The organism is Kitasatospora sp. NPDC059646 (assembly GCF_042734615.1).
Classification (GTDB): domain Bacteria; phylum Actinomycetota; class Actinomycetes; order Streptomycetales; family Streptomycetaceae; genus Kitasatospora.
The window spans coordinates 57384-104417 of the sequence record NZ_JBHWDS010000017.1 but is presented as its reverse complement, the minus strand read 5'-3'; the positions used below and the strand labels follow the sequence as shown (position 1 = coordinate 104417).

The 47034-nt window shown below is 73.3% G+C and carries 38 protein-coding genes (1 of these 38 cut by a window edge); 23 read left to right on the top strand and 15 right to left on the bottom strand.

From position 1 onward, the window contains the following. Positions 1–625 precede the first annotated feature (625 nt). Positions 626–2155 carry an MFS transporter gene (locus tag ACFV1L_RS14965; protein ID WP_380365934.1) on the bottom strand — a complete coding sequence of 510 codons (1530 nt, stop codon included), beginning with the start codon at positions 2153–2155 and terminating at the stop codon, positions 626–628. A 185-nt stretch (positions 2156–2340) separates the two neighbouring features. On the opposite strand from ACFV1L_RS14965, the gene ACFV1L_RS14960 reads away from it, so the two are divergent. The 3 genes from ACFV1L_RS14960 (at position 2341) to ACFV1L_RS14950 (ending at position 5029) form a co-directional block, all read left to right on the top strand. After that, the gene (locus ACFV1L_RS14960) at positions 2341–2838 is read left to right on the top strand and encodes a MarR family winged helix-turn-helix transcriptional regulator (protein ID WP_380365933.1); all 498 of its coding nucleotides are present in this window, start codon (positions 2341–2343) and stop codon (positions 2836–2838) included. 95 nt (positions 2839–2933) lie between these two features. Further along, on the top strand, positions 2934–4517 hold the full coding sequence (locus tag ACFV1L_RS14955; protein ID WP_380365931.1) for an AlkA N-terminal domain-containing protein: 1584 nt from the start codon (positions 2934–2936) through the stop codon (positions 4515–4517). Further along, positions 4514–5029 (top strand): methylated-DNA--[protein]-cysteine S-methyltransferase, encoded by a 516-nt coding sequence (locus ACFV1L_RS14950; RefSeq protein WP_380365930.1) that lies wholly within the window; start codon positions 4514–4516, stop codon positions 5027–5029. Before ACFV1L_RS14955 ends, ACFV1L_RS14950 begins: the two co-directional genes overlap by 4 nt. A 7-nt stretch (positions 5030–5036) precedes the next feature. Here ACFV1L_RS14950 and ACFV1L_RS14945 read toward each other — a convergent pair whose 3' ends face one another. Then, positions 5037–6983 carry an ATP-binding protein gene (locus ACFV1L_RS14945; protein WP_380365929.1) on the bottom strand — a complete coding sequence of 649 codons (1947 nt, stop codon included), beginning with the start codon at positions 6981–6983 and terminating at the stop codon, positions 5037–5039. 541 nt (positions 6984–7524) lie between these two features. On the opposite strand from ACFV1L_RS14945, the gene ACFV1L_RS14940 reads away from it, so the two are divergent. Continuing rightward, positions 7525–10692: a BTAD domain-containing putative transcriptional regulator gene (locus ACFV1L_RS14940; RefSeq protein ID WP_380365927.1), complete on the top strand. Its 3168-nt coding sequence runs from the start codon at positions 7525–7527 to the stop codon at positions 10690–10692. 462 nt (positions 10693–11154) lie between these two features. Here the strand turns inward: ACFV1L_RS14940 and ACFV1L_RS14935 are convergent, their stop codons facing one another. Together ACFV1L_RS14935 and ACFV1L_RS14930 are read right to left on the bottom strand one after the other, a co-directional pair. Further along, the gene (locus ACFV1L_RS14935) at positions 11155–11499 is read right to left on the bottom strand and encodes a hypothetical protein (protein WP_380365926.1); all 345 of its coding nucleotides are present in this window, start codon (positions 11497–11499) and stop codon (positions 11155–11157) included. Continuing rightward, a complete protein-coding gene (locus ACFV1L_RS14930) occupies positions 11490–12716 on the bottom strand; it encodes a hypothetical protein (RefSeq protein WP_380365925.1) in 1227 nt (408 codons plus the stop codon). The genes ACFV1L_RS14935 and ACFV1L_RS14930 overlap by 10 nt, the downstream gene beginning before the upstream one ends. 442 nt (positions 12717–13158) lie before the next feature. Between ACFV1L_RS14930 and rsgA the strand changes: the two genes are divergently transcribed. Further along, positions 13159–14238, top strand: coding sequence for a ribosome small subunit-dependent GTPase A (gene rsgA, locus ACFV1L_RS14925; RefSeq protein WP_380365923.1), 1080 nt, complete (start codon positions 13159–13161; stop codon positions 14236–14238). Between the two features lie 54 nt (positions 14239–14292). Here rsgA and ACFV1L_RS14920 read toward each other — a convergent pair whose 3' ends face one another. Next, the gene (locus ACFV1L_RS14920) at positions 14293–15498 is read right to left on the bottom strand and encodes a YihY/virulence factor BrkB family protein (protein WP_380365921.1); all 1206 of its coding nucleotides are present in this window, start codon (positions 15496–15498) and stop codon (positions 14293–14295) included. 172 nt (positions 15499–15670) lie between these two features. Between ACFV1L_RS14920 and ACFV1L_RS14915 the strand changes: the two genes are divergently transcribed. The 12 genes from ACFV1L_RS14915 (at position 15671) to ACFV1L_RS14860 (ending at position 26001) form a co-directional block, all read left to right on the top strand. Then, positions 15671–15754 (top strand): putative leader peptide, encoded by an 84-nt coding sequence (locus ACFV1L_RS14915; RefSeq protein ID WP_318264789.1) that lies wholly within the window; start codon positions 15671–15673, stop codon positions 15752–15754. A 189-nt stretch (positions 15755–15943) separates the two neighbouring features. After that, positions 15944–17668 (top strand): nitrite/sulfite reductase, encoded by a 1725-nt coding sequence (locus ACFV1L_RS14910; protein ID WP_380365920.1) that lies wholly within the window; start codon positions 15944–15946, stop codon positions 17666–17668. Between the two features lie 64 nt (positions 17669–17732). Next, entirely contained in the window at positions 17733–17909 is a 177-nt protein-coding gene (locus ACFV1L_RS14905) for a hypothetical protein (protein WP_380365919.1), read from the top strand. Beyond that, entirely contained in the window at positions 17893–18591 is a 699-nt protein-coding gene (locus ACFV1L_RS14900) for a phosphoadenylyl-sulfate reductase (RefSeq protein ID WP_380365917.1), read from the top strand. Before ACFV1L_RS14905 ends, ACFV1L_RS14900 begins: the two co-directional genes overlap by 17 nt. A gap of 47 nt (positions 18592–18638) precedes the next feature. Continuing rightward, on the top strand, positions 18639–19205 hold the full coding sequence (cysC, locus tag ACFV1L_RS14895) for an adenylyl-sulfate kinase (protein ID WP_035861265.1): 567 nt from the start codon (positions 18639–18641) through the stop codon (positions 19203–19205). After that, the gene (gene cysD / locus ACFV1L_RS14890) at positions 19202–20140 is read left to right on the top strand and encodes a sulfate adenylyltransferase subunit CysD (RefSeq protein ID WP_380365915.1); all 939 of its coding nucleotides are present in this window, start codon (positions 19202–19204) and stop codon (positions 20138–20140) included. The genes cysC and cysD overlap by 4 nt, the downstream gene beginning before the upstream one ends. A gap of 2 nt (positions 20141–20142) precedes the next feature. Continuing rightward, a complete protein-coding gene (locus tag ACFV1L_RS14885; protein ID WP_380365913.1) occupies positions 20143–21462 on the top strand; it encodes a sulfate adenylyltransferase subunit 1 in 1320 nt (439 codons plus the stop codon). A gap of 225 nt (positions 21463–21687) precedes the next feature. Continuing rightward, entirely contained in the window at positions 21688–22830 is a 1143-nt protein-coding gene (locus ACFV1L_RS14880; protein ID WP_380365911.1) for an aliphatic sulfonate ABC transporter substrate-binding protein, read from the top strand. 136 nt (positions 22831–22966) lie between these two features. After that, on the top strand, positions 22967–23770 hold the full coding sequence (locus ACFV1L_RS14875) for an ABC transporter ATP-binding protein (protein ID WP_380365909.1): 804 nt from the start codon (positions 22967–22969) through the stop codon (positions 23768–23770). Beyond that, the gene (locus ACFV1L_RS14870) at positions 23757–24647 is read left to right on the top strand and encodes an ABC transporter permease (RefSeq protein WP_380365908.1); all 891 of its coding nucleotides are present in this window, start codon (positions 23757–23759) and stop codon (positions 24645–24647) included. The genes ACFV1L_RS14875 and ACFV1L_RS14870 overlap by 14 nt, the downstream gene beginning before the upstream one ends. Before the next feature lie 5 nt (positions 24648–24652). Continuing rightward, a complete protein-coding gene (locus ACFV1L_RS14865) occupies positions 24653–25564 on the top strand; it encodes a sirohydrochlorin chelatase (protein ID WP_380365906.1) in 912 nt (303 codons plus the stop codon). Between the two features lie 83 nt (positions 25565–25647). After that, positions 25648–26001, top strand: a complete 354-nt coding sequence (locus ACFV1L_RS14860; RefSeq protein WP_380365904.1) for a nuclear transport factor 2 family protein — start codon at positions 25648–25650, stop codon at positions 25999–26001. A gap of 27 nt (positions 26002–26028) precedes the next feature. Here ACFV1L_RS14860 and ACFV1L_RS14855 read toward each other — a convergent pair whose 3' ends face one another. From ACFV1L_RS14855 to ACFV1L_RS14825, 7 genes are all read right to left on the bottom strand, one after another. After that, entirely contained in the window at positions 26029–26628 is a 600-nt protein-coding gene (locus ACFV1L_RS14855; protein WP_380365903.1) for a hypothetical protein, read from the bottom strand. A gap of 45 nt (positions 26629–26673) precedes the next feature. Beyond that, on the bottom strand, positions 26674–27609 hold the full coding sequence (locus ACFV1L_RS14850; protein WP_380365901.1) for a WXG100 family type VII secretion target: 936 nt from the start codon (positions 27607–27609) through the stop codon (positions 26674–26676). Beyond that, positions 27606–27932, bottom strand: a complete 327-nt coding sequence (locus ACFV1L_RS14845) for a type VII secretion target (protein WP_380365899.1) — start codon at positions 27930–27932, stop codon at positions 27606–27608. Before ACFV1L_RS14845 ends, ACFV1L_RS14850 begins: the two co-directional genes overlap by 4 nt. Before the next feature lie 138 nt (positions 27933–28070). After that, positions 28071–28559 carry a hypothetical protein gene (locus tag ACFV1L_RS14840; RefSeq protein ID WP_380365897.1) on the bottom strand — a complete coding sequence of 163 codons (489 nt, stop codon included), beginning with the start codon at positions 28557–28559 and terminating at the stop codon, positions 28071–28073. Between the two features lie 155 nt (positions 28560–28714). Beyond that, positions 28715–30469 carry a DEAD/DEAH box helicase gene (locus ACFV1L_RS14835; RefSeq protein WP_380365895.1) on the bottom strand — a complete coding sequence of 585 codons (1755 nt, stop codon included), beginning with the start codon at positions 30467–30469 and terminating at the stop codon, positions 28715–28717. A 187-nt stretch (positions 30470–30656) separates the two neighbouring features. Further along, the gene (locus tag ACFV1L_RS14830; protein WP_380242719.1) at positions 30657–30860 is read right to left on the bottom strand and encodes a cold-shock protein; all 204 of its coding nucleotides are present in this window, start codon (positions 30858–30860) and stop codon (positions 30657–30659) included. A gap of 310 nt (positions 30861–31170) precedes the next feature. After that, on the bottom strand, positions 31171–33333 hold the full coding sequence (locus ACFV1L_RS14825) for an MMPL family transporter (protein WP_380365893.1): 2163 nt from the start codon (positions 33331–33333) through the stop codon (positions 31171–31173). A 506-nt stretch (positions 33334–33839) separates the two neighbouring features. Here ACFV1L_RS14825 and ACFV1L_RS14820 point away from each other — a divergent pair. From ACFV1L_RS14820 to ACFV1L_RS14810, 3 genes are all read left to right on the top strand, one after another. Continuing rightward, entirely contained in the window at positions 33840–36047 is a 2208-nt protein-coding gene (locus ACFV1L_RS14820) for an MMPL family transporter (protein WP_380366005.1), read from the top strand. 37 nt (positions 36048–36084) lie between these two features. Continuing rightward, the gene (locus tag ACFV1L_RS14815) at positions 36085–36972 is read left to right on the top strand and encodes a phosphotransferase enzyme family protein (protein ID WP_380365891.1); all 888 of its coding nucleotides are present in this window, start codon (positions 36085–36087) and stop codon (positions 36970–36972) included. 131 nt (positions 36973–37103) lie between these two features. Continuing rightward, positions 37104–38081, top strand: coding sequence for a polysaccharide deacetylase family protein (locus ACFV1L_RS14810; RefSeq protein WP_380365889.1), 978 nt, complete (start codon positions 37104–37106; stop codon positions 38079–38081). 77 nt (positions 38082–38158) lie between these two features. Here the strand turns inward: ACFV1L_RS14810 and ACFV1L_RS14805 are convergent, their stop codons facing one another. Then, positions 38159–38866 (bottom strand): exonuclease domain-containing protein, encoded by a 708-nt coding sequence (locus tag ACFV1L_RS14805; RefSeq protein WP_380365887.1) that lies wholly within the window; start codon positions 38864–38866, stop codon positions 38159–38161. 103 nt (positions 38867–38969) lie between these two features. Then, the gene (locus tag ACFV1L_RS14800; RefSeq protein ID WP_380365885.1) at positions 38970–40223 is read right to left on the bottom strand and encodes an SAV2148 family HEPN domain-containing protein; all 1254 of its coding nucleotides are present in this window, start codon (positions 40221–40223) and stop codon (positions 38970–38972) included. Positions 40224–40635: 412 nt separating this feature from the next. On the opposite strand from ACFV1L_RS14800, the gene glgX reads away from it, so the two are divergent. From glgX to treZ, 3 genes are read left to right on the top strand one after another with little or no spacing between them, the layout of a single operon-like run. Beyond that, on the top strand, positions 40636–42759 hold the full coding sequence (gene glgX, locus ACFV1L_RS14795; RefSeq protein ID WP_380365883.1) for a glycogen debranching protein GlgX: 2124 nt from the start codon (positions 40636–40638) through the stop codon (positions 42757–42759). A gap of 58 nt (positions 42760–42817) precedes the next feature. Then, on the top strand, positions 42818–45208 hold the full coding sequence (treY, locus tag ACFV1L_RS14790; protein WP_380365882.1) for a malto-oligosyltrehalose synthase: 2391 nt from the start codon (positions 42818–42820) through the stop codon (positions 45206–45208). Next, positions 45208–46941 (top strand): malto-oligosyltrehalose trehalohydrolase, encoded by a 1734-nt coding sequence (treZ, locus tag ACFV1L_RS14785; RefSeq protein ID WP_380366003.1) that lies wholly within the window; start codon positions 45208–45210, stop codon positions 46939–46941. Before treY ends, treZ begins: the two co-directional genes overlap by 1 nt. Position 46942: 1 nt before the next feature. Here the strand turns inward: treZ and ACFV1L_RS14780 are convergent, their stop codons facing one another. Beyond that, a protein-coding gene (locus ACFV1L_RS14780; RefSeq protein WP_380365880.1) for a transketolase family protein crosses the window boundary here: on the bottom strand, positions 46943–47034 show its end. The gene runs 814 nt beyond the window's last position; only the last 92 of its 906 coding nucleotides appear in the window; the start codon falls outside the window, past its right edge; its stop codon occupies positions 46943–46945.

Here is a 47034-nt window from a genome sequence, read left to right as displayed (position 1 = left end):
TGACCACGCACCGGCGAAGACGGCCGACCAACGCGCCAGCCACACAACAACGGACACCCGACACACGACCGCACACCCCGCCAGGCCGCGAGCAGCGCCCGCTCGGCGACGACACACCAACATCCCCCCCTGAGCCGACCACCGAGCGAACCACCGCACGAGATCCGGTCCTTGACGACGCACCGGTGAAGACCACCGGCAACCACCCGCCGACGAAGGCGACCGGCAGACGCCCCGCTCGCACCGAACGAACGGCACGCCGCCGCGCGGGCCGCCCGTCGGCAGCGCGGCATCGTGACAGCGAGCGAACACACCCACGGAATCCAGCCGTTGACCACGCACCGGCGAAGACGGCCGACCAACGCGCCAGCCACACAACAACGGACACCCGACACACGACCGCACACCCCGCCAGGCCGCGAGCAGCACCCGCTCGGCGACAACGCACCAACACCCCCGCGGACGACCACCGGACAGGGTCCGGTCATCGGCGGCACAGCGGCGAAACCACCTGGCCTCCGCCACTGCCGCGTCACCCCCGAACGTCCCGTCGCCTCTCGTCTCCCGGACGCCACGCCCGACGTCCGCCGACACCGCAGCAGCGCACGGCCTGCCGGGCGAACGGTCAGCGCGCGGAGAGGCAGGCTGCCAGCAGGGCGGTCGCGGTGAGGAGCAGCAGGACCACCCGGCCGCCGAGCGCCGCGCCGGCCAGGTGGACGGCCAGCACCGGGAGGGCGGTGCCGAGCGCGGTGCCGAGGCTGCGCACCATGTTGACCAGGCCGCCGCCGACGGCCGAGCTCCGGGCGGGTATCGCGCGCATCACCAGCGCGTTGTTGGCGGGCAGCAGCAGCCCGAGCCCGTAGCCGGCCACCAGGAGCGGTCCGGCCGCCGCGCCGGGGCCGGACGCGGGGAGCACGGCGAGCAGCAGCAGTCCGGCCGCGGCGGCCGTCGCGCCGACGCGGCACCGCACCGCGTCGCTCCAGCCGCGCGGCAGCAGCCCGCCGCCGACCGTGGCGGCCAGGGCGAAGGCCGCGGGCAGGGCGGTGATCGCCAGGCCGGCGGTCGCGGCGGGAACGCCGCGGTCGGCGAGGACCACCGGTTCCAGCACCAGCGGGCAGAACAGCAGGAGGTAGCCGATCAGCGCGACCACCAGTCCGGCCCGGATGCCGGGGGTGTTCACCAGGCCGGGCGGAACGATCGGCCGGTCGGCGCGCCGTTCCTGCCGGACCAGGGCGGCGGCCGTCACGGCAGCGAGCAGGGCCAGCGCGGCCACCGCCCAACCGGGCAGCGGCAGTCCGGACGCGGCGGACAGCGCCAGCAGCAGTGCCGTGGACGAGCCGGCCAGCAGCAGCAGTCCGGCCAGGTCGAACCGTCCAGCGTCGGACCGGCCCTGCATGCGGCAGCCGTCGCCGGCCAGGTCGAACCGTCCACCGTCGGACCCACCCGGCGCGTGCCGGCCGTCGCCGGCCAGGTCGGACCGGCCCGGCATGCGCCGGCCGTCGGGGAAGGTGCGCGGCAGCAGGAACCAGCCGGCCAGGATGCCGAGCACGCCGATCGGGACGTTGACCCAGAACGCCCAGCGCCAGGAGGCGTGGGCGACCAGCAGACCGCCGAGGGTGGGTCCGAGGGCCAGCCCGAGGGCCTGGGCGGCCGCCTGGATGCCGAGCGCGGTGCGCATCGCCCGTTCCGGCACGCCGCGGGCGACCAGGGCCACGCTGTTGGCCTGCATCATCGCGCCGCCGACCGCCTGCACGGCCCGGCAGGCCACCAGCACGGTCAGGCTGCCGGCGAGTCCGGCGCCCAGCGAGGCCGCGGCGAAGACCGCGAAACCGCCGAGGTACACGGTCTTGCGGCCGACCAGGTCGGAGAGCCGCCCGACCGGGGCGAGCAGCGCGACCAGTACCAGAAGGTAGGACAGCGACACCCACTCGACGGCGGCGAAGCCCGCGTCGAACCGTCGTTCCAGCGCGGGGAACACCAGCGAGGTGACGCTCGCCGTCAACTGGCCGAGGAACGCGCCCAGGCAGACGGTGCCGACGGCCAGCCAGTGCGCGTGCGGCCAGCGGGCGACGGCACGCGGACGCGGACGCTCGGCGCGCCGCAGGGCGTCCTGCACGGTGTCGGCCAGCCTGGTGGCGGCAACGGGTCGGGCCATGGAGCAAATATATCTGCCGCAGATATAATCGTACAAGGAGTGTCTCCGATGCCGAGACATCCGTTCGCCGCCGACCGCCGCCGACCGCCCTTCGGAGGGCCCGCAGGCCGTCCGCGCTGGTCAACGGGTGGACAACAGGCGGACAACAGGCGGCGTCGACAGTGGCTGGCGATACGCTGTCCGCCATGTCCTCGCAGCACCGGCCCGCGCCCGGCCCCGACGCACCGGACACCGACGCACTCGCCGGGGCCCAGCAGCTCACCGACGTGATCACCCGGCTGCGCCGCGCCCTGCGCAGCTCCATCCGCTCGGAGTTCCCCTGGGAGGCGCTGCCGATGGCCCAGGTCGAGCTGCTCCAGACCCTCGCCGTCGCCCCGATGCGGGTCGGCGAACTCGCGGCCCGGCAACGCCTCGCACCGAACACCGTCAGCGGCCTGATCTCCAAGCTGCTGGACGCCGGGCTGGTCGACCGCCAGCCCGACCCCGGCGACCGCCGCACCGCCCGGATCGCCCTCACCGAGGCCGGCCACCAGCAGCTCCGCGACTGGCAGAGCGCCCACGAACGCCGCCTGGCCGGCGCCCTGGAGAGCCTCACCCCCGCCGACCGCGCCGCCGTCATGCACGCCCTCCCCGGCCTCGACCGCCTCGCCCGCTCCCTCGCGGGCACCGACCCGGCACGCTGACGCCGCCTCGCCCGCCCCGCGCGGGCACCGACCCGGCACGCTGACGCCGCCCTTCCCGCAGGTCCTCCCGACGCGCCCCGGGGCCGCCCACGGCGATGTCCGATTCCCGCCAGTCGGGGGTCCGGCGATGGCGCAGACTGGAGGGCGTGATCGACGACGAGACCAGGTACCGAGCCGTGCACAGCCGGGACGCCCGCTTCGACGGGGTGTTCTTCACGGCCGTCCGCACCACCGGCATCTACTGCCGTCCGAGCTGCCCCGCCACCACCCCGAAGCGCACCAACTGCACCTTCTACCCGACCGCGGCCGCCGCCCAGGGCGCCGGCTACCGGGCCTGCCGCCGCTGCCGGCCCGACTCGGTGCCGGGCTCCCCCGAGTGGAACCACCGGGCCGACCTGGTCGGCCGGGCGGTCCGGCTGATCGGCGACGGCGTGGTCGACCGCGAAGGCGTCGCCGGCCTCGCCGACCGGCTCGGCTACAGCGCCCGCCAGCTCCAGCGCCAGCTGACCGCCGAACTCGGCGCCGGCCCGCTCGCGCTGGCCCGCGCGCAGCGCGCCCAGACCGCCCGGCTGCTCCTGCAGACCACCGAACTCCCGGTCACCGACGTGGCGTTCGCGGCGGGTTTCGCCTCGGTTCGGCAGTTCAACGACACCATCCGCGAGGTCTACGACCGCACCCCGAGCACGCTGCGCACCGAGCACGGCGGCCACCGCCGCACGCCCGCCGCGGCCGGCCGGCTCGGGCTGCGGCTCGCCTACCGGGGCGCCATCGACACCGAGCACCTGCTGGACTTCCTCGCGCTGCGGGCCGTCCCCGGCGTCGAGGAGGTCGTGCCCGGTCACCGGCCCGGCACCCGCACCTACCGGCGGACCCTGGCCCTGCCGTTCGGGCACGGCGTCGCCGAGGTCGACGGCCTCGCCCCGGGCGACCGTCCGACCCGCGGCTGGCTGGACTGCCGGCTGACCCTCACCGACCTGCGCGACCTCACCACGGCCGTGCACCGGCTGCGCGCCCTGTTCGACCTGGACGCGGACCCGGACGCCGTCGACGACCGGCTGGCCGCCGATCCGCTGCTCGCCCCGCGCGCCGCGGCCCGGCCCGGCCTGCGCTCCCCCGGGCACGTCGACCCGCACGAGCTCGCCGTCCGCGCCGTCCTCGGCCAGCAGGTGTCGGTGGCCGCCGCCCGGACCCTGGCCGGCCGGCTCGCCGAGCGGTACGGCACTCCGCTGCCCGCCGCCGACGGCGGCCTGCGGCTGCTGTTCCCGACCGCCGCCGCCCTCGCGGCCGCCGACCCCGAGCACCTGGCGATGCCGCAGTCCCGCCGCCGGGCGCTGCTCGGCCTGTGCGGCGCCCTCGCCGAGGGCGCGGTCCGCCTCGACCCGGGCGTGGACCGCGAGCAGGCCGCCGCCGCGCTGCTCGCCCTCCCGGGCATCGGCCCGTGGACGGTCGGCTACCTGCGGATGCGCGCCCTCGCCGACCCGGACGTCTTCCTCCCCACCGACATCGGCGTCCGCGACGGCCTGCGCGCCCTCGGTGAGAGCGGTGACCCGCGCTCCGCCGCCGACCGCTCCGCAGCGTGGGCGCCCTGGCGCTCCTACGCCCTGCACCACCTGTGGTCCGCCGCTGCGGACCACCACACCGCCCTCCGCACCCGCGACACCCGCAAGGAACCGGCATGACCACCGTCTTCACCACCATGGCCAGCCCGCTCGGCACCCTGCTGCTCAGCGGGACCGTCGACGACGAGCACGGCTTCGCGCTGACCGCCGTCACCGCGCCCCGTCAGAAGTACGCGCTCGCCGAGCCCGCCGCCGACTGGCAGCCCGACCCGGACGCGCTCGCGCCCGCCGTCGAACAGCTCGCCGAGTACTTCGCCGGCGAGCGCACCGCCTTCGAGCTGCCGCTCGCCCCGGTCGGCACCGAGTTCCGCCGCCGGATCTGGGAGAGCCTCGACGACATCCCGTACGGCACCACCCTGACCTACGGCCAACTCGCCGACGCCGCGGGCCAGTCCCCGCGCGCGGTCCGCGCCGTCGGCGGCGCCGTCGGGGCCAACCCCCTGCTGATCATCCGCCCCTGCCACCGCGTCATGGGCGCCAACGGCAGCCTCACCGGCTTCGCCGCCGGCATCGACGCCAAGCGCTGGCTCCTCGCCCACGAGAGCGGCAGCTCCGCTGGACTGCTGTTCTGACGGACCGTCACTCCGGGGGAAGCTCCTCCAGCCGCCGGGCCAGTCGGGCGGTGTCGGGGGCGGCGACGCTGCGGTACAGCTCGTACGAGGCGGTGAACCGCTCCCGGGCCAGCGCCAAGTCCTGCTGGGCCAGAGCCAGTTCGCCCAGCCACTCGACGCTGCGGGCCTGCCAGTGCGGCGCGCCCACCGCGACGAACCCGGCCCGGGCGGTCTCCAGGTCCGCCAGGGCCTGCCCGTACCGCCCGGCCATCAGGTACGCCCGGCCCCGGATCGCCTGCGCCCGGCACACCTCGTACTGGTCGCCGACGGCCCGGAAGTCCTCGATGGCCGTGGACAGTTGCCCCACCGCCTCGGCCTCGTCCGCCGCATCCGTCGCGACCTCGCCCAGGCCGACGCGGAGCAGGCCGACGCCCCGCCGGTAGTCGATCGCCTCCCACAGCAGCAGTGCCTGCTCGAACCGGGCGCGCGCGGCATCGAGCTCACCGAGGTCGCGGTGCGCGTGCCCGAGCCCGTTCAGGGCCTGCCCTTCGCCCCTTCGGTCGCCGAGTTCCTCGGCCACCACGAGCGCCTGTGCGAACCAGTCGGCGGACTCCTGGATCTTGCCGGCGTTGCGCCGCCCCTGCCCGAGGGCGGTCAGCATCCGCTGCTCGACGATCCGGTCCCCGACCTCGCGGGCGGCGGCCAGTCCGAGGGTGTTGGCCTCCAGTTGCATCGCATGCGGCCGCAGGCGGACGAACATCGGCTGCATCGCGTCCGCCAACTGCCAGGTCAGCGCGTACCGGCGGTTCCGGGCCGCGTCCCTGAGCACGGCGACGAGCTGGTCGCGTTCCCGGTCGAACCAGCCGAGCGCCTCCTTCTCCTCCACGAACTCCGGAACGTGCAGCGGGCGTTGAAGATAGTCCCGGGCCATCCGGCGATGGCTGGGCATGATCAGCGCCTCGGCTGCGGTGGTCGCGGCCAGGTAGTGCTCGCCGACCCGGCGCACGGCGGCCTCGCACCGCTCGGGCGGATCATCGGCCTGCCCGCGCTCCCTTGCGTGCAGCCGGACCAAGTCGTGGAACCGGTAGCGGCCGTCGCCCCGCTCCTCCAGCAGGTGCGTCCCGGCGAGCAGGTCGAGCACGGCATCGGCGTCGGCCAGGGAGAGCTCTGCGGCGGCACCGGCCGACTCCGGGGTGAACTCCGTCAGCGGGAGCTGTCCGAGCAGCCGGTACAGCGCGCCCGCCGCCGGGTCCAGCACCCGGTACGAGGCGTCCAGCGCGGCGCGCACCGCGGTCTCCCCGTTCAACCGCAACGCCGCCAACCGGTCGGCTTCCCGGTGCAGCGCCTCCGCGGTTGCCGCGAGCGGCTGGCGCGGGCGCGACGCCATCCGCGCGGCGGCCACGCAGATCGCCAGCGGCAGTCCCGCGCAGCGGCTCACCACCTGTTCCGCGGCGGGCAGTTCGGCGGCGACCCGGTCCGCTCCGATCCGCTGGATCAACAGCTCGACGGCCACCTCCCGGTCGATCAGGCCGACCGGGAAGACTCCGGCGCCGTCCATGGACAACCCGTCCAGCCGGGTGCGGCTGGTCACCACCGTGACGGAGCCCTCGGCCCCGGGCAGCAGCGCGCGGACCTGGGCGGCGGTGGCGGCACTGTCCAGCAGGATGCCGATCCGTCGGCTCGCCGTGGCGGAGCGCCAGAGCGCGGCCGCCTCGTGCAGTTCGGCCGGCACCTGGGCGAGGCCCAGGGCCCGCAGGAACGCGCCCAGCACATCGACCGGATCGGTCGGGCCACCGGGGGAATGACTGCGCAGATCGGCATAGAACAACCCGTCCGGGAACTCGTCCGCCCGGCGGCGCAGCCAGCTGCCTGCCAGCGCGCTCTTCCCGACCCCGGCCGGCCCGGTCAGCAGCAGGCAGCGTCCGCCCGGCGGCGGGGGCGCATTCAACTCCCGGTCGAGCGCGTCCAGTTCCACTGAGCGCCCGAGGAGTCGCACAGGGGCGGGCGGAAGCTGTTGCGGCACTGGAAGCAGCGCCGGGGCGTGCGAATGAATGTGCACGCCCCCATGGACATCGCCCGCCTGAAACGCGACGCCCTCGATCCGGGCCTGGCCGGCGACGGAATTGCGGTGGCCTTCCACGTGCTGGTTCCTCCACTGGGTCGATCGATACGGCCGCGCCCGGAGTGGTACGGCCACGCCTCGCGCCCCGCCTCGGGAGCCGGACGGCCACCGAACCGCCGAGGGACGCCCCCGCCGGGCACCACTTCCCCCGCTTCGCCGACTCGTCCGCCTTCTAGCTGTTCCGACGCAGGTAGCGGCGGTCGGGGCAGCCCGCCCCGCGGGCGGCACCGCCCTCCGGGCGGGGGCGGCGCTTATACCAGCCGAGTACAGCAACGGCCGAAGCAACCTGGAAATACTGGCGATGCGAAACTCGGAGGTGCTATAGCAGCATGCCCCCACCCGTGCCATGCTCACCTCCTGCGCGGCCGAGGAACCGGCGACAGGAGGCACCCGGGTGTATCTGCACTTGTTGGGAGCAATCGAACTCACGGCCAGCGGAAGGCCGCTGTCGATCAGTTCGTGGAAGGTCCGAATCCTGCTGGCCGCCTTGGCCGTGGATCTGGAACGTCCGATCTCCCCCACCGTCCTCGCCGAACGCCTCTGGGACGGAGAGCCCCCGCCAAGTGCTGCCGGCACTCTGCAGGTCTACGTCTCCCGACTTCGGACGGCACTCCGCGACGCCGCCGAACTCGACACCGAGTCCGGCGAACGCCCGGTCGAGATCATCTCCCGTCCCGGCACCTACGCCCTCCGTGCCGAACCCGACCAGATCGACTGGCACGCCTACCGCCGCCGGGCCCGCCAGGCCCGCCGCTTCGTCGAAGCGGGCGACGATCGGCAGGCCCTCGACGCCCTCGACGACGCCGACGACTTCTGGCAGGGCGACCCTCTCGCCGGTCTGCCCGGCGAGTGGGCGCAGCAGACCCGAAAGGTCATGCAGGACCAGTGGCTCGCCGCGCAGTTGACCCGCACCGAGATCGAGTTGCGCCTCGGCCGGTACGCCGACCTCGTCCCCACCCTGGCCGAACTCGCCGCCAAGAACCCGTGGAACGAGAAGGTCGCCGCCCACCTGATGACGTCCCTCTACGGCAGCGGCCGCATCGCCGAGGCCCTCGCCGTCTACCGGCACATCCGTCATCGACTCGACCACGACCTCGGCACCAGACCCGGCGAACGCCTCAAGGCCCTCAACGACCTGGTCATCAGCGGCGCCAACATCACCACCCTCGTCCCTCGCCGGGCCACTCCGCCTGTCGCTCTCACGGCACCGACCGTTCCTCCCGCCCAGCGCCAGAGGTCGCGGCAACGCCCCGCAGGCCTGCTGGCCGTCCCCGACCTGGTCGGTCGGGAGCGCGAGTTGGCGCTCATCGCCGCTGCCGCCCGGGGCGAGCGGGCGGGCCGGGCCGACGACCGGGGTGCCGTCGGGCGAGGCCGACCCGTGGTCTGCATCAGCGGCCTGCCCGGAAGCGGAAAGACCGCGTTGGCCACGTCCGCCGCGGATCGCCTGCAGAGCCATTTCCCGGACGGCGTTCATGTGCTGCGGCTGGGCACCTACTCGGGTGCTCAGCACGACCCCAGCGCCGAGGCCGCAGCCACCGCGCTGCTGCGGCAGTTCGGCGTTCCGGCCGCCCGCATCCCCGTGGAGCGGGAGGAGCTGCTGGGCCAGTGCCACGAGTTGCTCACCGAGCGGCAGGCCCTGGTCCTCCTCGACGACGCCGCAGGGCCCGGCCAGATCGGGCCGCTGCTTCCCTCCAGACCCGCCTCGTTCGTCCTGGTGACCAGCCGTCACCGGATGGCATCCCTCCCGTCCGTCGTCACCGTCCCCCTCGACGCCCTGGCCCCGGAGGCGTCCGCCGAGATGTTCGTCCGACTGGCCGGCTCGGACCGGACCGCCGACGCCGACCGGCTCGCCGAGATCACCCGCCTGTGCGCCCACCACCCGTTGGCCCTCCACCTCGCCGCCGGACGCTTCCGCTTCCGCTCCTCCTGGACCCTTGCCCACCTCGCGGACCGCCTTACCCGGAACGGCCTCCTGGACGAGCTCGGAGACGGCCCCGACAGCCTCTGCGGCGCGCTGGCCATGTCCTACCACGACTTGTCGGAACAGCATCAGATGGCCTTCCGCCGGCTCAGCCTGCACCCCGGCCCGGACTTCGGCCTGCACACGGCCGCGGCGCTGATCGGCTGCCCGATCGACCGCGCGGAACGGCTGATCGAGGACCTGCTGTCCGCGAGCCTGCTGGCGGAGCACTCGGCAGAGCGGTTCAGCTACCACTCGCTCGTTCGCGCCTACGCGAGCGCCCAGGTGCAGCAGGCGGAGTCCCTGGAGGACCGTCGAGCAGCGTTGCGACGGGCGGTCGGCGTCCTCTGCCGCACGGCGGACTGGGCCGACCGGGAGATCCATTCCGGCCGCTACCGCATGGACCTCGCCCTGTTCGGTGACGAGTTCGCGATGGACGACCCGCTGGCCGCCGTCGAGCCGGCGGGCGGAATGGGGGCGAAGCGCTGGGTGGCTGCTGAGATCGAGACGTTGATGGCCCTTCACAAAGACTTGTCCACCTCGGGAGACGGCGAGACCGCTGCCGTTCTCGCCCACGTCGTCAAAGAACACGTGGAGTCTCGGCAGTTGTGGCGAGAGGCGATCGACATGCATCGCTCGGCCGCCGACCACTGGCGGGAATCGGGCTGCGACCTCCCCGAGCTGCACGCACAACTCGCGCTTGCTACCGCCGAGTTACAGGTTTCCCGGTACCCCTCGGCCGAGCAGGCCGTGCAGCGCGCACTGGACCTCGCCCGCGCCGCCGGCGACCGTCGAGGCGTCGCCGCCGCGCTGGGTCGCCTGGGCGAGCTGCGCTGGCACCAGGACGACCTGCACGGTGCTCTGCGGCTGCTGGGCGAGGGGATCGACATCCTGCGCGAACTCGGAGACGCCTCGGCGCTGGCTCGCGCCGTCGGCAACCTCGGCATGGTGCAGAGCCAGCTGGGGGACCCCCGAAGCGCGATCGACAGCCTGCACGAGGCACTGTCGTTCTTCCGCGGCATCGAAGAGCACTCGACAGCATTGAGGATCACCAACAACATCGGCGGCCTGTACGTGGAGATCGGCGACAATTCCGCCGCCAGGCAGGCCTTCGAGGAGGTAATGAGCAAAGGGAGGGGATTGATCGGCGAAATGGATCTGGCGATTTCGCAGTCGAATCTCGCCAGCCTCATGGAAATCCCGGGGGAAAACGATCGAGCGGCCGCTCTGGCCTCCTCCGCCATCAGGATTTTCCGCCGGTCCGGCGCCCTGCGCCATCAGGCCGTCGCGATGAATGTCCTGGGCCGGATCGTGCTCGGCTCGGGAAATCCGCGATCGGCCTTCGAACTGCACTCGGAGGCATATCGGATAGCCCGCTCCGTCGGGGCCCCGCGCGAGGAGGCGGAGGCCCTCAGTGGTCTGGACCAGGCGCAACGGCTACTGCCGGACCACCCACGGGGCTGCGGCGCCGTCCAGTACCGCCCTCCCGCCCCCGACGGAATCGACGACCGGCCGCGCAGCGGACCGACGACCGACCAGACGCTGGATCGCTATCGCGAGCTGCTCCGACCCGAGAGCCGCGCAACGCCCGATGGATCTTGACGATAATCGTTTAAACGCCATTCGCAAGCCCCTGGTGCGGCTCCACTAACTTACTCGCCAGTCACTTGGTGAAGGGCACCCCAGCCTCCCGGTGTCCCAACCTCCCCGGTGCTAACGAAGCCAATTGGCGGGATTGGGTCTGACCTGTGTATGGTCGTCGCGCAAGTGATCGACTGACTTCAGGAAGAGCGGACCGTTAGTGCCAGAACCTCTTGTGCGCGACGACTTCAACGCCCGCCGTGCCGCGCCTGCCTCGTTCGTGAACCACCGCACCATCTCGCCCCGGGCCTCCACGCCGGGGGCGCCTGGCCGCAGCGAGCCGGGCACCTGCCGCTGGATCGGGATCTGGCTCTTCGGCTCCCCGTTCTAGCCGGGCGTCAGCCGCACGCCGTTGGTACCACCCGCGCCGCGTCCCGGGATCTTCCGGGACGCGGCGCGGGCGTTCCTCTCGTCCGCCCCGTGCTACCGGCGGATCGCACCGCCCGTAGTGAGGAGTGCGTGCACCAGCGATCCGGCCAGCACCGCCGCGTCCGGCGCTCCGTTCCGCGCGGCGTCCGGCAGGCGGATCGTCGATGCGCCGCCGCGGAAACGTACGTGCACCGTCCCGTCCGCACCCAGTACCGCGAGCACCGCGCAGCCGGGGTGGCACCGCCACACCTCCTCCGCCGTCTCCGGGGCTCCGCCGTACAGCACGTCCGCCAAGTGCCGCACCCGGGCCGGTTCGTCGACCCGGGCCGCCACGTGCCGGTGGTACCTGGGCCCGGTCCCGGGCGGACCGGGCAGGCGGACCGTCACGCTCACTGCCATCTGGCACCTCCCGCCAGCGGGGCGGGCAGCGGAAGCGGCGGCTCGGTGGGCGAGTAGGCCGGCTCGCTCAGGTTCAGCACCCGGTAGAGCAGGCGGCGGATCCGCGGCAGGAACTCTCCCGGCTCCGAGGAGATCCGGGCACCGATCTCCGCGTACGCCTCCGGCCGGTACCTCGCGTCGGCGTAGGCGAGCTGACAGGCCAGCGGCCGGCCCGGGTCCAACGCCGGGGCGGTCAGCGCGAGTTGCATGCCTGGCGAGCGCGGGTTGACGTCCCGGTGCGGGAACCGGGCGAGCAGGATGCGGGCCCGGGTGAGCGTCGCGTACAGCGTGACGGATCCGTGGTCGCCGATGACGTAGTCGGCCGCCACCAGCATCGGACGCCAGTCCACCTCCTGCGTCACCAGCGAGACCGATCCTCCGGACACCCCGTCCACCCACCGGCGCACCTGCCAACGGCCGTGCCCCGCCGACACGTTGGGGTGCAGGACCAGCGCGGAGCGGAACCGCCCGGCGGGCAGTTCGCGCACCAGCCTCGGCAGGAACGCGTCCAAGCGGCCGAACACCGAGTTCGGCCCCCAGGTCGAGCAGAGCAGAACCAACTGCTCCCCGTCCGCCAGTCCGAGCGCGGCCCGGTACTCCGCCCGCCGCGGCAGCGCCGCCGTGATCCGGTCGTGGTCGCCGTCGCCGACCACCTCCGCCGCCGGCAGCACCTCCGGGCAGCTCCGCTCCAACTCCGCCAGGTCGTCCCGGTGCGCCAGCGCGTACGCCGCCGCGTTCGGCCGGCCCTCCCACAGCAGGTACTCACGTCCCAGGCCGGCCACCTGCCGCTCGTGCTGCACCGGGCCGGCGCCGCCCTGGTCGCGGACACCGCTGACCGAGCCCACCGGCGGCAGTGCGCGGGTCAACTGCAGGTACCCGGCTCCGTGCGGCAGCCGCACCAGCGGGCCGCGCAACTGCTCGATGCCGCGCGAACCGGCCGCCAGGATCAGGTCGAACTCGGTCCGAACAGCCTCCTCCCACGGCACCACCGTGCCGCCGAGCCGCATCAGGAACGCGGCCACCCCGTCGTTGAACGCGTGCGGCGCGACGGTGAAGACCACCTGCACCCGCAGATCCGATCCCAGCAGCTCGCAGAGTTCGAGCAGCCGTCGACCGTACACCTCGGTCTGCACCACCGCCAGCACTCGCTTGCGGTCGGGCAGAGTCGCCCATGACACGAGGCATTCCCCCTTTGTCCTTCCCGGCCTCCCACCGGGCGGCGGTACCCCGTGCACCGCCGCACGGTGGGGATGTCCGCGCGCGGTGGCGGGACGGCTGGAGAACCCTTGCGCCTCCTTGCGGAACCCTTGCGTCCGGACGCACCGTCAGATCGTCTCTCCGGACCACCGCTTGAGGGCGGCGGAAATTCGGTGGCGCAGGGGGCGGGAGGGGGCTAGCGTGGCGTCCGCCGATCGAGGGCACCCCAGGGCGGGGTGCGCGAGGCGTGTCGCCGCAGAGGAGGTGAGGACCGTGAGGCCTGTCCTTGCAGGTGTTGTTCCCCGCGTTCAGAAGTCCACCGAGTCCTGTATCCCCTGGCTCGCGGCCGGCCTCGAACCGGTGTCGCCCGTGCGCTGACACCCGGCCGGCCGGGGCCACCCGTTCCCTCGAAGGGTCCACCCCGTGCTCTCCACCACCACTGCCCACCCGCTCTCCGGCCTCGGCTGGGACGAGGACCGGGCAGCCGCCTTCCACCCCCTCGCCGAGACCGGCCTGCTCCCCGGGCGGATCACCCGCATCGACCGGGGCCGGTGCGACGTGCTGTTCGTCGATCCCGAGACCGGCGAGCCCGCCACGCTGCGCGCCGACACCCGGGCCGTCACCGGCGCCGACACCGTCAACAACCCGTGCACCGGGGACTGGGTGGCCGTCGACCCGGCCGCCCGGCCGGTGCCCGTCGTCACCACCGTCCTGCCCCGCACCACCGCGATCATCCGCAAGGGCGCCCACAAGCGCTCCGAAGGTCAGGTGCTGGCCGCCAACATCGACACCGTCCTGATCGCTGTCTCGCTCGCCGCGGAACCCGACCTGGGCAGGGTCGAGCGCCTGCTCGCCCTCGCCTGGGAATCCGGGGCCGAACCGCTGATCGTCCTCACCAAGTCCGACCTGGTGCACGACGGCGAATTCGTCCGGGCGGACGTCGAAGCGGTCGCGCCCGGGGTCACCGTGCTGACGGTCAGCGCCGAGACCGGGGCCGGCATGGACGCCCTGCGCGCCCTCGCCACCGGCACCTGCGCGCTGATCGGCCAGTCCGGCGCGGGCAAGTCCACCCTCACCAACGCCCTCGCCGAGGCGGACGCCATGACGGTCCAGCAGGTCCGCACCGTCGACGAGAAGGGCCGGCACACCACGACCACCCGGGAACTCCTCCCGCTGCCCGCCGGCGGCGCCGTCATCGACACCCCCGGCCTGCGCGGCGTCGGCCTCTTCGGCGGCGAGGGCATCGACCTCGCCTTCGCCGACATCGACGCGATCGCCGCGGACTGCCGCTACGACGACTGCTCGCACCGCACCGAACCCGCCTGCGCCGTCCGCGCCGCCCTCGCCGACGGCACCCTGCCCGAGCGCCGCTGGGAGTCCTTCCTCAAGCTCCGGCGCGAGAACGACTGGATCGCCTCCCGCACCGACGCCCGCCTCCGCGCCGAGCGCGCCCGCCTCCACAAGTCCCGCACCAAGGCGGCCCGCAGGGCGTACCGGGTCTGACCCGTCGGCCCTGCCCCGGAACGACCCCGGGCAGGGCCCCGCCCGCCACCGGAGCTACTTGCGTCCGCGCCGCGTGCCGCCGAACCGCCGGCGCAGGTCGTCGTGCGGCAGGAAGCCGGCCCACCGCTCGGGGTACTCGCTGGGCGGGGCCTCGTCGTCGTCCTCGTCGAACAGTTCCTCGTCGTGGCCGTCGGCGAGGCCGAACTGCCGGGTGCGTTCGGCGCGTTCGGCGGCCCGCCGGGCGGCGGCCTCGCGGCCGCGCTGGACGGCGGCGTCCTCGCTGAGGCGCTCGACCTCGGCGCGGGCGTCGGCGGTCTCGACGGCGGGCCAGCGGCGGTCTATGGCGGCGTTCATCGCGGCGCCGATCAGGACGGCCAGCGCCACCACGAAGATCCACAGGAGGACGGCGACGGGGGCGGCGAGCTGCCCGTACACGGAGTGGCCCTCGACGGAGCTGATCAGGTAGAGCCGCAGCGCGACGCTGCACACCACCAGGACCAGCAGGGCGACCAGCGCGCCGGGGATGTCCTCGCGCCAGGGCGTGCTGACCGGGACGGCGACGTGGTAGAGGGTGGTGAGGAAGACGATGAGCAGCAGGATCGCGGCCGGCCAGTACAGCGAGCTGATCACGCCGGCCCAGCTCTGGAAGGTGTTGATCAGCAGTCCTGGCCCGGTGACCAGCAGCGGCAGCACCAGGGAGCCGATGACCAGCGCGCCGAGGTAGAGGCCGAGCGACATCAGCCGGGTCTTGACCAGGCCGCGTTTGCCGTCGAGGCCGTACATGACGGTGATGGTGTCGATGAAGATGTACAGCGCGCGGGAGCCGGACCAGAGCGAGAGCAGGAAGCCGATCGAGATCAGGTCCGGCCGGGCGCTGCCGAAGACGTCGTCGAGCAGCGGTTGGACGATCTGGTCGATGGAGCTCGGTGAGAGCACCGTCCCGGATGCCGAGACGATGTCCGCCTTGAGTCGCACGATGGTTCCGGCGCCGAGGATGTCGTCCAAGTAGCCGAGGGTGCCGGCCAGGCAGAGCAGCAGCGGCGGAATGGAGAGGAGCGTGAAGAATGCCGCCTCGGCCGCGAGGCCGGTGACGCGGTACTCGACGCAGGTGTTGGTGGTGTCCTTCACCAGCGCCCAGAGCGTCCGGTACCAGGTGGTTCGCTTCGCGGCGCGGCGGCGGCCGCCGCGACGGCGGGCGGGCCGCTCGACGGCCGACCCGGTCCCCCCGGGCGGATGCGGAGTACTGCCTGCTGCTTGCACGCCCCTACGGTATCGGCCCGCGCCGGTGGACCGACGCGCCGCCGCCGGGAACCGACGGCCCGCAGTGCGCGGAGCGGCCCGGCATCGCCGAGTGTCCCGGGATGCGGAACACCAACGTCCAGGATTCGGACGTTAGTGGACCGCGAGTCGCTCGCCGTGCGAATCTCTTGCCATGTCTAGCGCCGGAACCACCCTAGTTGGCCGACTCCACGTCGACCTCCTTCGCGTGTCCAGCGCCATCTGTCCGGTGACCTGAGCCCCACTCGCACGCCGCCACCGCACCGGCGCCCTGCCTGCCCATCCCCGCCGTCGCGGATGCGCGCACCACCGACCCGGCCCAGCGTCACCCTCCCTCCGCCTGCTGATCTCCGCAGGTGGGAGCGGGGGCGTGCCCGGGAACCGCCTGCACCCTTGCACCTGCCAAGCCGCTCAAAGGACTGACACCATGGCCCGCACTCCCGAAACGGTCGAGCCTCAGGCCGGCGCCGCCCCCGCGGCCCGCCCCGCCGCCCGCAAGGTGACCCGCCACCGCGGCGAGGGCCAGTGGGCGATGGGGCACTACACCCCGCTGAACGCCAACGAGCAGATGAAGAAGGACGACGACGGTCTCAATGTGCGGACACGTATTGAGACGATCTACTCCAAGGGCGGCTTCGCCTCGATCGACCCGGCGGACCTGCGCGGTCGGATGCGCTGGTGGGGCCTGTACACCCAGCGCCGCCAGGGCATCGACGGCGGCCGCACCGCGATCCTGGAGCCGCACGAGCTCGAGGACGAGTACTTCATGCTGCGGGTGCGCATCGACGGCGGGCAGCTGACGACCGCTCAGCTGCGCGCCATCGGCGAGGCGTCCGAGCAGTACGCCCGCGGCACCGCCGATGTGACGGACCGGCAGAACGTGCAGTTCCACTGGGTGCGGATCGAGGACGTCCCGGCGATCTGGGAGAAGCTGGAGTCGGTCGGCCTGTCCACCACCGAGGCCTGCGGCGACTGCCCGCGCGTGGTGATCGGCTCGCCGGTGGCGGGCATCGCCTCGGACGAGATCGTCGACGGCAGCTGGGCGATCGACGAGATCAACCGCCGGTACATCGGCAACCCGGAGTTCTCCAACCTGCCGCGCAAGTTCAAGACCGCGATCTCCGGCTCGCCGCTGCTGGACGTGGTCCACGAGATCAACGACATCGCGTTCGTCGGCGTGGTCCACCCCGAGCACGGCCCGGGCTTCGACGTGTGGGTCGGCGGCGGCCTGTCCACCAACCCGAAGCTCGGCGTCCGGCTCGGCGCCTGGGTGCCGCTGGCCGAGGTCCCCGACGTGTGGGCCGGCGTGGTCGGCATCTTCCGCGACTACGGCTACCGCCGCCTGCGCAACCGGGCCCGGTTGAAGTTCCTGGTCGCCGACTGGGGCGTGGCCAAGTTCCGGCAGGTCCTCCAGGACGAGTACCTGAAGCGGGAGCTGACGGACGGTCCGGGCCCGGAGCAGCCGGCCGGGCGGTGGCGCGACCACGTGGGCGTCCACCCGCAGAAGGACGGCCGGTTCTACGTCGGCTTCGCGCCGAAGGTCGGCCGCCTGAACGGCAAGCTGATCCAGCAGGTCGCCGACCTGGCCGCCGAGCACGGCTCGGACCGGCTGGCGACCACCGTCGAGCAGAAGCTGATCGTGCTGGACGTCGAGCAGGACCGGGTCGACTCGCTGGTGGCCGGCCTGGAGGCGCTCGACCTGCGGGTCACGCCGTCCACCTTCCGGCGCGGCACGCTGGCCTGCACCGGCATCGAGTACTGCAAGCTCGCAATCGTCGACACCAAGGACCGCGGACGCACCCTGATCGACGAACTGGAGCGCCGCCTGCCGGAGTTCGACGAGCCGCTGAGCATCAACATCAACGGCTGCCCGAACGCCTGCGCCCGGATCCAGACCGCCGACATCGGCCTGAAGGGCCAGCTGGTGACCGACGCGAAAGGGCAGCAGGTCGAGGGCTTCCAGGTCCACCTGGGCGGCTCGCTCGGCTTCGAGAACGCCGCGTTCGGCCGCAAGATCCGCGGCCTGAAGGTCACCAGCGCCGAACTGCCCGACTACGTCGAGCGCCTGCTGCTCCGCTACCAGGCGGACCGTCAGGACGGCGAGCGCTTCGCCCAGTGGGCGGTGCGGGCCACCGAGGAGCAGCTGTCGTGAGCGGGCGCACCACCGGGGCGGCGCGTTCCGCCGAAGCGGCCGCCGGGCGCGGCGAGGTGGCTGCATGAGCGAGCGCGCCGCACCGTTCTACTGCCCGTACTGCGGGGACGAGGACCTGCGCCCGTCCGAGGGCGGCCACGGCACCTGGGAGTGCCGGGCCTGCCGCCGGGGCTTCCAGCTGAAGTTCCTCGGCCTGTTGTCGACGACCGACGGGGGGACCGGACATGACGACCGCGACTGACTACGAGGCGGCCGCGCTCAAGGCCGGCCGGGAGCTGGAGGAGGCGTCCGCGCAGGAGATCCTGCGGTGGGCGGCCGACACCTTCGGCAAGCGGTTCTGCGTGACCTCCTCGATGGAGGACGCGGTGGTCGCCCACCTGGCGTCCACCGTGCTGCCCGGCGTGGACGTGGTGTTCCTGGACACCGGCTACCACTTCCCGGAGACCATCGGCACCCGGGACGCGGTCGCCGCGACCATGCCGGTCAACGTGATCACGCTGACCCCGAAGCTCAGCGTCGCCGAGCAGGACGCCGAGTACGGGCCGCGGCTGCACGACCGCGACCCGGACCTGTGCTGCTCGCTGCGCAAGGTCGAGCCGCTCAACCGCGGTCTGGGCGGCTACGACGCCTGGGCGACGGGGCTGCGCCGCGACGAGTCGCCGTCCCGGGCGAACACCCCGGTGGTGGCCTGGGACGCGAAGCGCCGCAAGGTGAAGCTCGCCCCGATCGCCCGCTGGACGCAGGACGAGGTGGACGCCTACGTGCAGGCCAACGGGGTGCTGCTGAACCCGCTGCTGTGGGAGGGCTACACCTCGATCGGCTGCTCGCCGCTGTCCTGCACCGCCAAGCCCGGCGAGGGCGAGGCGGGCCGGGCCGGCCGCTGGGCGGGCTCCGGCAAGACCGAGTGCGGCATCCACCTCTGAGCCGCCACCACCTGAACCACCGTCACCGAACGTCAGGAGTAACCACCGTGACCACCGCCGACACTCCGGCAGCGGCCCGCGAGCGGGGCGCCACCGTGTGGCTGACCGGGCTGCCCAGCGCCGGGAAGACCACGTTGGCGTTCGCGCTGGCCGAGCGGCTGCGCGCGGAGGGCCACCGGGTCGAGGTGCTGGACGGTGACGAGATCCGCGAGTTCCTCTCCAAGGGCCTCGGGTTCTCCCGCGAGGACCGGCACACCAACGTCACCCGGATCGGCTTCGTCGCCGAGAAGCTCGCCGCGAACGGCGTCAAGGTGCTCGCCCCGGTGATCGCCCCGTTCGCCGACTCCCGCGCCGCGGTGCGCGAGCGGCACGCCGCCAACGGCACCGAGTTCCTGGAGATCCACGTCGCGACCCCGGTCGAGCTCTGCTCGGAGCGGGACGTCAAGGGCCTGTACGCCAAGCAGGCGGCCGGCGAGATCTCCGGCCTGACCGGCGTCGACGACCCGTACGAGGCCCCGGAGAAGCCGGAGTTGCGGCTGCAGACGCAGGGCCGGTCGGTGGCCGAGTCGGCCGGCGAACTGCACGCCTTCCTGACCGAGAGGGGCTTGGCATGACCGTCACCACGCAGCGCCCGGACCGGGCCGCGGACAGCCCTTACGCGCTGTCGCACCTGGACGCCCTGGAGGCGGAGTCGGTGCACATCTTCCGCGAGGTGGCGGGCGAGTTCGAGCGGCCGGTGATCCTGTTCTCCGGCGGCAAGGACTCGATCGTGATGCTGCACCTGGCACTGAAGGCGTTCGCGCCCGCGCCGGTGCCGTTCGCCCTGCTGCACGTCGACACCGGGCACAACTTCCCCGAGGTCATCGAGTACCGCGACCGCACCGCGGCGCAGCACCGCCTGCGCCTGCACGTCGCCTCCGTCCAGGAGTTCATCGACCGCGGCGTGCTGCGCGAGCGCCCCGACGGCACCCGCAACCCGCTGCAGACCGTGCCGCTGCTGGACGCCATCGAGTCCAACAGGTTCGACGCGGTGTTCGGCGGCGGGCGCCGCGACGAGGAGAAGGCCCGCGCCAAGGAGCGGGTGTTCTCGCTGCGCGACGAGTTCGGCGCCTGGGACCCGCGCCGCCAGCGCCCCGAGCTGTGGTCGCTGTACAACGGCCGGCACGCGGTCGGCGAGCACGTCCGGGTGTTCCCGCTGTCCAACTGGACCGAGCTGGACGTGTGGCAGTACATCGAGCGGGAGAAGATCGAGCTCCCGGAGATCTACTACGCGCACCGCCGCGACGTGTTCAAGCGCGACGGCATGTGGCTGACCGCCGGCGAGTGGGGCGGCCCGAAGGAGTCCGAGCCGGTCGAGAACCGCCTGGTGCGCTACCGCACGGTCGGCGACATGTCCTGCACCGGCGCGGTCGACTCCGACGCCGACAGCATCGAGGCCGTGATCGCCGAGATCGCCGCCAGCCGCCTCACCGAGCGCGGCGCGACGCGGGCCGACGACAAGCTGTCCGAGGCCGCCATGGAAGACCGCAAGCGCGAGGGGTACTTCTAGAGATGAGCACCACCCAGGAAGCCACCGCCACCTCGCTGCTGCGCTTCGCCACCGCCGGCAGCGTCGACGACGGCAAGTCCACCCTGGTGGGCCGGCTGCTGCACGACTCCAAGTCGGTGCTGGCCGACCAGTTGGAGGCCGTCGAGCACGCCTCCCGCCGCCGCGGCCAGGACGCGCCCGACCTGGCGCTGCTCACCGACGGCCTGCGCGCCGAGCGCGAGCAGGGCATCACCATCGACGTGGCGTACCGCTACTTCGCCACCGCCCGCCGCCGGTTCATCCTCGCCGACACCCCGGGGCATGTGCAGTACACCCGCAACATGGTGACCGGCGCGTCCACCGCCGAACTGGCCGTGGTGCTGGTCGACGCCCGCAACGGCGTGGTCGAGCAGACCCGCCGGCACGCCGCGGTCGCCGCCCTGCTGCGCGTCCCGCACGTCGTCCTCGCCGTCAACAAGATGGACCTGGTCGACTACGCGGAGCCGGTGTTCGCCGCGATCGCCGAGGAGTTCACCGGGTACGCGGCCTCGCTGGGCGTGGAGGACGTGGTGGCGGTGCCGATCTCGGCGCTCGCCGGCGACAACGTGGTCGAGCCGTCCCGGCACATGGACTGGTACGGCGGCCCGACCCTGCTGGAGCACCTGGAGACCGTCCCGGTCGGCTCCGACCCGACCGCCGAGCCGGCCCGGTTCCCGGTCCAGTACGTGATCCGGCCGCAGAGCGAGGAGTTCCACGACTACCGGGGCTACGCCGGGCAGTTGGCCTCCGGCGTGCTGCGGGTCGGCGACCCGGTGACGGTGCTGCCCTCCGGCCACACCAGCACCGTCGCGGCGATCGACGCGCTCGGCGTCGCCACCGAACTCGCCTGGGCGCCGCAGTCGGTGACGGTCCGGCTGGCCGACGACATCGACATCTCCCGCGGCGACCTGATCGCGGCCGGCCCGACCGCCGTCCCCGGCAAGGACATCGAGGCGACGGTCTGCCACCTGAGCGAGCGCCCGCTGCACGTCGGCGCGAAGGTGCTGCTCAAGCACACCACCCGCACCGTGCGCGCGCTGGTCAAGGACATCAGCTACCGGATCGACATCGACACGCTCGAACAGCGCTCGGGCGCCGAGGGGTTGAACGTCAACGACATCGGCCACGTGGTGCTGCGCACCGCCGAGCCGCTGGCCCTCGACCCGTACCGCGACAACCGCCGGACCGGCTCGTTCATCCTGATCGATCCGGCCGACGGCACCACCCTCACCGCCGGCATGGCGGGCGAGGCCTTCGACACCGTCAGCACCACCGACGCTTCCACTGAGGAGGACTGGGTCTGATGCCCAGCGAGGCGTTCTCGGGCATGGACAAGGAAGGCGGCCGCATCGGCAGCGGCGTCCTCGGCAGCGGCCAGGGCGGCCTGACGCGATGTGGGGGCGGACAGGGGCGCTGAGCCCCTGTCACCGGGCCCGGTCCGCCGATCCTGTCCACAGCAGGCACGGCGGGGCGGCCCGGCCCACGTCAGGCACTTCTCCTTTCCGACTCCACGAACGGGACACCTCGTCATGGCACTCAGCACCCTGCCCGCCCATACCCGCCTTCGCCCCGCCGCCGGCCGGATCAGACGGACCGCCGCCGCGGCCGTCGCCGTGCTCACCGCCGCCGGACTGCTGTCCGCCTGCAGCTACGGCTCCAAGAGCGAGGACAAGGCCTCGGCCGCCCCGGCCGCGTCCGGCGCGAAGCTCTCCGCCGACACCGTGAAGATCGGCTACTTCGCGAACCTCACCCACGGCACCGCACTGGTCGGCCTCAAGCAGGGCATCCTCCAGCAGGAGCTCGGCGGCACCAAGATCAAGACCCAGGTGTTCAACGCGGGCCCCGCCGAGATCGAGGCGCTGAACGCCGGCTCGATCGACATCGGCTGGATCGGCCCCTCCCCCGCGATCAACGGCTTCACCCAGTCCGGCGGCAAGTCGCTGAAGATCGTGGGCGGTTCGGCCTCCGGCGGCGTCAAGCTGGTGGTCAACCCGGCGAAGATCGGCTCGGTCGACGACCTCAAGGGCAAGCGGATCGCCACCCCGCAGCTCGGCAACACGCAGGACGTCGCCCTGCTCAACTACCTCGCGGGCAAGGGCTGGAAGGTCGACGCGAACACCGGCGACGGCGACGTCAAGGTGATCCGCAGCGACAACAAGGTCACCCCCGACGCCTACAAGTCCGGCTCCATCGACGGCGCCTGGGTGCCCGAGCCGACCGCCTCCAAGCTGGTCACCCTCGGCGCGAAGGTCCTGCTGAACGAGAAGGACGTCTGGCCGGACAAGAAGTTCGTCATCACCAACATCATCGTGTCGCAGAAGTTCCTCGCCGAACACCCCGACGTGGTCGAGGCCGTGCTGCGCGGCTCGGTGAAGACCAACGCCTGGATCAAGGCCAACTCGGCGCAGGCCAAGGCCGTCGCCAACGAGCAGATCAAGGCCGACGCCGGCAACGCGCTGGACGCCGCCGTCCTCGACCCGGCCTGGCAGGACATCGACTTCATCGACGACCCGCTGGCCAACACCCTGCAGGCCGAGGCCGACCACGCCGTCACCGCCGGCCTGCTCAAGAAGCCCAACCTGGCCGGGATCTACGACCTGACCCCGCTCAACAAGGTGCTCACCGCGGCGGGACAGCCCACCGTCTCCGACGCCGGCCTCGGCGCCAAGTAGCCCCCACCGGTAGCCCCTTCAGGCCCCGGGTTCCGCCTCGCACCCGCCCGTCCGATGCCCACTCACCGGGCGGGTGCGGGGCGGACCCCGGACACCGATCCCCGCCCTGCCCGGCCCACACCCGCAGGAGGTGCCCGTGACCACGGCACTGACCACCTCGCCCGACGCCCCCGGCGCGGGCCACCCGGACGGCGGCTTCGCCGTCCGGCTCTCGCACGTGCACAAGACCTTCGGCCGTCCCGGCACCGCCGCGCCGGTCCTCGACGACATCAGCCTGACCGTCGCCCCCGGCGAGTTCGTCACCCTGCTCGGCGCGTCCGGCTGCGGCAAGTCCACCCTGCTCAACCTGGTCGCCGGCCTCGACAGCCCCACCTCCGGCACCATCGAGGTCCCCGGCGGCCGCCCCGCCCTGATGTTCCAGGACCACGCGCTCTTCCCCTGGCTCACCGCCGGCAGGAACATCGAACTCGCCCTGCGGCTGGCCGGCGTGGCGAAGGCCGACCGCCGGACCGAGGCCGAGCGCCTGCTCGAACTGGTCCGCCTCGGCGGCTCCTACAAGAAGCGCGTCCACGAGCTCTCCGGCGGCATGCGCCAGCGCGTCGCCCTCGCCCGCTCCCTCGCCCAGGGCTCCCGGGTCCTGCTGATGGACGAGCCGTTCGCCGCCCTCGACGCCATCACCCGGGACGTCCTGCACAACGAGATCACCCGGATCTGGGCCGAACGGCAGCTCGCCGTCCTGTTCGTCACCCACAACGTCCGCGAGGCCGTCCGCCTCGCCCAGCGCGTCGTCCTGCTCTCCTCCCGCCCGGGCCGGATCGCCCGCGAGTGGCGCATCGACCTGCCGCAGCCCCGCCGCATCGAATCCGCCGGCGTCGCGGATCTGTCCATCGAGATCACCGAAGAACTGCGTGGGGAGATCCGCCGCCATGTCCAGCACTGACACCCTCCGCACCCCCGCGGACGACTCGGCGGGCGTCGAGGCCGGCCTCGACGCACTCGAAGCCGTCCAGGTCCAGCGCACCCCGGTCTCCGTGATCCTGCGCCGCAAGGTGCTGCCGCCCGTCCTCGGCGTGGTCCTCGTCCTGGCCGTCTGGCAGCTCGCCCACAGCCTGGAACTCACCACCCCCGACAAGCTCCCCAGCCCCGCCGACGTCTGGGACTCCCTCACCGAACTCTGGTACGCCGGAACGCTGTTCTCCATCATCTGGACCAGCGTCTGGCGCGGCCTGTCCGGCTTCGTGCTCTCCGTCCTGATCGGCACCCCGATCGGCCTCGTGGTCGCCCAGGTCAAGCCGGTCCGCGCCGCGCTCGGCCCGGTCCTCTCCGGCCTCCAGTCCCTCCCCTCGGTCGCCTGGGTGCCCGCCGCCGTCATCTGGCTGGGCATCAACAACTCCGCGATGTACGCCGTCATCCTGCTCGGCGCCGTCCCCTCCATCGCCAACGGCCTCATCGCCGGCGTCGACCAGGTCCCCCCGCTCTTCCTCCGCGCCGGCCAGACCCTCGGCGCGACCGGCCTCCGCGGCGCCCGCCACATCCTGCTCCCCGCCGCGCTCCCCGGCTACCTGGCCGGCCTCAAGCAGGGCTGGGCCTTCTCCTGGCGCTCCCTGATGGCCGCCGAACTCATCGCCTCCTCCCCCGACCTGGGCCTCGGCCTCGGCCGCTACCTGGAGAACCAGCGCGAGTTCACCAACATGTCCGGCGTCCTCCTCGGCATCATCCTCATCCTCACCGTCGGCGTCGCCATCGACCTGCTCTTCTTCTCCCCCCTCGAACGCCGCGTCCTCCGCAGCCGCGGCCTCCTCACCACCACCCACTGACCCTCATGACCCACCGCACCACACCCCGTCAGCAGCGAAGCGACCTGACGCCCCGGAACCCCGCGCCCCACCAGGGGCGCGGGGAACTGCGCGACGCGGAAGGCGACCCCCCGCAGCCGCACACCGTGCCCACCCCTGCCCACCGCCCGCGCCCCGCAGGCGTCGCACCCGTCCGCCCGCTCCTGCTCCTCGCGCACGGCTCCCGCGACCCCCGCCACGCCGCCACCGTCGAGGCTCTCGCCGACGCGATCCGCCAGCTCCGCCCCGAACTCCCCGTCACCACCGCCTACCTGGACCACTGCGCGCCCCGCATCGCCCAGGTCGTCCCCCGCCTCACCGACGCGATCGCCGTCCCGCTCCTCCTCAATCGCGCCTTCCACGCCAAGCACGACATCCCGGCCGCCCTCCGCGCCGCCGGATCGAGCCTCCCCGTCGCCGAGGTCCTGGGCCCGTCCCCTCTCCTCCTCGACGCCCTCGACCGCCGTCTCGCCGAGTCCGGCCTCGACGTCGCCGACCCGGCCGTCCGCGCCCGCACGGGCGTCGTCCTGACGGCCGCCGGCTCCTCCGACCCGGCCGCCAACGCCACCACCCGGGCGGTCGCTGCCACGTGGCGGCGCACCCGGGGCTGGGCCGCCGTCACCACGGCCTACGCGGCAGCCGCCCCCACCGTCACCGACGCCCTCGCCGCGCTCCGCGCCGACCCGGCCGTCCGCACCACGGCCGTCGCCCCGTACCTCCTCGCGCCGGGTCTGCTCCCCGACCGCATCGCCACCGCGTCGACCGCCGCCGGAGCCGACCACCTCGCCCCGGTCCTGGGCGCCGCCCCCGAACTCGCCCGCCTCGTCCTCGCCCGCCACACCGAGGCCGCAGCCCCCGCCCGCTCCACCCGTACCACCCGTACCGCCCGCACGGCCTGACGCGGCCTGACGCGGCCTGACGCCGCATCACGCACCGAAAACCCGGAGGCGGACCGCACCCCGTCCACGGCACACTCCACCCCGTGCCCACAGCAACTGCCGCCGCCGTCCACGAGCACGTCCGCGCCTTCAACGCCCGCGATCTCGACGCCCTGATGCGGGGTTTCACCGAGGATGCGGTCTGGATCACCGGAACGACCACCGTCCGCGGCCGCGCAGCCCTGACCGAGCTGTTCGCCGCCGCCATGGCCGAACTGCTCCCGACCCTGACGGTCCGGACCCTCCTGGCCGACCGGGACCGCGCCGCCTGCCAACTCGTCGAGACCCTGACCGTCGCGGGCGAGCAACGGGTCTGCTCCATCGCGGGCTTCTACGAACTGCGCGACGGCCGGATCGCCTCCGCCAAGATCTATCGCGAGGGGAGCGCCGACGTCTGACGCCCTCGCCCGGCCTGTGGCCGCACGTCAGAACTGCTGGAACGCCGCCGCGAGTTCGTCCGCGGCGGACGGCAGCGGCGTGGTGACGGCGACCCAGGAGCCGTCCCGGAAGTGCAGGTCGAGGCGGCCGCGCTGGGTGACGCCCTTCGCGTTTCGCCTGGCGGCGGCGATCTCGTGGCGCGGGAGTTCGAGCTGCAGGGCGTGCTGTTCGGTGAGCTGCCAGAGCTTGGCGCGGTCGGCGAGCAGCAGCAGGCGCCGGTCGGTGAGGGCGAGCAGGGCGCTGCCGTTCGCGCCGTCCTCGTGCAGGCGGACGACGAGGCGGCCGGCGGTGGAGTGCCAGTCGCCGCCCATGCCCTGGCCGTGCCAGACGGAGTCCGGCACGGCGTCCATCATCTTGTCCTCGACGGCGCCGACGGTCGCCGAGACCGGGTTGACCACCGCGTACGCGCGCCGCAGCAGGCTGAACGGCTTGGCCAGCTTCTGCTCCAGCTCGCCGGGCTGACGCGGGGTCAGCAGGTGCTCCGGCGGGCGCGGGATGCCGGGTGCCAGCGAGATCGGTGCGGCGGCCCTCAGCTGCTCGCCGGCGGCGAGGAAGGGCGTGGCGAACTGGCGGTCCCGGTCGAGCACGGTGGTCCTCCTCGGTCTGGTGGAAAGCGGGGAACGGACGAGGGTCTACCCGAAGGCGTCCTGGAAGCGCTGCCGGCGCTCCTCGGGGCTGAGGGCGGGGGCCTCGGCGGGCTGGGCGATGCCGGTCTTCTCGCGCAGGCCGGTGCTGGGTCCGCGGTTGCCGCTGATCCGGTCGTCGGCCTCGTCGGCGATGATTCCGGCGCCGCTCTGGGTGATCTGCTGGAGTGCCTCGCCGGCGGGGTTGCCGGTGAGGCCGATGCCGTGGAGTCCGGCCTTGCCGATCATCTTGACGCCCTTCTTGGCGAGGTACGCCTCGACGTCGATCGGCTTGTTCCAGGTCCAGGGCTTCTTCGGGTTGAGGTGCGGGCGCTTGGAGACCGCCTTGAGCGCCTTCATCGCGTCGGCGATCTTCTTGAGCGCGCTGGCGAGCTTGCGCACCAGGTTGGCTATTCGGGCGCTGGCGATGGCGCCCTCGGCGGCGGCCGCGGCGGCTTCGGCGGCCAGCGAGATGCCGGCGGTGATCACGCTGAAGGCGAGCGACGCGGCGAGCGTGATGATCGCCCACTCGATCAGTTCGCGGATCACCGTCTCGACCAGGTCCTGTGCCATCCGGGCTTCGGCGGCGGCCTCGTTGAGGAGTTCGGCGGTGCCCGCCATGTCCTCCGCCTCGGCCTCCAACGCCTGCTCGTACTCTTCGAGTTCGCGCTGGAACGCCTCCGACGCCTCGCCCTGCCACTCGCCGGCCAGCGCGGCCCGGTCGCGGCGCTGGTCGGCGATCAGCTCGCGCAGCTGCTCGGCCTGCTTCTGCCACAGCTGGGCGGCGGCCTCCAGGCCCTCCGGGTCGCCGGTGACGAACTCCAGCGGTTCGGCGAGCGGCTCGACGATGGGGCGCATGATCTCGTCGACCACGCTGCCCAGCGGCGTCATCCAGTCGTTGATCTTCGTGTAGGCGTCGACCGCGCCCGAAACCGGCCCGCTCATCCGCCCAGCCCTCCGGCGATCGCCTGCATCTGCTGCTGGTTGGCCTCGTCGACGCGCTCGTAGGCGCCGGCCATGCCGTCCGCGTACTCGGCGATCCGGTCCATGGTGTCGGCGGCCGAGCCCGCGTTCTCGATCGCGGCCTCGGAGCGCTCGACGTAGTCGCGGCCGGTCTCGTCGGACTCCGGGAGCTTCCCGAAGGCGGTCGGCGACAGCTGGTGTCCGCCGAGTTCGGCGCGGATCGCCCGCAGCCGCTCGGCCCGTTCGGCACTGGTGCGGGCGAACCGGCGCAGCGCGTCCGGGTCGACCGTGAACTCCCCCGCCATTTCGGCGTACCTCTTCCCCGTTGCCAGGGCCCGCGACCTCGGCGACGGCATAGGCGTCACCATGCGCAGGCCATGAATTGGCAAAGAAGCTAACACGGCACCACCCCCAAGAGGTACCCCGGTACGCCCTGCTGACGGTCAGTCGGCGAGCCGCGCCCGCGCCCACGGATCCGGGCAGCGCCCGGCCGCCTCCCGACGCGCCGTCAGGAACCGCTGCGCGAGCGGCCCGTCCTCGGCGTCCGCCCACCGCCACGCGCCCGCCGCGCACACCTGCCGCAGCGGGTCGCCGCCCTCCACCGCGGCCACCAGCTCCTCCTGCAGCCGCCGGCGGCCGCCCACCGCCACCAGCACCTGCGCCAGCCAGCGCGGCGAGGACGGGTCGTCGTCGGCCAGCAGCGCCGCCAGCACCAGCGGGTACGCCCGGTGCGCCGCCGGCCGGTCCGCCTCCAGCCTGCGGTACGCCGCCTGCCGCTTGTGGCCGATCCGGTGGTACTGCACGTAGCCGGGGGCGCGCTCGGCGAGCCGGGCGACCCGCTCGTCCGGCGGCACCTCGACGACCACGCCCAGCGCCGCCAGCAGCGCGTCCAACGCCGCCTCCTGGGCGTCCAGCCGTTCCTGCTGCTCCATCCCGACCGCCTCCGCCTCCGCCTCCTCGACGCCGGACCCGCACGCAGGGGAACGCCGCTGCCCGCCGGAACGCTCCTCCGCCGGTCCGCACTCCCGGCGGACTGCTCTTCCGGCGGACCGCTCTCCCGGCGCCTGAACGCCGGAGCGGCGCAGCGCTAGTCGGCCTTGCGCCGCTGCCGCCCCGTCCCGTAGTTCGAGCCGCTCTTCGACCCGGAGCCCGGCTTCGCCCGCCCGGACGCCTTGCCGATGAAGCCCGCCGCCATCTGCGAACTCCCGCCGCCGGGGCGCTGCTTGGGCCGGGGGCGGCGCGGGTTGCCGCTCATGTCGACGTCCTTGGGCAGCCCGCCGGAACGCTTCGCCGGGCGGCGCCGCGCCTCCCCGTCCACCGGCTTCGCCCCGCCGCGGCCGCGGCCGCGGCCGTCGGTGGCGGGCTCGGCGACCGCCGTCGCAGCGGCCACGGCCGGGGTCGGCAGCAGGACCGCCACGCCGGACGGCGTCCTCGCGCCGGTGATGCGCTTCAGCTCGCCGTCCTCGGGGCGGACCTTGGTGATGGTGGGCCGGATGCCGGCGATGCTCATCAGCCGGTTGACCTCGCGGCGCTGCTCGGGCAGCACCAGGGTGACCACGGTGCCGGACTCGCCGGCCCGGGCGGTGCGGCCGCCGCGGTGCAGGTAGTCCTTGTGGTCGATCGGCGGGTCGACGTTGACGACCAGGTCGAGGCCGTCGATGTGGATGCCGCGGGCGGCGACGTTGGTGGCGATCAGCGCGGTGACCTGGCCGTCCCGGAACTGGTCGAGGACCCGGTTGCGCTGCGGCTGCGACTTGCCGCCGTGCAGCGCGGCGGCGACCACGCCGTGGGCGCGCAGCTGCTTGGCGAGGCGGTCCGCGCCGTGCTTGGTGTGCACGAACATGATCACCCGGCCCTCGCGGGCGGCGATCCGGGCGGTGGTCTCGGCCTTGTCGGCGGGGTCGAGCTGGAGCAGGTGGTGGTCCATGGTGGTGACCGCGCCGGCCGACGGGTCCACCGAATGGGTGACCGGGTCGCTGAGGAAGCGGTTGACCAGCCGGTCCACGTTGCGGTCCAGGGTGGCGGAGAACAGCATCCGCTGCCCGCCGTCGGCGACCTGCTCCAGCAGCTTGACGACCTGCGGCAGGAAGCCCATGTCGGCCATCTGGTCGGCCTCGTCGAGGACGGTGATCGCCACGTCGTCCAGCCGGACGTCGCCGCGCTGGATCAGGTCGTCCAGCCGGCCGGGGGTGGCCACCAGCACCTCGGTGCCGCGGCGGACCTGGTTGGCCTGCCGGGTGATCGACATGCCGCCGACCACGGTGGTGATCCGCAGGCCGAGGACCCCCGCGTAGGGGGCGAGCGCCTCGGTGACCTGCTGGGCGAGTTCGCGGGTGGGCACCAGCACCAGGGCCAGCGGGTGCCGGGCGGCGGCGCGCTTGCCGGCGGTGCGCACCAGCAGCGGCAGGCCGAACGCCAGGGTCTTGCCGGAGCCGGTGCGGCCCCGGCCGAGGACGTCGCGTCCGGCCAGCGCGTCCGGCAGGGTCGCGGCCTGGATCGGGAACGGCTCGGTCACGCCCTGCGCGCCCAGTTCCTTCATCAGCCCGGACGGGAGGTTCAGTTCGGCGAAGCTCGCCGCCGCCGGACGGGACGGGGTGCCCTGCACGGGCGTGAAGTCCTCGGCGGGCGCGGCGGCGGCAGCGGTGCCCCGGCGCGGACGGCGCGGGCGCTCGTTGCGGGCCTGCTCACCGTCGCGGGGCGACCCGGCGCGCGGCGAACCGCCACGGCCCTCACCGCTGCGGGCGGCGCCACTGCGGGACGCGCCGGTGCGCGGCTTGCGGGTCCGGGACTGGTCTCCGCGCGAAGCGGACGGGCCGGACTGCGGACGGGACTGCTCGGGCATGCGTGTTCCTCTTCCTGAGGCCGTCGGCCGGCGCGCGGGGTGCGCGGCGGCGGGGAGTCGGCCGTCGGGAAGCGGGAGGCAGGCAGGGCAGGGGCCGCCCCGGCCGTCGGGCGGCATGCACGAGGGCCCGTACCTGGTGGAGGTACGGGCCCTCGCCTGCAGCAAATGAGTCGGCGTCAGCCGGGACTCAGATGGCGCGGATGTTCTCCGCCTGCGGGCCCTTCTGGCCCTGGGTCACGTCGAACTCGACCTTCTGGCCCTCGATGAGCTCACGGAAGCCCGTGGACTGGATGTTCGAGTAGTGGGCGAAGACGTCGGCGCCGCCGCCGTCCTGCTCGATGAAGCCGTAGCCCTTTTCGCTGTTGAACCACTTCACGGTGCCGGTAGCCATAACCGTCTCCACTTTCACTGGGGCGTTGGGGCACACACCTCGTGCGCTCCACGTAGCCGCGATCCCCATCCGGAGACTAAACACCGGACAAAACAAATGCGCCTGTCGGTTGATACCAGCAGGCGCACACACACGTTCATGGGAACCAATACTGCAACTGCTTCGACAATAGCACGGCCACCCTCGTCAACGGCGGCAAAAGTTCCGCTGGTCACACCGTGTTTCGGGCCGACGCCGAGGGGGCATGCGGTCCGGTTGGACCGCATGCCCCCTCACTCAGGGCGGCCGGAGGCTACCCGTGCGTGGCCGTTCAGGCCCGGCCGGCGGGCTGCGGCTCGCGCGCGCCGACGGCCTCGGGGCCGTGGTCGGGCATCGCGCCGTGACCGGGCCACCAGGCCTTCTTGCCCAGCAGCGCGGTGATCGCCGGGGTGAAGAACATCGCCATCACGAAGGCCGCCAGCACGATGCCGATGGCCAGCGCGAAGCCCAGCTCGGCGAACAGCACGTTGCCCGCCAGCATGAAGGTCGCGAACGACGCCGCCAGGATGAAGCCGGCCGCGGCGACGGTCGGGCCGGCGTGCCGGACCGCTTCCTTGGCCGCCTCGCGCGGGTCGCGGCCCTCGCGGGCCTCCTCGCGGAGCCGGGCGATGATCAGGATGTTGTAGTCGGTGCCGATCGCCACCACGAACAGGTAGATGAAGATCGGCAGCATGAACATCAGACCGGGCTGGGTGCCGATCTTGAGGAAGGCCACCGTCGTGGCGCCCAGGGTCGCGGCGAAGCCGAGGCCGACCGAGGCCATCAGGTACCAGGGGGCGACCACGCTCCGCAGCTGGAGGCCCAGGATCAGCAGGATCAGCACGCCCGCCACCGGGAAGACCAGCTTGTAGTCGTGGGTCATCGCCAGGTTGATGTCCTTGTACACCGACGAGGTGCCGCCGACCAGGGCCTCGGTGCCGGCGGGAGCGTCCGCGTGGGCGGCGGTGCGCAGCTCGGTGACGGTGTCGATGGCCGCGTTGCTGGCCGCGGCGTCCTTGAGCATCACGGTGAAGTCGGCGGTGGTGCCGTCCTCGCTGAGCTTGTGCTCGGCCTGGACCGTGGCGACGCCGGGGACCTGGCCGAGCTTGGCGCCGAAGCCGTCCAGCGCGGCGGCGTCGAGCTTGGCGCCGTTCTTGCCGGTGACGAAGACGTGCGTGGGGTCGGCAGCGCCGGCCGAGAAGCCCTTGGTCAGGGCGTCCATGACGACCATGGACTCCTTGTCCTTCGGCATCATGCTCTTCGCCATGTCGAAGGTGCCGGTGTAGCCGAGGCCGGCCAGCGAGAGGACCACCAGCAGGCCGCCGGAGGCCAGCGCGATGATGCCGGGGCGGCGGCCGACGACCTTGCCGAGCTTGTGGAAGCGGGCGCCGGTCGGCTCCTGCATCCACTTGCGGCCGGGCCAGAAGGTGGCCTTCGCGGGGATGACCGAGAGCAGCGCGGGGGTCAGGGTGAGCGAGGCCAGCGCGGTGACGATGACGGAGATCGCCAGCGCCGGGCCGAGCGAGGTGAACATGCCGAGCTCGGAGAGCAGCAGCACCGCGAAGGCGACGGTGACCGCGCCGGCCGCCGAGGCGATCGCCTCGCCGACCCGGCCGACGCCGTTGGCGACGGCGGCCTTGCGGTCGTCGCCGGCCCGGAGCCGCTCGCGGTAGCGGAACATCAGGAACAGGAAGTAGTCGGTGCCGACGCCGAGGATGACGACGATGTCGATCGCCGAGGCGATCGGCGAGGACTTCAGGTCGAAGATGTCGGTGACGAAGGCGATCAGGCCGCTGGCGGCGATCATCGGGAACAGCGACAGCAGCACCGGCAGCCAGCCGACCAGGATGCCGCGGAAGATCACGCCGACGATGACCACGATCAGCACGATGGTGGCGACCATGGTGATGGCGTCGGTGGCGCTGGAGGACTCCTTCTGGTCCTGCGCCATCGCGGCCTGTCCGCCGACCTGGAACTTCAGCGCGGTGCCCTTGGCGAGCTCCTTGCCCTCGTCGCGCAGGTCCTTGGCGGCCTTGGGGTACTCGTCGGTCTGCATCTTGGTCTTGTCGATGGAGACCATGCCCATCGCGTAGTGACCGTCCTGCGAGACGGTCTTCCCCGGCATCGGGGGGATGACCTGCTCGACCAGGGGTATGTGCTTGTCGGTCAGGCCCTGGGTGATCCTGGCCATGTCGGCCTTGTCGGCGTCGGTCAGCGCGCCGCCGTCGGTGCGCTCGAACATCAGGATCGCGCCGGGGGTGAACTCGGCCGGGAACTTGTCCTGCTGGACGACCGAGGCCCGGATGGACTCGTAGTGCTTCGGCAGGAACTCTGACTCGTCGGTCGAGGCGCTCAGCTTCGGGGCGCCGGCGACCAGCGCGATGGAGCCGATCACCCAGGCGATGATCACCCACCACGCCCGCTTGACGACGAAGTGTCCAAGTCGGTGGAACATGCTCGAAATGCCTCCTGGGCATGGTTCACCGCAGCCGGGGGACGGGGACCGGACAACGGCTGGACCGGCGCGCGGAACCCCCACAGGGCCTAGCCGGTCGGCAGGTAAGGACTAGCGAGCATCCTACGGGACCTTGCTTGCCGACCGGCAAGTGGGTTTCGTCTGTGCCCCCTAGGGGCGGCCACGGAGCCTGCCCCGCACCATCGTCACCCGGCCGCACCCCCTCCCACCTCGTGCCCGGGGTGGAGATCGCTCCCCCTCAGGGTGGACTCCCGGCTGCCCTCAAGGAGGAGAGCCCGACCCCGCAGGTAGGGATAACCCCCTACTCCGCCCTGGGGGCAGGTCCAGGGAGAACTCGGTGACTAGCCGGATGGTCCGTCAGAACCCCGGCTCATAGCGTCTGGTGTGCCGCCGGAAGCAGCACCGCGGCCCACCGACCCGGGCGGCCCCGCACCGCCCGACACCCCTGGGGGACACCTACCGTGAAGCATGGAATCGCCGCCACGATGGGGGCCTGGAGCGCCCGTCACAGAAAGACCGCGGTCTTCGGCTGGCTGCTCTTCGTCGTCCTCGCCGCCTACCTCGGCGGCGTGCACGGCGCCACCAAGATCACCGACTCCGAGTCGATGCCGGGCCAGGTCGCCCGCGCCGCCAAGATCCTGGACGACGCGGGCCTCAAGTCGCCGGCCGGCGAGACCGTCCTGGTGCAGAGCCGCACGCTGACGGCCGACGACGCCTCGTTCAAGGCCGTCGTCGACCAGGTCGCGGCCGCCGTCCGGGGCACCGGCAAGGTCGGTGAGCTGCACAGCCCCTACGAGACCGGCGCGGTCTCCGCCGACAAGCACTCGGCGCTGCTCCAGTTCACGGTCGCCGGGGAGGACCGTACCAAGGCCGTCGAGAACGTCCCGGCGGTGACGGACGCGGTGGCCGCCGTGCAGAAGCAGCACCCCGACCTGGTGGTCGAGGAGTTCGGCGAGGCCAGCGCCGGCAAGTGGTTCAACGACCAGTTCACCGACGACTTCGCCCGCGCCGAGTGGACGGCGGTGCCGCTCGCCCTGGGCATCCTGCTGGTCGCCTTCGGCGCGCTGGTCGCCGCGGTGCTGCCGGTGGTGCTGGCGATCACCGCCTTCGTCGCCGCGTCCGGTCTGGTCGCACTCTCCTCCGGCATGCTGCACACCAGCAACGACGCCTCCTCGGTGATGCTGCTGGTCGGCCTCGCGGTCGGCGTCGACTACTGCCTGTTCTACCTGCGCCGCGAGCGCGAGGAGCGGGCCGCCGGGCACGACGCCGAGACGGCGCTGCGGATCGCCGCCGCCACCAGCGGCCGCGCCGTGCTGGTCTCCGGCATCACCGTGGTGGTCGCCATGGCCGGCATGTTCCTCACCGGCATCGCCACCTTCAAGGCGATGTCCTTCGCCACCATCCTGGTCGTGATCACCGCCGTGCTCGGCTCGCTGACGGTGCTGCCCGCCCTGCTCTCGATGCTCGGGGACCGGGTGGAGAAGGGCAGGGTCCCGCTCCTGCACCGCCTGCGCCGCGGCGGCGGCGAGGGCAGCCGGGCGTGGAACAGGATCCTCACCCCGGTGCTGCGCCACCCGCTGGCCGCCGCCGGCCTCGCCACCGCCGCCCTGCTGGCGATCGCCTCGCCGACGCTGACGATGCACACCGCCAACCTGACCTTCGAGCAGCAGCTGCCCAAGGGCAACGCCCTGGTCGCCACCTCGCAGCGGATCCAGGAGGCCTTCCCCGGCACCCCCTCCCCCGCCACCGTGGTCGTCAAGGCGAAGGACATCTCCTCCCCGGAGATGACCAAGGCCCTCGCCGACCTCCGGTCCGAGGCCCTCGCCACCGGCCGGATGCACGGCCCCACCGCCCTGACGGTGCACGCCGCGCAGAACGTCGCCACGGTCGACATACCGCTCTACGGCACCGGCAACGACGCCGCCTCCGCCGAGGCGCTGAAGGTGCTGCGCGAGCAGGTCGTCCCCGCCACGGTCGGGAGGATCGCCGGCACCGAGGCCCCGGTCACCGGCAGCACCGCCGGCTCGGTCGACTTCAACAAGCAGATGTCGGGCTCGATGCTCCCGGTCTTCGGCTTCGTGGTCGCCTTCGCCTTCCTGCTGATGCTCTGCTCGTTCCGCTCGCTGTCCGTCGCGGTCACCGCCGTGCTGCTCAACCTGCTCTCGGTCGGCGCCGCCTACGGCGTGCTGACGCTGGTCTTCCAGCACGGCATCGGCGCCTCGCTGGTCGGCACCGCCGGTGTCGGCGCGGTGGAGAGCTGGATACCGCTGTTCCTGTTCGTGATCCTGTTCGGCCTGTCGATGGACTACCACGTGTTCGTGGTCTCCCGGATCAAGGAGGCGCACGACCGTGGCCTGCCGACCGGCGCGGCCGTCGCGCACGGCATCCGCACCACCGCCGGCGTGGTCACCAGCGCCGCCGTGATCATGGTCGGGGTGTTCGCCGTCTTCGGGACGCTGTCCATGCAGGTGATGAAGCAGATGGGCGTCGGCCTGGCCGTCGCCGTCCTGATCGACGCGACGGTGATCCGCGCCGTGCTGCTGCCCGCCGTGATGTCCCTGCTCGGCGACCGGAACTGGTACCTGCCGCGCTGGCTGCACTGGCTGCCGCAGCTGGAGGGCGAGGCCCCCGCGCCGGCACCGGCCGGCACCGGCGCGCACCGCGGCCGCGGCGAACACGAACTGGTGGGCTGACCCCCGGGCCGGGCCCCGGTTCGCCGACAATGAGCAGGTGATCTTCGACGAATCGGGGGCCCGTGCCCTCCTGCAGCAGGCGTGCGCCCCGGCCGGTCTCGACCCGGCCGGGGCCGCGCTCATCTCGCTCGGCCAGAACGCCGTCTTCGACCTCCCGGAGCTCGGCCTGGTCGCCAAGGTCGGCCGCACCCCCGGCTCGGCCGACCGCGCCGCCCGCGAACTCGCGCTGGCGAGCTGGCTGGACGGGGCGGGCGTGCCGGTGGTCCGCCCGGCCGGCGCCGCCGTGCACCTGGCCCAGGACCACCCGGTCACCCTCTGGCACCGCCTGGAGCCCGCCGTGCGCCCGGCCCGGCCCGCGGACCTCGCGCCGCTGCTGCGCGCCCTGCACGCGCTGCCCGCCGAGCCGGCCCCGCCGGTGGCGCTCGGCCGCCGCGACCTGCTGGCCCCGGTGGACGGTTGGCTGGCCGCTGCGGACGGTCACATCGCCCCGGCGGACGCCGCCTTCCTCCGTGACCGGAAAGAGAGCTTTGTCACCGCAATTTCCGAATTGACCCCTTTTCTCCCTCCGGGCCCGATCCACGGCGACGCGCTGCCGCGCAACGTGCACATCGGCCCGGACGGCCCGGTGCTGCTCGACCTGGAGTACATGGCCTCGGACCTGCGCGAGCACGACCTCGTGGTGCTGGCGCTCAGTCAGGACCGCTACGGCGTACCGGCGGAGGAGGTCGCGGCGTTCAACGCGGCCTACGGCTGGGACGTCCGCGAGTGGCCGGGCTTCGCGGTGCTGCGCGGCGCGCGGGAGACCGCGAGCGCGGCGTGGGTGGCGCAGCAGTCGCCCGGGAACCCGTCCGCCGCGGCCGAGTTCCGTCGCCGCGTCGACTCGCTGCGTGACGGCGGGGCGGCAGTACGCTGGTTCGCGTTCTGACCGCTTCCGTTCGGTGCCCGCCCTGTGGCGCAGCGCACACCCGGACGGAACCACCTCGTTCGTGCCTGGCGTCTCATCCGAGCAGACGCCCCCGCCGCGCAGGCGACAGGTACGACGTCAGGAGTCGTTCCATGGTGAAGTCCCGCATATCCGTCCGTCGTCGTTATCTTCTTCTCGGTGCCTCCGCACTGCTCGCCCCGGCGCTGCTGGTGGCGTGCGGTGCGCACGGCACTCCCACCGCGGCGGGGGACGCCGCGCAGCACTCGGCCTCGCCGAGCACGAGCACGACGCCGAGCGCGAGCGGGACCTCCTCGGTGGCGGCCCGGCCGACGCCGGGTCCGGGCGCCGCCGAGTCGTCGCCGTTCGCCACGCCGAGCCAGGACCCGACGACGCCGACCCGGACGCCCTCGCCGTCCGCGCCGCGCACCGCCCCGTCCACGACGGCCGACCCGGGCACGCCGGCCCCGGCCGCCTCGCAGCCGTCCGGCGGCCAGCAGGGGCACGCCCCGGCCGGCAACGTGCTGCGGCACACCGCCTCCGGCGGCAGGACGGTGGCGCTGACCTTCGACGACGGCCCGGGCCCGGCCACCGGCCAGGTGCTGGACCTGCTGGCGAAGTACGACGCGAAGGCGACGTTCTGCGAGATCGGCGACAACGCGAAGACCCGCCCGGCGGCCGTGCAGCGGATCCTCGCCGAGGGCCACCGCCTGTGCGACCACACCGTGGACCACCCGCAGCCGATGCACACCCAGTCGCACCAGCAGCAGGTCGCGGAGATCGGCGACGCCAAGGCGATGATCGACGCCGCCGCCGGCGGCGACGCCGGGATGACCTGGTGGCGCGCCCCGGGCGGCGACTTCACCGCGGAGAACGAGAAGATCGGCGCCGACCTGGGCATGAAGTCCCTCGGCTGGACGGTCGACCCGCGCGACTGGTCCCGCCCGGGCGTGCAGGCGATCGTCAGCAACGTGCAGCAGAACCTGCGCCCGGGCGGCGTGGTGCTGATGCACGACGGCGGCGGCGACCGCAGCCAGACCGTGGCGGCGCTCAAGCAGTTGCTGCCGTGGCTGGTGGCGCAGGGCTACACGTTCGACTTCCCGCAGTCCTGACGGCCCGTCCGCCGGCCGGGGCGGGCGCCGCTCGGGGACCGGGCCCGGGCGCCCGCCGACCGGCCGTCAGGCGGCGCTCAGGAGGCGGCCTTGAGCGGCCAGCGCGGGTCGACCGTGGCGGCCGGGTCCTTGCGGCGCAGCCAGGCCTGCAGGTCGGTGGCCCAGGCGCGGTACCAGTCGATCTGCCGCCGGTGGAGTTCGTCCAGCGGCAGGTCGCCGGCCTGGTCGGGGTAGCGGTGGCCGAGGGCGACGGCGACCCGGACGGCGGCGAGGGCGTCGCTGCCGGCCTCGTGGGCGTCGTGGAGTTCGACGCCGTAGACCTCGCAGACCCGCTGCAGGGTGCGGGAGCCCTTGCGGTACTTGTCGAGGGCGCGGTCGACGACCATGGCGTCGACCACGGGGGTGACCGGCCCGCCGAGGCGGTCGGCGAGGGTGGGGCGGCCGTGGCGGCGCAGTTCGGCGTCGAGCAGTGACAGGTCGTAGGGCGCGTTGAAGGCGACCACGGGCCGGCCGGCGGCCAGCCGCTGGTGCAGGGCGCGGGCGATCTCCTCGACCGCCTCGGCGGCGGGGCGGCCGTGGGTGCGGGCCTCGGTGTCGGTGATGCCGTGGATGGCGGTGGCCTCGGCGGGTATCGGGACGCCGGGGTCGATCAGCCAGTTGGTGGCGGTTTCGACGCGGCCGCCGAGGGTGTCGACCACGGCGGCGGTGACGATCCGGGACTCCTCCGGGTCGGTGCCGGTGGTCTCCAGGTCGAAACCGGTGAGCGGCCCCTTCCACCAGGTCATGGGGTGTGTCCTTCCGTCAGCACTGCCAAGACGCCGACCATCATCGCCTGCCGCTGTGACAGCGTCGGCGGCGCGTCCGCTCCGGCGGGCGGAAGGCCGCTGGTCAGGACACCGCCCGGGAGTCTCCCCAGAGGTCCTCGAACTCCTCCCGGTAGACCTCGAGCAGGCCGGGTTCGGTGCCGCCGGCCTCCTGTCCGGCGCCGCCGCGCAGCACCAGGGCGGGCGATTCGATGCCGCGGGCCCTGCGCAGGTAGGGCTGGACGACGCCGAGGTCGCTGGAGCGGCGCCGGCCGCCGGCGCCGGTGGTCCGCTGGCCCTCGACCAGGTAGGCGGTGAACCGGGGCAGTTCGTCGAACACCCGGATCTCGAAGCTGCCGGGGTCGCGCAGCCGGGCCCGGACCCGCCGCACGTGCATGATGTTCATCTCCACGGAGCGCCCCAACTCGCCGCGCCCGATGCCGAGTTCGCGTTCGCGGCGGCGGACGGCGCTGCTCGCCGGGTTGAGGAACAGCAGCCGGACCCGGCAGCCGTCGGCGGCGAGCCGGACCAGCCGCTTGCCGGTGTAGTTCTGGCAGAGCATGCCGAGGCCGATGCCGACGGCGTCGAGCCGGCGGGCGCCGTCGAGCAGGTCCTCGACGGGCAGGTCGCGCTGGAGCCGGACCCGGTCGGGGTGGACGGCGACCACGTCGGCGAAGCGGCCGGCCACCAGCGCCTCGACCACGTCGGCGGGCACGCCGCCGTGCGCGCCGTCGAGCAGGGCGAGCAGCCGGGCGGCGGCCCGCTCGGTCTGGTCGAGGACGGTCTGCGTCAGCGCCCGGTTGCGGGAGACCACGTGCCGGGCGACCTCCAGTTCGTCCAGGGCGAGCTCGATCTCCCGGCGGTCCACCAGGTGCGGTTCGAACAGCGGCCAGTGCTGGACCATCAGTTCGCGCAGCTGCGGCAGGGTGAGGAAGACCAGCGGGTCGTCGTCGACCGGGTCGAGCAGGTAGCCCTTGCGGCGGGAGACCTCGCGGACGGCGGCGGCCCGGTGCACCCACTCCTCGCCGACCGGTCCGGCGGCGGCGGTCACCCACTCCTCGCCGTGCGCGGGCGCGTAGACGGGGCGCAGCACCTCGTCGACGAGGGCCCGCATCCGCTGCTCGACCAGGTTGAGCCAGACGTAGGCGCGGCCGGCCAGCCGGACCCGGCGGTAGGCGTCGTCCCACTGCTCGGCGGCCCAGGCGGGCGGCATGCCTTCGGCGGGGCCGCCCTGCGGGGGCAGCGGTCCGCGTCCGCCGCCGGTGCGGACGACCAGCGTCGGGGCTTCGCTGCTGCCGGCCCGCGGGTCGTGTCCGTCGCCGCCGGCGGGGTACCCCATCCGCTACCTCACCTCTCGCCCGCCGCCCACCGGCTGACGGGTCGTCCGCTGACTCGGTCCTCCATGACGGCCCTGGTCGTTCGCCGCACGGGCCCGGGGTTCTCGAGGTCCGGACGATCAAGGGTATCGCCCCCGGTGGCCGTCACACAGCCCTCTTGACAGCATGCGGGGCGGCGTCCGACGGTCCGTCACCACCCGGTCGCGGCCGGCTGTCCGGCCCGACACCGGGGGCACCCGTCCGGGCGAACAACGGACGAATGGACGCGGAGTTCGGCCGACCTGCGGGGAGGATGCGAGTGTGCTGTGCGTCATGCCCGTCGCGCCACCGACGCCCGCACGTGCTCGGGCGCTCCACCGGGTGACCACCCGAAGGAGCGCCGTTTCGGTTTTGGCAGTGGGAAGTTGAGGACACATGCAGGTCTGGCCGGGGCAGCCCTACCCGCTCGGCGCCACCTATGACGGCGCGGGCACGAACTTCGCGGTGTTCTCGGAGAGCGCGGACCGGATCGAGCTCTGCCTGATCGCCGAGGACGGTTCGGAGACGGCGGTCGAGCTGCGCGAGACCGACGCGTTCGTGCGGCACGCGTACCTGCCGGGCGTCCAGCCGGGCCAGCGGTACGGGTTCCGGGTGCACGGCCCGTACCAGCCGGGGCTGGGCCTGCGGCACAACGCGTCGAAGCTGCTGCTGGACCCGTACGCGAAGGCGATGGGCGGGCACATCGACTGGGACGAGTCGGTGTACGGCTACCACTTCGGCGCGCCGGAGCGCCGCAACGACCTGGACTCGGCGCCGCACACCATGCACTCGGTGGTGATCAACCCGTACTTCGACTGGGGCACCGACCGGCCGCCGCGCACCGACTACCACCGCACGGTGGTGTACGAGGCGCACGTGAAGGGCCTGACCAGGCTGCACCCGGGCATCCCGGAGGAGATCCGCGGCACGTACGCGGGCCTGGCGCACCCGGCGGTGATCGAGCACCTGGCGAAGCTGGGCGTGACCGCGATCGAGCTGATGCCGGTGCACCAGTTCGTCCGCGACCACCGGCTGCGGGACCTGGGCCTGTCGAACTACTGGGGCTACAACACGATCGGCTTCTTCGCGCCGCACTCCTCGTACTCCTCGACGGGGGACGGCGGGCAGCAGGTGCAGGAGTTCAAGTCGATGGTGAAGGCGCTGCACGCGGCCGGCATCGAGGTGATCCTCGACGTGGTCTACAACCACACCGCGGAGGGCAACCACCTCGGTCCGACGCTGTCCTTCCGGGGCCTGGACAACGCCTCGTACTACCGGCTGGCGAAGGACCGGCGGTTCTACGAGGACACCACCGGCACCGGCAACTCGCTGCTGATGCGCTCCCCGCACGTCCTCCAGATGATCATGGATTCGCTGCGGTACTGGGTCACCGAGATGCACGTGGACGGCTTCCGCTTCGACCTGGCGGCGACACTGGCCCGGCAGTTCCACGAGGTGGAGCGGCTGTCCTCGTTCTTCGACCTGGTCCAGCAGGACCCGGTGGTCTCCCAGGCCAAGCTGATCGCCGAGCCGTGGGACCTCGGCGAGGGCGGCTACCAGGTCGGCAACTTCCCGCCGCTGTGGACGGAGTGGAACGGCAAGTACCGGGACACCGTCCGCGACTTCTGGCGCGGCGAGCCCGCCACCCTGGCCGAGTTCGGCTCCCGGCTGACCGGCTCCTCCGACCTGTACCAGGACGACGGCCGCCGCCCGATCGCCTCGATCAACTTCGTCACCTGCCACGACGGCTTCACGCTGCGCGACCTGGTCTCGTACAACGACAAGCACAACGAGGCCAACCGGGAGGACAACCGCGACGGCGAGTCCTTCAACCGCTCCTGGAACTGCGGCGCGGAGGGCGACACCACCGACCCGGCGGTGCTCGACCTGAGGGCGCGTCAGCAGCGCAACTTCATCGCCACCCTGATGCTCTCCCAGGGCGTGCCGATGCTCTCGCACGGCGACGAGCTGGGCCGCACCCAGCGCGGCAACAACAACGCCTACTGCCAGGACTCCGAACTGACCTGGCTGGCCTGGCCCGGCCCGGGCTCCGAGCAGGCGGACAGCCGGCTGCTGGAGTTCACCCAGGGCATGATCTGGCTGCGCCGCGACCACCCGGTGTTCCGCCGCCGCCGGTTCTTCCACGGCCGCCCGGTCTCCGGCACCCACGACGCGCTGACCGACATCGCCTGGTTCACCCCGGGCGGCGAGGAGATGACCAAGAAGGACTGGTCGACCTCGTACGCGAAGTCGCTGACGGTCTTCCTGAACGGCAACGCCATCTCCGAGCCGGACCGGCGCGGCGGCAAGATCGTCGACGACTCGTTCCTGCTGATGTTCAACGCCCACTCGGAGCCGATCACCTTCACCGTGCCGGCCGGGCACGGCGAGGCCTGGCAGGTCGTCGTCGACACCTCGCTGCCCGCCCTGCCCGCCCCCGGGACCGGGCCGCGCGCCAAGGCCGGCGACACCCTGCACCTGCTGGACCGGTCCCTGATGGTCCTTCAGCGACCGGCGTAGGGACGCCCGTTCGGGGCAATGGGCGGTAGCGCTCCACCGGCCCGGGTAGGGATCGGGTATGACGTCAGCCGCCGCACGCCCCTCGACGGCCCGCTTCCCGACCGCCACCTACCGGCTCCAGCTCCAGCCGGACTTCACCCTGCACGACGCCCGCCGGGCGGTGCCGTACCTGGCGGCGCTCGGCGTCTCCCACCTGCACCTGTCGCCGCTGCTGGAGGCCGTGCCCGGCTCCACGCACGGCTACGACACCGTCGACCACGGCCGGGTCGCCGCACAGCTGGGCGGCGAACCCGCGCTGCGCGCACTCGCCGCCGAGGCCCGGCGGCACGGCCTCGGCCTGATCGCCGACGTGGTGCCCAACCACATGGCGCTGCCCGTCCCCGAACAGCTGAACCGGCCGCTGTGGCAGGTCCTGGCGAACGGCCCCGACGACCCGTACGCGGCCTGGTTCGACATCGACTGGACGGCCCAGCCCGGCCCGGCCGACGCCCCGGAGCGCGGCCGGCTGCTGCTGCCGCTGCTCGGCGACCGGCTCGGCGCCGAGCTCGACCGGCTCACCGTCGACGGCGAGGTGCTGCGCTACCACGACCACGCCTTCCCGCTGCGCCCCGGCACCGCGCACCTGCCGCTCCCGGAGCTGCTGGACCGCCAGTGGTACCGGCTGGCCTGGTGGAAGCTCGCCGACGAGCAGGTCAACTACCGGCGGTTCTTCACCGTCAACGAGCTGATCGCGGTGCGGATGGAAGTCCCCGAGGTGTTCGAGGCGACGCACGCGGTGCTGCTGCGGCTGCACCGCGAAGGCGTCCTGGACGGCTTCCGGATCGACCACCCCGACGGCCTCGCCGACCCGCGCGGCTACCTGCGGCGCCTCGCCGAGGCCACCGGCGGCGCGTACACCGTGGTGGAGAAGATCCTCACCGGCGACGAGCGGCTCCCCGCCGACTGGCCGTGCGCGGGCACCACCGGCTACGACGCGCTGCGCCGCATCGACGGGGTGCTGACCGACCACCGGGGCGCCGAGCAGCTGGCCGCCGCCTACCGCCGCGACGTCGCCGACCCGGCGGACGCCGCGGCCTCGGCGCGGACCGGCCGCGCCGAGATGGTCGCCCCGGACGGCGAGCTGGCCGCCGAGACCGACCGGCTGGCACGGCTGGTCGGGCGGATCTGCGCGGACGGCCCCGAGCTGGCCGACCACTCGCCGCTGGCGGTGCGCCGGGCGCTGGAGGGCCTGCTGACGGAGTATCCGGTGTACCGGCCGTACGTGGTGCCCGGCGAGCCCGCCCCGCCGGCCGCCGTCGAGGCGCTCGCCCCGCCGGACGGCGCGTCGGACACCGAGCGGCTGGTGCGCCGCCTGGCGCTCGGCGAGCTGGGCCGCTCCCCCGCGAAGGACGAGTTCTGCCACCGCTTCGCCCAGACCGCCTCGGCGGTGGCGGCGAAGGGCGTGGAGGACACCGCGTTCTACCGCTTCAACGCGCTGCTGTCGCTCAACGAGGTCGGCGGCCTGCCGGAGCGCCCCGGCGTGCCGGTGGCGGACTTCCACCGCTGGTGCGAGCGGCAGGAGCGGGACTGGCCGCACGCCATGACGGCGCTGTCCACGCACGACACCAAGCGCAGCGCGGACGCCCGGGCCCGGCTCGCCGTGCTGGCCGAGCTGCCGGAGGCGTGGGCGGCGGAGTGCGCGGCGTGGACGGTGGCGGCCGGCCCGTGCCCGGACCGGCCGTCCGCGTGGCTGCTGTGGCAGACCCTGCTGGCGGCGTGGCCGCTGTCCGAGGAACGGCTGCTGGGCGTGGTGCTGAAGTCGGTCCGGGAGGCGAAGCGCCGCACCTCGTGGACGGAGCAGGACGAGGCGTACGAGCAGCGGCTCGCCCAGTACGTGCGGGGTGCGCTGGCCAACCCCGGGCTGTGCCCGCGGATCGCCGGGTTCGTCGGACTGCTGGAGCCGTTCGCCCGGGTGAACTCGCTGTCGGCTGCGCTGCTGCACCTGCTGGTGCCGGGCGTGCCGGACGTGTTCCAGGGCGGCGAGGAGCCGCTGTACACGCTGGTCGACCCGGACAACCGGGCGCCGGTGGACCTCGACGCGCTGGCGGTGCGCCTGACCGACGCCGCCGCGCCGCGCCCCGGCGACCTGGCCAGGGAGAAGCTGCACCTGACCACCACCGCCCTGCACCTGCGCCGCTCCGGCGGACTGGGCGCCCACCGGCCGCTGTCCGGGTCGGGCCCGGCCGCCGAGCACCTGGTGGCGTTCGCCCGCGGCGAGCGGGTGATCGCCGCGGCGACCCGCCTGCCGTACGGGCTGCACCGGGCGGGCGGCTGGCGGGGCACCGTGCTGGAGCTGCCGCCGGGCCACTGGACGGACCGGCTGGCGGGCCGTCACTTCGTCGGCGGGCCGGTCGAACTGTCGTATCTGTTCCAGCAGTTGCCGGTGGCGCTGCTGGTGGAGGGGGAATGATGCGGTACCGGGTGTGGGCGCCGGCGGCCAGGGTGGTCGAGGTGGAGGTCGGGGCGATCCCCTACCTGCTGGAGCGCGACCCGGCCCGCCCGGGCTGGTGGCACGGCGACGGCCCCGACGGCGACTACGGCTTCCGCATCGACGGCCGCCCGGCGCTGCCCGATCCGCGCTCCCCCCGGCAGCCGTCCGGCCCGGACGGGCTCAGCCGCCCGGTCGACCACACCGCGTTCCGCTGGTCGGAGACGGCCTGGCGGGGCCGCCCGCTGCCGGGCGCGGTGGTGTACGAGCTGCACGTGGGCACCTTCACCCCCGGCGGCACCTTCGACGCGGCCGCCGCCCGCCTCGACCACCTGGTCGAACTCGGCGTCGACTTCGTCGAGTTGATGCCGGTGTGCCCGTTCCCCGGCCGCCACGGCTGGGGCTACGACGGGGTCTCGCCGTGGGCGGTGCACGAGCCGTACGGCGGCCCCGACGGGCTGAAGCGCTTCGTCGACGCGGCGCACCTGCGCGGCCTCGGCGTGATCCTCGACGTGGTGCACAACCACCTCGGCCCGTCCGGCAACCACCTGCCCGCCTTCGGCCCGTACTTCACCGACCGGCACCACACGCCGTGGGGCTCCGCCGTCAACCTGGACGCGCCGGGCTCGGACGAGGTGCGGGCGTACCTGATCGGCAGCGCGCTGGCCTGGCTGCGCGACTACCGGATCGACGGGCTGCGGCTCGACGCGGTGCACGCCCTGGCGGACGACCGGGCGCTGCCGTTCCTGGAGGAACTCGCCGCCGAGGTCGAGAAACTGGCGGAGGCGACCGGCCGCCCGCTGTTCCTGATCGCCGAATCCGACCTGAACGATCCGCGCACCACCGCGCCCCGCCCGGCCGGCGGCCTGGGCCTGACCGCGCAGTGGAGCGACGACTTCCACCACGCCCTGCACGCGCTGCTGACCGGCGAAGGACAGGGCTACTACGCGGACTTCGCCGCCGACCCGTGGGCGGCTCTCGCCAAGACCCTCACCCAGGGGTACTTCCACGACGGTAGCTGGTCCTCGTTCCGGGGCCGCTCGCACGGCCGCCCGTTCCCCGCCGGGTACGGGCACCGGCTGCTGGGCTACGCGCAGACCCACGACCAGGTCGGCAACCGGGCCACCGGCGACCGCCTCTCCGCCTCGCTGCCGCCCGGCCGGCTCGCCGCCGCCGCCGCGCTGGTCCTCACCTCCCCCTTCACCCCGATGCTGTTCATGGGCGAGGAGTGGGGCGCGTCCACCCCGTGGCAGTACTTCACCGACCACACCGATCCGCAGCTCGCCGAGGCCGTCCGGCAGGGCCGCCGCCGGGAGTTCGCCGAGCACGGCTGGCGCGCCGAGGACGTCCCCGATCCGCAGGACCCGGCCACCGTCCGGGCCTCCACCCTGGACTGGTCCGAGCCCGGCCGCGCCCCGCACGCCGAACTCCTCGCCTGGTACCGGACGCTGATCCGGCTGCGGCGCGCCGCCCCGGAGCTGGCGGACGGCGACCTGGCGGCCGTGCGGGTGCGCCACGACGCGGCGGCGGGCTGGCTGGCCGTGCACCGCGGCCGCTACCGGGTGCTCGTCCGGCTCGGCGGCGAGCAGCCCGCCGCCGTCCCGCTGGAGGGCGAACTCGCAGCGCTGGAAGCCGCGTTCGGCGACGTGCAGGCCGGCCCGAACGGCGCGGCGCTGCTCGGGCCGGACTCGGTGGCGGTGCTGCGGACCGCCTGAGTCACCACAGGAACGAGGCGATCCGGCCGTGCAGGTGGGCCGCGTCCAGGCCGTACGCCGCCAGGTGCTCCGGCAGCGACCCGTAGTGCCGGT

Coding starts and splice junctions, on each gene's coding strand:
- ACFV1L_RS14965 (WP_380365934.1), bottom strand. CDS start 2,155: ATGGCCCGACCCGTTGCCGCCACCAGGCTGGCCGACACCGTGCAGGAC.
- ACFV1L_RS14960 (WP_380365933.1), top strand. CDS start 2,341: ATGTCCTCGCAGCACCGGCCCGCGCCCGGCCCCGACGCACCGGACACC.
- ACFV1L_RS14955 (WP_380365931.1), top strand. CDS start 2,934: ATGTCCGATTCCCGCCAGTCGGGGGTCCGGCGATGGCGCAGACTGGAG.
- ACFV1L_RS14950 (WP_380365930.1), top strand. CDS start 4,514: ATGACCACCGTCTTCACCACCATGGCCAGCCCGCTCGGCACCCTGCTG.
- ACFV1L_RS14935 (WP_380365926.1), bottom strand. CDS start 11,499: ATGGCAGTGAGCGTGACGGTCCGCCTGCCCGGTCCGCCCGGGACCGGG.
- ACFV1L_RS14915 (WP_318264789.1), top strand. CDS start 15,671: ATGTCTAGCGCCGGAACCACCCTAGTTGGCCGACTCCACGTCGACCTC.
- ACFV1L_RS14910 (WP_380365920.1), top strand. CDS start 15,944: ATGGCCCGCACTCCCGAAACGGTCGAGCCTCAGGCCGGCGCCGCCCCC.
- ACFV1L_RS14905 (WP_380365919.1), top strand. CDS start 17,733: ATGAGCGAGCGCGCCGCACCGTTCTACTGCCCGTACTGCGGGGACGAG.
- ACFV1L_RS14900 (WP_380365917.1), top strand. CDS start 17,893: ATGACGACCGCGACTGACTACGAGGCGGCCGCGCTCAAGGCCGGCCGG.
- cysD (WP_380365915.1), top strand. CDS start 19,202: ATGACCGTCACCACGCAGCGCCCGGACCGGGCCGCGGACAGCCCTTAC.
- ACFV1L_RS14885 (WP_380365913.1), top strand. CDS start 20,143: ATGAGCACCACCCAGGAAGCCACCGCCACCTCGCTGCTGCGCTTCGCC.
- ACFV1L_RS14880 (WP_380365911.1), top strand. CDS start 21,688: ATGGCACTCAGCACCCTGCCCGCCCATACCCGCCTTCGCCCCGCCGCC.
- ACFV1L_RS14870 (WP_380365908.1), top strand. CDS start 23,757: ATGTCCAGCACTGACACCCTCCGCACCCCCGCGGACGACTCGGCGGGC.
- ACFV1L_RS14865 (WP_380365906.1), top strand. CDS start 24,653: ATGACCCACCGCACCACACCCCGTCAGCAGCGAAGCGACCTGACGCCC.
- ACFV1L_RS14850 (WP_380365901.1), bottom strand. CDS start 27,609: ATGAGCGGGCCGGTTTCGGGCGCGGTCGACGCCTACACGAAGATCAAC.
- ACFV1L_RS14845 (WP_380365899.1), bottom strand. CDS start 27,932: ATGGCGGGGGAGTTCACGGTCGACCCGGACGCGCTGCGCCGGTTCGCC.
- ACFV1L_RS14840 (WP_380365897.1), bottom strand. CDS start 28,559: ATGGAGCAGCAGGAACGGCTGGACGCCCAGGAGGCGGCGTTGGACGCG.
- ACFV1L_RS14835 (WP_380365895.1), bottom strand. CDS start 30,469: ATGCCCGAGCAGTCCCGTCCGCAGTCCGGCCCGTCCGCTTCGCGCGGA.
- ACFV1L_RS14830 (WP_380242719.1), bottom strand. CDS start 30,860: ATGGCTACCGGCACCGTGAAGTGGTTCAACAGCGAAAAGGGCTACGGC.
- ACFV1L_RS14825 (WP_380365893.1), bottom strand. CDS start 33,333: ATGTTCCACCGACTTGGACACTTCGTCGTCAAGCGGGCGTGGTGGGTG.
- ACFV1L_RS14820 (WP_380366005.1), top strand. CDS start 33,840: ATGGGGGCCTGGAGCGCCCGTCACAGAAAGACCGCGGTCTTCGGCTGG.
- ACFV1L_RS14810 (WP_380365889.1), top strand. CDS start 37,104: ATGGTGAAGTCCCGCATATCCGTCCGTCGTCGTTATCTTCTTCTCGGT.
- ACFV1L_RS14805 (WP_380365887.1), bottom strand. CDS start 38,866: ATGACCTGGTGGAAGGGGCCGCTCACCGGTTTCGACCTGGAGACCACC.
- ACFV1L_RS14800 (WP_380365885.1), bottom strand. CDS start 40,223: ATGGGGTACCCCGCCGGCGGCGACGGACACGACCCGCGGGCCGGCAGC.
- glgX (WP_380365883.1), top strand. CDS start 40,636: ATGCAGGTCTGGCCGGGGCAGCCCTACCCGCTCGGCGCCACCTATGAC.
- treY (WP_380365882.1), top strand. CDS start 42,818: ATGACGTCAGCCGCCGCACGCCCCTCGACGGCCCGCTTCCCGACCGCC.
- treZ (WP_380366003.1), top strand. CDS start 45,208: ATGCGGTACCGGGTGTGGGCGCCGGCGGCCAGGGTGGTCGAGGTGGAG.